General features: G+C 62.0%; 54 protein-coding genes and 1 pseudogene (1 of these 55 running past the window's edge). 23 read left to right on the top strand and 32 right to left on the bottom strand.

The features are described 5' to 3' along the window. The 4 genes from AC57B6_RS11195 to AC57B6_RS11180 all read right to left on the bottom strand — a co-directional run. A protein-coding gene (locus AC57B6_RS11195; protein ID WP_025495978.1) for a cytochrome b crosses the window boundary here: on the bottom strand, positions 1-483 show its 5' portion. It extends 117 nt beyond the left edge of the window; the window shows 483 of its 600 coding nt (coding positions 1-483); the start codon lies at positions 481-483; the stop codon falls past the left edge of the window. 167 nt (positions 484-650) lie between these two features. Then, positions 651-1250 carry a uracil-DNA glycosylase family protein gene (locus AC57B6_RS11190; protein WP_496421334.1) on the bottom strand — a complete coding sequence of 200 codons (600 nt, stop codon included), beginning with the start codon at positions 1248-1250 and terminating at the stop codon, positions 651-653. A gap of 95 nt (positions 1251-1345) precedes the next feature. Continuing rightward, positions 1346-2446 carry a class I SAM-dependent methyltransferase gene (locus tag AC57B6_RS11185; RefSeq protein ID WP_491564655.1) on the bottom strand — a complete coding sequence of 367 codons (1101 nt, stop codon included), beginning with the start codon at positions 2444-2446 and terminating at the stop codon, positions 1346-1348. Between the two features lie 64 nt (positions 2447-2510). Next, complete coding sequence (locus AC57B6_RS11180) at positions 2511-3287, bottom strand: DUF1295 domain-containing protein (RefSeq protein ID WP_496421333.1); 777 nt, start codon at positions 3285-3287, stop codon at positions 2511-2513. Positions 3288-3327: 40 nt separating this feature from the next. Between AC57B6_RS11180 and AC57B6_RS11175 the strand changes: the two are divergent. From AC57B6_RS11175 to AC57B6_RS11165, 3 genes and pseudogenes are all read left to right on the top strand, one after another. Next, a pseudogene (locus tag AC57B6_RS11175) lies at positions 3328-3531 on the top strand (EamA family transporter); the annotation flags it as partial. 229 nt (positions 3532-3760) lie between these two features. Further along, on the top strand, positions 3761-3964 hold the full coding sequence (locus AC57B6_RS11170; protein ID WP_028195916.1) for a DUF3562 domain-containing protein: 204 nt from the start codon (positions 3761-3763) through the stop codon (positions 3962-3964). A 158-nt stretch (positions 3965-4122) separates the two neighbouring features. Continuing rightward, positions 4123-5226: an NAD(P)/FAD-dependent oxidoreductase gene (locus tag AC57B6_RS11165; RefSeq protein WP_106356284.1), complete on the top strand. Its 1104-nt coding sequence runs from the start codon at positions 4123-4125 to the stop codon at positions 5224-5226. A gap of 34 nt (positions 5227-5260) precedes the next feature. On the opposite strand, the gene pdxR is transcribed toward AC57B6_RS11165, so the two are convergent. Then, entirely contained in the window at positions 5261-6733 is a 1473-nt protein-coding gene (gene pdxR / locus AC57B6_RS11160; RefSeq protein ID WP_496421332.1) for a MocR-like pyridoxine biosynthesis transcription factor PdxR, read from the bottom strand. Between the two features lie 439 nt (positions 6734-7172). Here pdxR and AC57B6_RS11155 point away from each other — a divergent pair, with 439 nt between their 5' ends. From AC57B6_RS11155 to AC57B6_RS11145, 3 genes are all read left to right on the top strand, one after another. Beyond that, complete coding sequence (locus AC57B6_RS11155; RefSeq protein WP_106356184.1) at positions 7173-7634, top strand: GNAT family N-acetyltransferase; 462 nt, start codon at positions 7173-7175, stop codon at positions 7632-7634. A 286-nt stretch (positions 7635-7920) separates the two neighbouring features. Beyond that, entirely contained in the window at positions 7921-9627 is a 1707-nt protein-coding gene (locus AC57B6_RS11150; protein WP_496421331.1) for a molecular chaperone HscC, read from the top strand. A 9-nt stretch (positions 9628-9636) separates the two neighbouring features. Continuing rightward, positions 9637-11379: a J domain-containing protein gene (locus AC57B6_RS11145; protein ID WP_496421330.1), complete on the top strand. Its 1743-nt coding sequence runs from the start codon at positions 9637-9639 to the stop codon at positions 11377-11379. 262 nt (positions 11380-11641) lie between these two features. On the opposite strand, the gene AC57B6_RS11140 is transcribed toward AC57B6_RS11145, so the two are convergent. The 18 genes from AC57B6_RS11140 to AC57B6_RS11055 form a co-directional block, all read right to left on the bottom strand. Beyond that, a complete protein-coding gene (locus AC57B6_RS11140; protein ID WP_496421329.1) occupies positions 11642-11878 on the bottom strand; it encodes a hypothetical protein in 237 nt (78 codons plus the stop codon). Between the two features lie 531 nt (positions 11879-12409). Continuing rightward, a complete protein-coding gene (locus AC57B6_RS11135) occupies positions 12410-12805 on the bottom strand; it encodes a hypothetical protein (protein ID WP_496421328.1) in 396 nt (131 codons plus the stop codon). A gap of 14 nt (positions 12806-12819) precedes the next feature. Next, positions 12820-16452, bottom strand: coding sequence for an RHS repeat-associated core domain-containing protein (locus AC57B6_RS11130; RefSeq protein WP_496421327.1), 3633 nt, complete (start codon positions 16450-16452; stop codon positions 12820-12822). A 38-nt stretch (positions 16453-16490) separates the two neighbouring features. Further along, positions 16491-16745 (bottom strand): RHS repeat domain-containing protein, encoded by a 255-nt coding sequence (locus AC57B6_RS11125; protein ID WP_454806749.1) that lies wholly within the window; start codon positions 16743-16745, stop codon positions 16491-16493. 435 nt (positions 16746-17180) lie between these two features. After that, positions 17181-18584 carry an MFS transporter gene (locus tag AC57B6_RS11120; RefSeq protein ID WP_496421326.1) on the bottom strand — a complete coding sequence of 468 codons (1404 nt, stop codon included), beginning with the start codon at positions 18582-18584 and terminating at the stop codon, positions 17181-17183. 25 nt (positions 18585-18609) lie between these two features. Beyond that, a complete protein-coding gene (locus AC57B6_RS11115) occupies positions 18610-19875 on the bottom strand; it encodes an NAD(P)/FAD-dependent oxidoreductase (RefSeq protein WP_496421325.1) in 1266 nt (421 codons plus the stop codon). Next, positions 19868-20833: a VOC family protein gene (locus AC57B6_RS11110; protein ID WP_496421324.1), complete on the bottom strand. Its 966-nt coding sequence runs from the start codon at positions 20831-20833 to the stop codon at positions 19868-19870. The genes AC57B6_RS11115 and AC57B6_RS11110 overlap by 8 nt, the downstream gene beginning before the upstream one ends. A 17-nt stretch (positions 20834-20850) precedes the next feature. Further along, on the bottom strand, positions 20851-22341 hold the full coding sequence (locus tag AC57B6_RS11105) for an aldehyde dehydrogenase (protein ID WP_496421323.1): 1491 nt from the start codon (positions 22339-22341) through the stop codon (positions 20851-20853). A 32-nt stretch (positions 22342-22373) separates the two neighbouring features. Further along, positions 22374-23204 (bottom strand): aspartate dehydrogenase, encoded by an 831-nt coding sequence (locus tag AC57B6_RS11100; protein ID WP_028195926.1) that lies wholly within the window; start codon positions 23202-23204, stop codon positions 22374-22376. Next, positions 23197-24855 (bottom strand): thiamine pyrophosphate-binding protein, encoded by a 1659-nt coding sequence (locus tag AC57B6_RS11095; RefSeq protein ID WP_216750878.1) that lies wholly within the window; start codon positions 24853-24855, stop codon positions 23197-23199. The genes AC57B6_RS11100 and AC57B6_RS11095 overlap by 8 nt, the downstream gene beginning before the upstream one ends. Further along, entirely contained in the window at positions 24848-25657 is an 810-nt protein-coding gene (locus AC57B6_RS11090; RefSeq protein WP_216750879.1) for an SDR family oxidoreductase, read from the bottom strand. The genes AC57B6_RS11095 and AC57B6_RS11090 overlap by 8 nt, the downstream gene beginning before the upstream one ends. Further along, entirely contained in the window at positions 25654-26547 is an 894-nt protein-coding gene (locus AC57B6_RS11085; RefSeq protein WP_496421322.1) for an IclR family transcriptional regulator, read from the bottom strand. Before AC57B6_RS11085 ends, AC57B6_RS11090 begins: the two co-directional genes overlap by 4 nt. Continuing rightward, the gene (locus tag AC57B6_RS11080) at positions 26548-27447 is read right to left on the bottom strand and encodes an alpha/beta fold hydrolase (protein ID WP_496421321.1); all 900 of its coding nucleotides are present in this window, start codon (positions 27445-27447) and stop codon (positions 26548-26550) included. Between the two features lie 34 nt (positions 27448-27481). Then, positions 27482-28009 carry a cupin domain-containing protein gene (locus AC57B6_RS11075; protein WP_216750882.1) on the bottom strand — a complete coding sequence of 176 codons (528 nt, stop codon included), beginning with the start codon at positions 28007-28009 and terminating at the stop codon, positions 27482-27484. 26 nt (positions 28010-28035) lie between these two features. Continuing rightward, positions 28036-28812, bottom strand: coding sequence for an SDR family oxidoreductase (locus AC57B6_RS11070; RefSeq protein WP_496421320.1), 777 nt, complete (start codon positions 28810-28812; stop codon positions 28036-28038). Beyond that, the gene (locus AC57B6_RS11065) at positions 28805-29902 is read right to left on the bottom strand and encodes an aromatic ring-hydroxylating dioxygenase subunit alpha (protein ID WP_030103724.1); all 1098 of its coding nucleotides are present in this window, start codon (positions 29900-29902) and stop codon (positions 28805-28807) included. Before AC57B6_RS11065 ends, AC57B6_RS11070 begins: the two co-directional genes overlap by 8 nt. A gap of 49 nt (positions 29903-29951) precedes the next feature. Then, positions 29952-30263 (bottom strand): recombinase-like helix-turn-helix domain-containing protein, encoded by a 312-nt coding sequence (locus AC57B6_RS11060; RefSeq protein WP_030103723.1) that lies wholly within the window; start codon positions 30261-30263, stop codon positions 29952-29954. Between the two features lies 1 nt (position 30264). Next, positions 30265-30579, bottom strand: a complete 315-nt coding sequence (locus AC57B6_RS11055; protein ID WP_028195935.1) for a non-heme iron oxygenase ferredoxin subunit — start codon at positions 30577-30579, stop codon at positions 30265-30267. A gap of 441 nt (positions 30580-31020) precedes the next feature. Between AC57B6_RS11055 and AC57B6_RS11050 the strand changes: the two genes are divergently transcribed. Next, the gene (locus AC57B6_RS11050; RefSeq protein ID WP_030103722.1) at positions 31021-32097 is read left to right on the top strand and encodes a porin; all 1077 of its coding nucleotides are present in this window, start codon (positions 31021-31023) and stop codon (positions 32095-32097) included. A gap of 2 nt (positions 32098-32099) precedes the next feature. Here AC57B6_RS11050 and AC57B6_RS11045 read toward each other — a convergent pair whose 3' ends face one another. Beyond that, positions 32100-33071, bottom strand: a complete 972-nt coding sequence (locus tag AC57B6_RS11045; protein WP_496421319.1) for an IclR family transcriptional regulator — start codon at positions 33069-33071, stop codon at positions 32100-32102. A 220-nt stretch (positions 33072-33291) separates the two neighbouring features. Here AC57B6_RS11045 and AC57B6_RS11040 point away from each other — a divergent pair, with 220 nt between their 5' ends. Continuing rightward, the gene (locus AC57B6_RS11040) at positions 33292-34977 is read left to right on the top strand and encodes an acid phosphatase (protein ID WP_144194497.1); all 1686 of its coding nucleotides are present in this window, start codon (positions 33292-33294) and stop codon (positions 34975-34977) included. A 41-nt stretch (positions 34978-35018) separates the two neighbouring features. On the opposite strand, the gene AC57B6_RS11035 is transcribed toward AC57B6_RS11040, so the two are convergent. After that, entirely contained in the window at positions 35019-35693 is a 675-nt protein-coding gene (locus AC57B6_RS11035) for a DUF4410 domain-containing protein (protein ID WP_496421318.1), read from the bottom strand. 163 nt (positions 35694-35856) lie between these two features. On the opposite strand from AC57B6_RS11035, the gene AC57B6_RS11030 reads away from it, so the two are divergent. The 6 genes from AC57B6_RS11030 to AC57B6_RS11005 all read left to right on the top strand — a co-directional run bounded on the left by AC57B6_RS11030 (position 35857) and on the right by AC57B6_RS11005 (position 39569). After that, positions 35857-36216, top strand: a complete 360-nt coding sequence (locus AC57B6_RS11030) for a DUF3564 domain-containing protein (protein WP_106356155.1) — start codon at positions 35857-35859, stop codon at positions 36214-36216. Between the two features lie 385 nt (positions 36217-36601). After that, positions 36602-37351, top strand: coding sequence for a DNA/RNA non-specific endonuclease (locus AC57B6_RS11025; protein ID WP_279224497.1), 750 nt, complete (start codon positions 36602-36604; stop codon positions 37349-37351). After that, positions 37344-37604 carry a hypothetical protein gene (locus AC57B6_RS11020; protein WP_496421317.1) on the top strand — a complete coding sequence of 87 codons (261 nt, stop codon included), beginning with the start codon at positions 37344-37346 and terminating at the stop codon, positions 37602-37604. The genes AC57B6_RS11025 and AC57B6_RS11020 overlap by 8 nt, the downstream gene beginning before the upstream one ends. A gap of 170 nt (positions 37605-37774) precedes the next feature. Beyond that, complete coding sequence (locus AC57B6_RS11015) at positions 37775-38146, top strand: hypothetical protein (RefSeq protein ID WP_106357575.1); 372 nt, start codon at positions 37775-37777, stop codon at positions 38144-38146. 194 nt (positions 38147-38340) lie between these two features. Continuing rightward, positions 38341-38682 (top strand): hypothetical protein, encoded by a 342-nt coding sequence (locus tag AC57B6_RS11010; RefSeq protein WP_028195944.1) that lies wholly within the window; start codon positions 38341-38343, stop codon positions 38680-38682. Positions 38683-38684: 2 nt separating this feature from the next. Beyond that, complete coding sequence (locus tag AC57B6_RS11005; RefSeq protein ID WP_496421316.1) at positions 38685-39569, top strand: 4-hydroxy-tetrahydrodipicolinate synthase family protein; 885 nt, start codon at positions 38685-38687, stop codon at positions 39567-39569. A 40-nt stretch (positions 39570-39609) separates the two neighbouring features. Here the strand turns inward: AC57B6_RS11005 and AC57B6_RS11000 are convergent, their stop codons facing one another. Both AC57B6_RS11000 and AC57B6_RS10995 read right to left on the bottom strand, forming a co-directional pair. After that, on the bottom strand, positions 39610-40215 hold the full coding sequence (locus AC57B6_RS11000; protein WP_496421315.1) for a lytic transglycosylase domain-containing protein: 606 nt from the start codon (positions 40213-40215) through the stop codon (positions 39610-39612). A 133-nt stretch (positions 40216-40348) separates the two neighbouring features. Beyond that, positions 40349-41062, bottom strand: a complete 714-nt coding sequence (locus AC57B6_RS10995) for a Crp/Fnr family transcriptional regulator (protein WP_178370596.1) — start codon at positions 41060-41062, stop codon at positions 40349-40351. Positions 41063-41153: 91 nt separating this feature from the next. On the opposite strand from AC57B6_RS10995, the gene AC57B6_RS10990 reads away from it, so the two are divergent. Continuing rightward, positions 41154-41693, top strand: coding sequence for an Mpo1 family 2-hydroxy fatty acid dioxygenase (locus tag AC57B6_RS10990; protein WP_030103714.1), 540 nt, complete (start codon positions 41154-41156; stop codon positions 41691-41693). A 26-nt stretch (positions 41694-41719) separates the two neighbouring features. Here AC57B6_RS10990 and rarD read toward each other — a convergent pair whose 3' ends face one another. Then, positions 41720-42616 (bottom strand): EamA family transporter RarD, encoded by an 897-nt coding sequence (rarD, locus tag AC57B6_RS10985; protein WP_030103713.1) that lies wholly within the window; start codon positions 42614-42616, stop codon positions 41720-41722. Between the two features lie 601 nt (positions 42617-43217). Here rarD and egtD point away from each other — a divergent pair. Further along, entirely contained in the window at positions 43218-44201 is a 984-nt protein-coding gene (gene egtD / locus AC57B6_RS10980; RefSeq protein ID WP_028195950.1) for an L-histidine N(alpha)-methyltransferase, read from the top strand. A 26-nt stretch (positions 44202-44227) separates the two neighbouring features. Here egtD and AC57B6_RS10975 read toward each other — a convergent pair whose 3' ends face one another. Continuing rightward, positions 44228-44521: an acylphosphatase gene (locus AC57B6_RS10975; RefSeq protein ID WP_028195951.1), complete on the bottom strand. Its 294-nt coding sequence runs from the start codon at positions 44519-44521 to the stop codon at positions 44228-44230. Positions 44522-44684: 163 nt separating this feature from the next. Here AC57B6_RS10975 and hpnA point away from each other — a divergent pair, with 163 nt between their 5' ends. Beyond that, positions 44685-45698 (top strand): hopanoid-associated sugar epimerase, encoded by a 1014-nt coding sequence (gene hpnA, locus AC57B6_RS10970; RefSeq protein WP_028195952.1) that lies wholly within the window; start codon positions 44685-44687, stop codon positions 45696-45698. Between the two features lie 207 nt (positions 45699-45905). Then, a complete protein-coding gene (locus AC57B6_RS10965; RefSeq protein WP_046572097.1) occupies positions 45906-46475 on the top strand; it encodes a hypothetical protein in 570 nt (189 codons plus the stop codon). An 83-nt stretch (positions 46476-46558) separates the two neighbouring features. Here AC57B6_RS10965 and AC57B6_RS10960 read toward each other — a convergent pair whose 3' ends face one another. Together AC57B6_RS10960 and hpnC are read right to left on the bottom strand one after the other, a co-directional pair. Beyond that, positions 46559-47731 (bottom strand): glycosyltransferase, encoded by a 1173-nt coding sequence (locus tag AC57B6_RS10960; RefSeq protein WP_496421314.1) that lies wholly within the window; start codon positions 47729-47731, stop codon positions 46559-46561. Then, positions 47731-48597: a squalene synthase HpnC gene (gene hpnC, locus AC57B6_RS10955; RefSeq protein ID WP_491564891.1), complete on the bottom strand. Its 867-nt coding sequence runs from the start codon at positions 48595-48597 to the stop codon at positions 47731-47733. Before hpnC ends, AC57B6_RS10960 begins: the two co-directional genes overlap by 1 nt. A 375-nt stretch (positions 48598-48972) precedes the next feature. Between hpnC and ispH the strand changes: the two genes are divergently transcribed. Together ispH and hpnH are read left to right on the top strand one after the other, a co-directional pair. Then, on the top strand, positions 48973-49917 hold the full coding sequence (gene ispH / locus AC57B6_RS10950; protein ID WP_028195957.1) for a 4-hydroxy-3-methylbut-2-enyl diphosphate reductase: 945 nt from the start codon (positions 48973-48975) through the stop codon (positions 49915-49917). A gap of 10 nt (positions 49918-49927) precedes the next feature. Further along, positions 49928-51088 carry an adenosyl-hopene transferase HpnH gene (hpnH, locus tag AC57B6_RS10945; protein WP_028195958.1) on the top strand — a complete coding sequence of 387 codons (1161 nt, stop codon included), beginning with the start codon at positions 49928-49930 and terminating at the stop codon, positions 51086-51088. A gap of 128 nt (positions 51089-51216) precedes the next feature. Here hpnH and AC57B6_RS10940 read toward each other — a convergent pair whose 3' ends face one another. Beyond that, positions 51217-51822: an MlaC/ttg2D family ABC transporter substrate-binding protein gene (locus tag AC57B6_RS10940; RefSeq protein WP_496421313.1), complete on the bottom strand. Its 606-nt coding sequence runs from the start codon at positions 51820-51822 to the stop codon at positions 51217-51219. Between the two features lie 212 nt (positions 51823-52034). On the opposite strand from AC57B6_RS10940, the gene hpnN reads away from it, so the two are divergent. The 3 genes from hpnN to AC57B6_RS10925 all read left to right on the top strand — a co-directional run bounded on the left by hpnN (position 52035) and on the right by AC57B6_RS10925 (position 56939). Beyond that, positions 52035-54650: a hopanoid transporter HpnN gene (hpnN, locus tag AC57B6_RS10935; RefSeq protein ID WP_496421312.1), complete on the top strand. Its 2616-nt coding sequence runs from the start codon at positions 52035-52037 to the stop codon at positions 54648-54650. 2 nt (positions 54651-54652) lie between these two features. Continuing rightward, the gene (locus AC57B6_RS10930) at positions 54653-55657 is read left to right on the top strand and encodes an MlaA family lipoprotein (RefSeq protein ID WP_496421311.1); all 1005 of its coding nucleotides are present in this window, start codon (positions 54653-54655) and stop codon (positions 55655-55657) included. A gap of 874 nt (positions 55658-56531) precedes the next feature. After that, on the top strand, positions 56532-56939 hold the full coding sequence (locus tag AC57B6_RS10925; RefSeq protein WP_144194508.1) for a hypothetical protein: 408 nt from the start codon (positions 56532-56534) through the stop codon (positions 56937-56939). Positions 56940-57083 lie beyond the last annotated feature (144 nt).

The following is a 57083-nucleotide window of genomic DNA, read 5'->3' as shown; positions in this document are numbered from 1 at the left end:
GCCGAAGCGGTCGTGCAAGGTCTCCTTGAGCGCCGGGTCGAGGTGCATCACATAGCCGATGCGCGGCCACGGGAACAGGTTGAACAGCCGCATCGGATGCGTGGCCGCATCTTTCCACGCGGAATCGTGCAGCCAGCCGGACAGCGGCAGTGCAATCATCAGCAGGTACAGCAGGAAGTGGGCCGCATGCGCGGCGACCTTCTCCCACGACGGAAACTCGCGCGGCAACGGCGGCGGCTTGTGCGACACGCGCCACAAAATGCGCATCAGCGCGAGGCCGAGCACCGTGATACCGATCGACTTATGGGTATCGACCACCGGACGCACCCAGTCGTCAGGCCAGGATTCAGCGGTCAGGCCAAGTACGACATTGCCGATCATCAACAGCGCGATCAGCCAATGCAGCGCGATTGCCGTGCGGGTATAGCGCGACGGCTGCAAGGCGCCGTTCGAATCGGTCAGGGAATCGGCGTGGGTATTCATGGTCGTTCCGTCTGCAAATGGGGTTCCCAGCGAAAGCTATTTGAAAATTCGGCCATGCCGGACAGGTCCAGTCGCGCCGCCGTATCAGGCTAACGTGCCAGTGTGCCGTTTTATTCCGCCGGGCGCTTAATTGTGTGTTTCCGTTTATTTCGCCCGCATCCAGCGAATCATGCGTTGAGCGCCGCGGCAACGCGCGTCTGCAAAGCCGGCAGCACCTCGGCTTCAAACCATGGATTGCGCTTGAACCAGGCAATATTGCGTGGCGAAGGGTGCGGAAGCGGCACCAGGTCGGGACCATATTCCCGCCAACGCAGCAGTGTATCGGTGAGCGTCGGCCCGAACGCGTCACTGAGACCAAAGCGCTGCGCGTATTGACCGATCAGCAGCGTGAGCCGCACCTCGCGCAACTGGGCGAGCAAGGTTTGATGCCAATGTGCGGCGCATTCTGGCCGCGGCGGCAGATCGCCACTCGCGCCTCTGCCTGGAAAGCAGAACCCCATCGGCACAAGCGCGAATTTCGAGGCATCGTAGAAGGTTTCGTCGGAGACCCCGAGCCAGGTCCGCAAACGTGCACCGCTCGCATCGTTCCATGGAATGCCGGAAGCATGCACGCGCGCGCCCGGCGCCTGGCCGATGATCAGAATGCGCGAATCAGCCGATGCCACGACAATCGGCCGCGGCGCATGCGGCAGTACCGGCGCGCAAACGGTACAGGCGCGAATGTCGAGCAACAGCCGATTCAGTGAAATCGCTTTCGTGACGGTCATAACCAGCGTTTCTATCCTGCGTACTTCGAGAAGCGCTACGTTTACCCCGTCAATGACGCCGGGTCAACCGCGGCACCGCGGCACCGCGGCACTGTTCACCGCTTCACAAACCGGTAGTGTCCCACGCCCCACTCGTTGCCCTTCGCATAGCCGAACAACTCAGCCACGGCCATGTAGAACATCCGCCACCGTTGCAGCCACACAGCGGCGTCACGCGCGCCATACGTCTCGACGAGCATCGGCATCACACGATCGCGCGCCGCATCGAGCGCGGCGAGCCATTGATTCGCCGTGCGCTCGTAATGTGCGCCACTCACCCACCACTGCCGCTCCATCCGCAGATCGTCCTGAAAGTTCAGCAGGAGCGCTTCGGACGGCATCGTGCCACCGGTGAAAAAGTACTTCGACATCCAGTCGCTGCCGTCCTGCACCTGAAAGTGATAGGCCAGCGTGCGATGCGCGAAGAGATGCACGAACAGCTTCGCGTCGTTGCGCATCCAGCGCGAAATTTTGGCAAGCAGCAGCCCGTAGTTCTTCATATGCTCGAACATTTCGATCGACACCACGCGATCGAAGCCATCGCCACGCTGCGCTTCGTCGAATTCGAAATCGACAACATTGCCCGTGACCACCGAAAGATTGCGCAAGCCGCGCTCTGCCGCACGCGCTTCGATGAACGCGCGCTGCCCGTGCGAATTCGAGAGCGCGACAATCTGCGCGTGCGGGTAACGCGCCGCCAGCCACAACGACAACGAACCCCATCCGCAACCGAGATCGAGAATCCGCTGGCCGTCGGCCAGCTCTGCGCGTTCGGCATAGCACTCCAGCATCGCCACTTCGGCTTGCGCGAGCGTCTCGTGGCCGGTCGGGTACAAACAGCACGAATACTTCAGATGCGCTCCGAGATGCGCATGAAAGAATGACGCCGGCACCTCATAGTGCTGCGTGTTGGCAGCCTGCGTTTCGATAGCAATCGGACTCGCGCGCAAGTGATCAAGCAGACGGTTGAGCCGTTGCGCGCGCAGCTCGCCATTGTCGATCGCTTCGTCACGCAAACGCCGACGCATCAGTTGACGCATGCCGCAACGGATCAGGCCATCGGGCAGCCAGCCGCGTTCGCAGCATTGGATCAGCCAGCCATCGCGTGCCTCAGCGGGAGACGGCGGCATGGTATGGCCGGTGGTGGAAAGGCTCATGAGGCTAACTCCCTATCGTTGTTCCAAACTCGTCTGAACGTTCACCAATACCCTGGCCGGTTCATCAATGCCGCGGCGGCCACGGAATCAGCGCGCTGGTGGTGCGCATGTACTCGGCGTAGCCGGCGCGCCTTTTGGCCATGCTTTCTTCGAGCAGCGGGATGCCGGAGAGCTTCAGCAGAAGGAAGGCCATCAGCACCGGTGGCAGCAGCGTGAACCATCCCCAGGGCGTGCCGACCGACAGCGCGAGGTAAGCAAGCCAATGCACGCATTCAAAGAAGTAGTTTGGATGCCGCGAATAGCGCCACAAACCCACGCGGCAGACGGTGTCGTGATTGGCAGGGTCCTGCGCGAAACGTTTGAGTTGCCGGTCCGCAATGCTTTCGCCGGCTACCGACACGATCCACAACGCGATAGCCAGCAGGATCCAGCCGATCGCCGGTGGGCTGCTGCGGTAAGACGGCATCATAAAGGCGATCGACAGCAGCATCGAGACAACTACTTGCGACTGAAAGAGCCAGAACATCTTGCCAGCCGCCTTGTTGCCCCATGTTTCGCGGAAGCGGCGATAGCGCGCGTCTTCAGCGCCGCCGTAATTCCGTTTCCACAGGTGCGTGCCGAGCCGCACTCCCCAAACCAGACCACCCAGCGCAGTCAATGCCCGCGCCACCGGGTCGCCGTTGCCGAGCACGGCGTAGAGCACGGCGACCAGACCGAGCGAATAAGCCCAGACCGGGTCGATCATGCCGGCGTTTTTGGTCTTCAACTGCCACACCCAGACGGCGCTGAAGATCGCAATGAGCCCAATCAGGGCGACCACGGCGGCGGCGAGTGGCTGCATGAGGGTCCTCGTCCAAAGTTGACACGGCTTATACGCCGTAAGGGCAGGATCGGATGCACCGGCCATGTTCATTGCCTGCATAAAGGGACTCGTGGCCGGTTCCGTCAACGTGGCATTCGCGCTCACTTTTGGTGCAATCTGGCCCAAGGTCCCAACCGCCGCGTTAGCCATGCTGACGGGATTCGCGGGCTACGGCGTGAGTCTCGTGTTATTCGTCGTCGCACTGCGCAATCTCGGCACCGCGCACGCGCATTTCCCGGATATTCATCATCGACATACACATTGAATTCCCGCACCGCCGCACGGTACGGGCACCTGCTGCAGTGCAAGACAAAAAATTTATCTGGAACGGTTCATACGATAGGCCGATTCAATTGGCATCGCGGTGAAACGCATCCTCTAATACAACTCCTGTTGTGCGCGCCTGTTTATTTCACCCCCACCTGCCCACCCCGCTTGCCCCGGAGATATCCATGTCCCAACCCGAGCCTAATGTCGACGAAGTGGTGAGAAGCATCGCAGAGGAAACCGATACCCCCACGGAAACGGTCTCGAAGATGTATGCAGACACACTCGCCGACTACCGGCACGAAGCACGCGTGTTCGATTACGTGCCGCTGTTCGCCGCGAAGAAAGTGCGCGACAAGCTGCGTCATACGTCGAAACACAAACACTGATACGGCGGCGCGCGGAGACCACCGCCTGCCTGATAACACTTGATAGCACTCCGGATCGACCCCGCCCGCTCGCGCGGCGATTCGCCAGAACGCGTATCGATTTATTTTTCCCACTGCTAGACTCTGACCCGGATACATGGACTCGGGGGAAGATGGCAATGCGGGTGACAATCGTAGGCGCCGGGATTGCCGGCTTGAGCACAGCATGGTCGCTCTCGAAGCTGGGACACGACATCACGCTGATCGAGCAGGGCTCGATTCCGAATCCGCTCGCAGCCTCGGGCGACCGGCACCGCATGATTCGCCGCGCCTATGGTGACGCCGACGGCTACGCACGCACCATCAGTGAGGCGTTTGACAGTTGGGATCTGCTGTGGAATGACCTGGGCGTGTCCCACTATGCGAACTGCGGCGTGCTAGGCATTTCGCAACATGCCGGCGATGGCGCCGCGCATTTCCGCACCGGCCTCGACCGGATGAAATTCGAGTATGAACTGCTCGACCCGCAGGAAGCAGCCGGGCGCTACCCCTTTCTCGACCCCGCCACGTTTCGCTACGCTTACCTCGATCACGACGGCGGCGCGCTGTTCAGCGAACGCATCGCACGCGATATGAAAGCGTGGCTCAAGATGCGCGGCGCGGACATTCGCACCCATGCCAAGGTGCTCGCAGTGGACGCGCATGCGGCCTCCGTGCGAATCGACGACGACACCATCATCCGCGCCGACCGGCTCGTGGTCACCGCCGGCGCATGGACGCTGCAACTGTTCCCGGCACTCGCCGAAAATCTGATGACCTATCGCAATGCGGTCGCCTATATGGAGCCGCCGGCGGATCTGGCGCACGCGTGGTCGACTGCGCCCGCTATCGTGGATATCGGTGGTGACAACGGCGGCTACGTGCTGCCGCCGAGCGACGACATTGGTCTGAAGTTTGGCGCTGGCGTGCACAAATCGCGTGCACCCGATCCTGATGCCAATCGCGATGCGGCGCCCGGCGAGGGCGACAGCCTGCGCCGCCTATTTTCGCCGCCGCTCAGCCGCATCGACGAATATACGGTTACCGAAGTAAAAACCTGCATCTACACGTTTACGGCGGATAGCCGCTTCTTTTCGAAGCGCCTCGGCAACACACTGGTGGTATCGGCATGCTCGGGGCACGGCTATAAATTCGGCGCGGCCGTCGGGCGCCGGGTCGCACAAGCGCTCGAAACGGATGACGACACCATGCTCGCGCGTTGGCTCAGGGCGGAAGCGCCCTGATCGTTAGCAGGACCTCCGCTCGCGTGTTGGCAATCTAGCCCAGCCCCCGCACCACGGCGGCGAGTCGCGCCACCAGTGCGTCGGCTTCGTGCGGCTTGATACCCGCATAACCGAGCATGAAGCCGTTGTAGCGCGATGCATCTTTAGCGGATGGCTGGCAAAAGCCGCTGAGCGCGGCGATATGCAAACCGTGCTCACGTGTTGCGGCGCTCACGTCCTGATCGCGCAGCGGCGCATCGAGCCGCATTGTCAGATGCATGCCACCGCCATCGGACGAGACCGTCACCAGGTCATGCATATGCCGCTCGATTGCATGCACCAGCGCGGCGCGGCGCTGCTGATAGAGACGCCGCATGCGCCGCAAATGCCGCGCGTATTTCCCGCTATCGATGAAATCCGCCAACGCAATCTGCTCGGCCACGCGCCCTTGCCGGGCGATCTCGCTGAGCGCCTCGTCGATTTCGCCGACAAGATGCGCCGGCACGACCATGAAGCCCATGCGCAACGCCGGGAACATCGTCTTGCTGAAGGTGCCGAGGTAAATCACCGGTGTGTCGGCCGCGAGACCCTGAATCGACGGCAACGGCGGGCCGCTATGGCGCAGTTCGCTGTCGTAGTCGTCTTCGATGATCCATGCACCGCGCGCCGTCGCGTTCTCGATGATCGACCAGCGCCGCTCCAGACTCAACACGCTGCCGAGCGGATATTGATGCGAGGGCGTGATGTACATCAGGCGCGGCGGTGTCCGTTGCCAGTGATCGGGCGTCGGCGCGATGCCGGCGGCGTCGACAGGAATCGGCACCAGTTGCAAACCGGCGGCCTGAAACGCCGCCTTCGCGCCGTGATAGCCAGGGTCCTCGACCCAGACGCTGTCACCCGGGTCGGCCAGCATGCACGCGCATAGATCGAGACTCGCCTGCGTGCCCGACGTGATGAACACCTGCTCCGCCGAACACCGCACGCCGCGCGACACGCGCACGTACTCCGCAATCGAGCGGCGCAATGCGGGATGCCCAGCGTTGTTGCCGTACCCGAGCTCGCGGGGTTCGACCAGACGCCATGCACGCTCCATTGAAGCACGCCATTGCGCAAGCGGGAATTCATCGAGCGCGGGCACGCCTGGACGAAACGGCGTGGGATCGTCCGGGCTCGTGCGCTCGCGCGGCAGAGCCGCGACGCGGCGCGATAAACGGTTTTCCGGCGTCTGCGCACTGCCGCTTGCCGCGGCGATCGAGCTCCCTGAACCACTCACCACGCTAACGATAGAACCATGCCGGCTCGCGGTGATGAAGCCCTCGTCGGTCAACCGTTCGTAGGCGTAGAGCACCGAGTTGCGCGCGATGCCCAATTGTTCGGCGAGCGCTCGTGTAGCAAGAAGACGGCTGCCGTGTCGGATATCGCCATCGAGAATCGCGCGACGCAGACTCTCGTAGAGCAGGTCCTGCTGCGTGAGCTTGCGCCCACCCATTGCGCGCTCGACGTTCGACATCAACAGACCGTAGTCCAAATTCGTGGCTCCAAATTCTGGCTTTCTCGTGGTGCTAACAATGGTGCCACAAATTTCTTATGCTGACGGTTCCAGAGACGCCGCCACCGAATACTGCGAGAGAGGTCGATGCTATGAACACGCCCGCACGTCACGCTGTCACCGCGCGCCGGGGCTACGGCGCCGGGGTAAAGTGGTGCGTCGCGCTGGCGTGCGCGGCATACGGCTATGGGCTGCTCGAGCCTGCGGCAACGGCACGCGCCAGGCTGGATGCCTGCGTGAACGAGAATCTGGCGCAGCGCGATAGCGAAGTGGGCGCCGCTACAGCCGCTACAGCAATAACCGCCGGCGAAACAGAGCGCGAGCTGGCATTCAGCGCTGCCGTCTATGCCTGTTCGACTCAGCCCGAGCGAGGCCGGTCGACTCGCCGCCCACCCTCACCCAACAAGGAACCACACTTATGTCCGACGCCATTCAGATCCGCCCCGTCACGCCCGCCGACTTCGACGCCTGGCTGCCGCTGTGGGACGCCTATAACGCCTTCTACGGCCGCTCGGGCGAAACAGCATTGCCGCGCGAGATCACCCAGGTCACATGGGGGCGTTTCTTCGATGCCTACGAGCCGATGCACGCGCTGGTCGCAGAAAGCAACGGCCAGTTGCTCGGCCTCGTGCACTTCCTGTATCACCGTCACACCACCATGGTGGCACCGACCTGTTATCTGCAGGATCTCTACACGCTGGACACGGAGCGCGGCAAAGGGGTTGGCCGTGCACTGATCGAGGCGGTGTATGCGCGAGCCAGGGCAGACGGTCTGCAGCGGGTCTATTGGCAAACACATGAAACGAATCACACGGCGATGAAGCTGTACGACAAGGTCGCGGACCACTCCGGTTTCGTGGTCTATCGCAAGGCTTTGTAGCCGACCACAGCAGGCCCGTCTGACGGGCCTAGCGTCTCCCGCTCCATCACTCCATTCCGGGCCGCCTGTTCTGCGCGGCCACGCGCCGCATCCGCGGGTTCCACGGCTCACCAGGCCACCATGCGTACCGCATCGGCGGTACCACTTCTCACCGCATTCGTTCCCCGCCCGGCTCAAGTTTGCAGGCAGCTTGCCGTTATCGCCATTGAACGGAGCGCCATCTGGCTCCCACGCGACCTTGGGCGATCTCCTCGCGGAGGGGCGTAAAACGAATCGGAAACTGTACATGCCTTCGATCATCGGCATCGATCTTGGAACCACGCATAGCCTTGCGGCCGTCTGGCGCAATAACGAAGCCACCCTCATTCCGAACGCACTCGGCGACGTGCTCACGCCGTCGTGCATTTCGGTCGACGACGACGGTTCGATCCTCGTCGGCCGCCCCGCCCACGACCGCCTGCACACGCATCCCGAACGTACTGCCGCCAGCTTCAAACGCTATATGGGCACGAATCGCAACGTGTCGCTCAGCGTGCGGACATTGCGTCCTGAGGAGTTGTCGTCGCTGGTGCTCAAATCGCTGAAGGCCGACGCCGAGGCATTTCTCGGCGAACCGGTGCAGGACGCCGTGATCGCGGTGCCGGCGTATTTCAGCGACGCTCAACGCAAGGCCACACGCATCGCCGGCGAACTGGCCGGGCTCAACGTGCTGCGCCTCGTCAACGAACCGACTGCCGCCTCACTCGCATACGGCGTGCATCGGCGCGACGGCGAACGCAAGTTCCTGATCTTCGATCTGGGCGGCGGCACGTTCGACGTCTCGGTGCTCGACTTCTTCGAAGGCGTGATGGAAGTACGCGCCAGCACGGGCGATAACTTTCTCGGCGGCGAAGACTTCACCGAGGCGCTCGTGGCGCTGTTCTGCCAGCGCAATAATCTGCGCGCCGGGGCACTCACGCCGATTGCCGCGCAACGCCTGCATCAACAGGCCGAGCGTGCGAAACGTCTGCTCACGCAAAACGGTGCCGATAGCGTCACGCTCAAGCTCACGGTCGGCGACGCTGAGCACGGCCTCGAACTCGATGCCGCCGCCGCGGAGCGCACCTGCGAGCATTTGCTGCAACGGTTGCGCAAGCCGGTCGAGCGAGCGTTGCGCGATTCGAAGATCGCTGTCGGCGCGCTCGACGAAATCATCCTGGTCGGCGGCGCCTCGCGTATGCCGATGGTGCGCAAGCTCGTCTCGAAGATGTTCGGCCGCTTACCCGCCGCTCATCTGAACCCGGATGAAGTGGTAGCGCTCGGCGCCGCCGTGCAGGCGGGGCTGGTCAAGCGCGATGCGGGACTCGACGAAATGGTGCTGACCGATGTCGCGCCGTATAGCCTCGGTATCGATACCGCGATGCAGGTTGGTGCCAACCAGTACGTGCCGGGCCACTTTCTGCCGATCATCGAGCGCAATACGATCGTGCCGGTCAGCCGCATGCAGCGGATTTTCACGGTGAGCGACCGTCAGCAGATCCTAAGCATCAAAGTGTTCCAGGGCGAAGCGCGCTTGACCGCCGACAACGTGCCACTCGGCGAATTCACACTCGACGTGCCGGTCAAACCGGCTGGCCAGGCCGGCGCCGACGTGCGCTTCACGTACGACATCAACGGCGTGCTGGAAGTGGAGGCCACGGCCTTCCCCGATGGCGTAAAGCGCGCAATGGTGATCGAAGAAAATCCCGGCGTGCTGACGCCGGAAGAAATCGGTGAACGGCTCGCCGCCTTGGCCGCGCTGAAGATCCATCCGCGCGATCAGTTGGAGAATCGCGCGCTGCTCACGCGCGCCGATCGCGTGTATGAGGAGACGCTTGGCGAGCATCGGCAATATCTGGCCGCGCATATCGCGCGCTTCCAGTCGCTGCTCGAGCGGCAGAACGCCGAGGAAATCGGCCATGCGCGCAGCGAATTGAACGCGCTGCTGGATCGGTTCGATGTGCATATGACTTAATGATCGGCCATGGATACCACTTCTGCCTATCACTGGCCTTGGGACGTACTCGGCATTGCAGCGAACGCCGACGAGCGCACGGTGCGCCGCGCTTATGCGCGTCTGCTGAAACAACAACGCCCGGATGAGGACGCCGAGGCGTTTCAGCGTCTGCGGTATGCGTATGAGTCTGCGTTGCAGATGGTGAATGACGGCGCGGCGGGCGGCGTGACCGCTGATGTTTCGGCACATGCGCGAATGCCGCAATCCGCAACGATGCCGGATGCGAGACCTGCGACAGTGCAGGTCTCGCTGACGACGCTAGAGTCAACGTCGCCATCATCTGGCTTCGCCCAGGCATCGCCTGCGGTCCGCCGTCGCGAGCCCGACGCTTTCGAAAGCGCGGTCCAACTGTGGCAAGACTTCGTCGCACAACGGGACCAGCTCGAGTCGCGCCGCTCTTTGCAGGAATTATTCTCCCATGTCGTCAACATCCAGACGCGCGACGAACTCGAATGGCAGGCGCTAGTTCATTGTCTGAACGAGGACGCGCCAGCCACGCTACGCATGAACCTGAGTGAGGTTCTGGGATGGCGCGACAACGCCGCCCATCTGCGCCGGCGCAACGCTGCCATTGCAACGCTCGCGCTAGACCGAGTGTTCGCCGACGAGGACTACAACGCGTTGCGGCTACGTTTTACGAATGCGATGGCGCTCCTCGAAGGGCCGCAGCTCCCGTTGACTACCGGCGCGCGTGCATTGCTGCGCGCGGGAGTGCGCACCGAGATGGAACAGTTGCTGACTGCGCTCGGCCGCTACCATCCGAATGTCGTGCGCTTGCGGCTCGACAGTGAGAAGGTCGAATTCTGGACCCGCTGCCTGACGTTCCGCGTCGGCGCGGGACGCCTGTTCGGCCCGACGCTCGCGTTGAGCGCATGGTGCGGCTTGCTGTTCGCCAGCGCTTCGATGAACCTGCAAGGCGATCGATGGTTAGATCAATGGACGCCAGTCCAGTTGGCGGTGCTTCTTGCCACATTGATGGTGACGCTGGTCACCAGCGCCGCGATAACCGTGCTGCTGTCGGAGCCGCAGCAACAGCGGCTGCGCGCGCTACGCTCGTTTGGCTGGCTGCGTTACGGCTGGATTCCGCTGTGGCTTGGCGCAACGGCCGGCGCGTTGTGCGACGCAGGCAGCGGGCGCCTGACCTCGATTGCAATGGACACACTCGGTGTATGCACGATATGGGCCGCGCTGATCTATGGATGGCCGCGCATCAAGCAGCTCGCGATACTGGCCGCCGTCGGCGCGATCGGGTTTGGTTTCGTCGGGCATTGGCTCTCCACCGATCTTCGCGCATGGCCAATGCCGTTCGCACACGGCGTGCTGTTCGCTTTCTACTTCTCTTTTGCGCAACAGGAGTGGCGTGGCTGGTTCGCACGCCGACCACGCGCTGCGTGGTTTGGCGTGGCGATGTGGTTTGCGGGTTTCGTCGCGCTGATCGTTTTGTTGCTGCAGCGCGAGGAGCGTTCGACGCAATTCGCGTGGGCGCTCTTCACGGTGATGGCGGCAATGGGCGGCGTGTTGGCGACGACGCGCTGGAATGATCTGCGCCGGGCTGTGCCGGCATTTTTCCGCGGTTATGTGCATCTGGTCTGGCTGGCTATCGCTGTGTCCAGGCCGGATATCATTGCTTGCGTGAGCGCGGGGTTGATGAGCGTCTGGATTATTGATGGGATTAAGCAGAGAAGGGGCTCGCGGGGGACGGTGGGGTGATGGGTGGTGGCTGGCCGCGGGTGGGAATAACGGTCTGCTACTGTGGAGTGATTGGAGCGCTGGCGGAAATCGGAACGGCTGTGCTTCCATCCGTGTATGAAGCTCTCCGGACGATGATTGAGACCGCCAGTTTGAACCCGGATCACGCGTGCGTATCACCGTCGAGTACCAGCGGCTCATCATTACGCCGCTTTAAATGCAGAAGGGCCGCGAAACGCGGCCCCTTTTGTGATACCACGGACTCCTGGCAATAGCCGGGACCTTAGCCGCTTGATGCATCGTTGACGATCCGGAATATCTCATCCGCGTCGTCTATGACGCTTTCATCGCCCGAGAACTGAGACATCTCCAGTCTTCCGTCGTTAAATACATCAATCTCTATCCGCTTGCCGGGCAACGTCAAAGAAACCAACACCGAGTCTATGCGGTGCCTACTTAGGCTGTAGGACAGCCGCCGACTATCGAGCTCTTCCAACAAGTCATACAGCGCGTGGGTCATAGCGCCTCCATCAAGTTCACTTTCTGAACCGGCTATCGTTCAAGAGCTTCCAAGCCGTCTTGGCATCACGATCTCCATTGCGCGATAACGCTTTTATCTCGTCCAAGGTCATGCCCAGATACTGCCCCGGGAAACGCGCCGCACACTCGCCTGGCATTGACTAGAAATAATTTCATCAGCAGTCGGTGTCGTAGCCAGACCAAACGGATCGACATATTGAACCGGATTGCCACCTACATAAGCATACGCGTTCGTCTGTCCACTCGCGTAGCCGATCGGTCTTCACTAATGAACCTGCCGGGGTTCGGACTGTAATACCGGTTCCGATAGCAGACAAACGGTACTGCGCTGACACTCATCGGTTTGCACTTGGGCAAGCGCGTCGTAGCTGCATTCGTTGAACGTGCCTACCTCTGGTTCGCTATAACCGTCCAAAGCCCACCGCTCCGCCCGAGCAAGAGTAGATAAACGAAGGGCCGCTCAAACGCGGCCCTTCTGGTGCCTGACTGTTGATAGCCTCAAAGCTAGGGACTAGCGTGTGCCACCCCCCTGGTTCTCAGCAAAGTAGCGCTTGCCCAGTTCGATGTCAGCAGGCAAGAACCGAAGCTCCGGCATCTCCATACAATTCTTTAAGTGCTTTTCAAATCGAACACGAATAGCAGCTTCCCTAAGATCGGCCGGCCTTATTCGACTGACACACAACGCGGCTTCGTGCAACACGCCGAAGATTGAATTGTGTAGGTTGCGCATGATAATTTCCTCTGTCGATCCAATATAGCGCGCCTCCCTCGCATCAGACAAATCGTACAAGCCTTTAACTGAATAGCGATCCGATAGCGGATCGTGTCGAACCAGTACGCTCAGGTCGACTACCTCGGGCCATTCGAGGAGAGCGCGTCTTAGCAAGCCAATGAATTTTAACGACACCGTTGCGACCTCCCTTATTTTCGAATGCGTCCATCAGGCCAAATACTATTTGGCGTCCTTCCTTTGCTCCAGTCTTTCTCGTTCTTCCACCGCTTCCATTGGTCTCCGCCATGGCTCGAGGTGTCTTTCTCCCAAACAGAACCATCATCAAGACATTTTTTTCCGCGCGTTCCACGAATAGGCTCAAAGTTCCCCGGTGCTTCTTGCGGATTGTTCGGATAAACAACAGGATCATCGGCGCCACCGTTTGAAAATATCCCGCCAACGGTATCCCTGATCCAGTCGCTAGCCCCCTGAGCGCCCCACGGCGGAGAAACCCAGGACGGTGTGTTTGACCCCGCGCCCGGCAGCGGTGGGACCGGCGTGTATGGGAACGGTACCTGCAGGCCCGACGGATCACTGTACGAAACCGGATTCCCACCTACATAAGCATACGCGTTCGTCTGCCCACTCGCGTAGCCGATCGGGTCCTCACTGATGAACCTGCCCGTTGCGGGGTGGTAGTACCGGTTCCGATAGAAATACAACCCCGTCCCGTCATTCTCCCGCCCGGTGTACTGCTGCGGGTTCGCATCCGCTGCGCCACTCAGCGTCGTCTGTCCGTAAGGCTCATAGCGGTACTGCGTGACGATGTTCTGCCCCGCATTGGTCAGCGCGATCACGTTGTTGTTCGCGTCGCGCAGCACGTAGCGGTCGGTTGCCGGATCATCACCAATGCGCCGCATCAGCAATTCGTCCGGCGCACCCCCGACGAACAGCGGGAACTGCTGCAGCCGGTGCGACCAGTCGTCGTCCGTGTTCGCAAGCGCCAGATCGTCGCCCACGTTCAGGTAGTCCGTCGTCCTGCTGCCGTTCGCGATCATCCGCTTGCGGCGCCCCAGCACGTCGTACTGGTACTGGATGCTGCTGCCGTCCGCGCTGTCGATCTGACTGAACTCGCCAGTCACGCCCCAGCCGTAGCGATTCACACCGTCGCCGGTGAGGCTGCCGTTCGCGTCATAGGTGAACGTCTTTCCCGCCCAGCGCGTGAGCTGGTTCGCGCCGTTGTACTGCGCGTCAGCGACCGGTTGCGGCAGTGTTGTCTTCGCGAGCGAGCCGCCCATCCCGGTCCGGCGGCCGGCCGCATCATAGGTGTACGTCAGTGTGCCAATCGTTGTGCCGTCGCTCCTGCCGTATGTGATCCCGGTCAGCTGGCTGGCGGCGTCCCACGTGTAGCCAATCGCAATGCCGTTGCCCAGCGTCGCCTTCGACCGGCGGCCCAGGGCGTCGTAGGCAAAGGTAAAGGTCTTCGGCGCTTCATCGTTCAGGGTGTACTGTGCCTGCGTGATCCGGTGTTCCGCGTCGCGCATGTACTCCACTGTCGCGTCGTTCAGCACCACACGCGTCAGGTCGCGGCTGTCCGGGGCATATCCATACTGCTGTGTCTGGTGCCCCGGCAGATTGGGAAACTCCTGCACGCTCGCCACCTTGCCACTGACCGGATCGCGTTTAACCATCAGCACCGCAGCGTTGTCCGTGAAGTACGGATCTTTCCAGGCACTCTGCGACGTGATCTGGAATTTCCCGGTCACCGTGTCCCAGCCGTAGCTCTGGGTGCGCATCGGCCGGTCCCCGCCGAGCGGCGTCAACGCCCTGCGCGCGAGGCGGCCCGCCGCGTCATACGTGTATCTGCTGACCTGCCCCTTGCGGTCGGTCACGCTGGCCAGTTGCCCCGCACTGGTCCACGTGTACGTCTCACTGCGGCCCAGCGGGTCGGTTTTACTCACCGGACGGCCGATGGCGTTATAGGTGTAGCGCGTGGTCACACCCTTCGGGTCGCTCTGGCTGAGCAGGTGCCCGTTGCGGTCCCAGGTGAAGCGGGTCACGCCGTTCAGTGCATCGGTGATATCGGTCGTGCGGTCCAGCGCGTCGAGGGTGCGCTTCGTCCTGTTGCCCAGCGGGTCCTGCACCGCCGTCACACGGCCTGCCGCATCCGTCGTGTACTGCGTGGTGCGGTTCAGCGGATCGGTGACAGCCGTCAGGTCGCCGCCGGTATAGGTGTAACGTGTGACGCCTTTCAAGGCATCGGTCACCGTCAGGACGCGACCCTGCGCGTCGACCGTGAAAGTCGTGCGGTTGCCCAAGCGGTCGGTGACCGTCAGCAGATTGCCCTTCGCGTCGTACGTGTAGACGGTAGCGACGCCCCGCTGCGGATCGCCCGCCTCCGCGTCCGTCAGGACCTGGCTGTAGCTGTCATGGGTGCGCGTGTGCAGCGTGCCGTACTGATCGGCCTCACTGATGCGATTGCCGTTCGTGTCGTAGCCATAGGTGTACTGGCGATCGCCTGCCGTCAGGTTCGTCACCCGGCCCGTCGCGTCGTACGTGAAGGTCTGCACCTGCTGCGCGGTGTCACCCAGCGGATACGTGTTGCGCACCACCCGTCCGTTTGCGTCAAACTCCACGCGGCGGATGCTGCCGCGCCGGTCGGTTACGTCGGTCTGCGTCGCCTTGCCGCCGCCCAGCGTGTAGGCGAACGCAAAGGTACTGCCGTCCGCGAGTTTCTGGGCAATGACCCGATCGTTGCCGTCATAGGTGCTGGCGACCTGGAGGTTGCCCTCGGGGTCGGTGATGACCGCAAGGCGTGAGTTGCTGTCCCAGCCGTATTTCCAGATGCCGCCAGCCGCGTCGCTCACCTGAACCAGACGGTCCGCGCTGTCGTATGTGTAGCTCACCTGGCGGCCCAGTGGGTCGGTCACGCGCGAAATGAGCGACGTGCCGCGCGCCCCCACGATCGACGTGAACGTCAGCGTGCGGCCATTGGGACCGCTCACGCTGGTGATCGCGCCCGTACTGCTGTCACGGGCGATCACGACCGCATTCCCGTTGCGGTCCTCGAGACGGCTCAGGCGGTACACGCCGCCGATCGACGTAAAGCGCTGGATGCGGCCATCGCGCAGCGTCAGCGTCAGGCCGGTCGTGCCGGCCGCGTCGATGCGGGCACGGTAGTACTCGCCGGGACTGGTCAGATCGTCCCAGCCCTTGCCGCTGCTGCCCGCGCGCGGCGTGAACGGCACACGGATGCCGGTGGCCTGGCGCAGTTCGAGGCGCTGGCGGTCCGTGCTCATCGCGAGGATCGTGTCGAAGTTCAGGCCGCCGCCGACGCCGAACGCGCCCACCAGCGGCCGGCCGCTGCTGTCGTAGGCGCCGCTGCGGTAGGTGCGGGCAAGATCCAGCGGCAGCGTGTCGGCCACCGCCAGATCGTGGCGGAAGAAGTAGAACTGGCCGGTGTACAGGTTGACGGGCTCACCGCCCGACGTGCTGCTGCCGCACCCGGCAGTGGCGTCGGCCGCGCAGTTGTCCGGGTCGTCCGGCATGCTGCCCTCGGGCGAAACCGGTTCGGTCGTGTCGGTGGCCGACGGACCGCTGCAATAGCTCGCGATCACCGACGGATCGCCACAGACGTAGCCGCCCATGCCGCCGAAGTCAGCGGCCGCGGCCTTGAGCGGGCACATCGGATCGGCAGGGTAAGCGCCGGAAGCGGCGTAGCGGCTTGGGCACTCGACCGCATGCGCGTGCGGCGTGACAAACCACGACAGCAGCACGAAGAAGAACAGCACGAACGGGCGCAGGAGGACCCGACGCGCCGCGAGGGCATCGATGGTGTGCATAAGGATCTGGGAGAGGCGGGGGAAGGAACCCGAAGGAATCAGGCGCCGCGAACCTGGCGCGCGCTGAGCTGGGTCGGGATTGACGACAATGCCGGATTACCGGCCTCCGCAGTTGGCGGAGAACCCGCGCCGCTCACCGGCACCGCAGAAGCCACCCCACCCTGCCGCCGGATTGCCGTGATGTTGCCCGCCGCATCGTAGTCGTAGTACGCGGTGGCGCCAGACACGCTGACCGACGTCAACCGGCCCAATGCGTCGTAGCCGTAGGTGATGTCGTCGGCGTAGGCAGGCATCACAGGCATCAGTAGGCAGACCAGAGCGCAAGAACCAGCCATACGCCCGGCCGCCATTCGCCTACCTTCTCGCCGACTGCCTGTGCAGAAGGAAAACAAACGTCCAATTGAACCGACCATCAATATCCCCCATATATAGGTTTACTAATTAACAAAAAGATATTGAAAAGCAGATTGGATTCATAGAGGATGAATCTGTAATTGAGTAGTAAATCCCCTACACAAAGCACGCTCTTTGAAGAATCTTGTGCGAGCGCAAGTGACCCGACCGCATGGACTAACCGCGCTTGACATTGAACTTCCAGAGCGCATCCATTGCCGTCCACAAAAAACAAAGGGCGCACCACCCAGTGCGCCCTTCATCTCCCTGCCATCGCGGTTCCTTCAACCTCAACATCAACCGCCCACCAAACCCATCACACGCCCCAAAAGGCATCAAGCCTCAAGCTGCTCCAGCACCTTCCCCTTGGTCTCAATCCCAAGCAAGTGCACCGTGATCGCCGCAATGAACGGCACAGCCGCGAGAATATAAAACGCCACCTGCAGATTACCGCCGATCATCGTCTTCGACACGATGGCGGGCGCGAAGATCGCCGCCACCTTCAGCCACGCGCCGCCCACACCGCAGCCCATCGCGCGGATGCTGGTCGGATACAGTTCCGGCGTGTACACATAAGCGGTGATAAAACCACAAGCCAGAAAACCGAGCGCAAACGCGCAGCAAGTCGCCACCACATACACCGACGCGTTGTGGAACACTCCGGCCAGCAACAGCGAAAGCGCGCAGGCCACGAACGACAAATTGATGATCGGCTTGCGACCCACCTTGTCGACCAGCAGCGCACAGGTCAGCGAACCCACCACGCCCAGCACCGAAGCCGCCACCGCCAGATTCAACGCCAATTGCAGCGGCGCGTGATAAACCGTGCGGTAGATCGTCGGCAGCCAGGTCGAAAGACCGTACTGAATGAAGCCACACGTAATCCACAGCATTGCCACGGCCATCGTGCGCTTCAGATAGGCAGGCCCGAACAGATCGCCCATGCGACGCTTCGGATGACGATTGGCCATCGCATCGAATTCCGCCGACTGGGTGACCAGCGGCAACGAACCCTTCACGGCGCGTTCGAACGCGTGCACAGCGGCATCGGCGTCGGCCATTCGTTCACGTTCCGCAAGCCAGCGCGGCGATTCGGGCACCAGTTTGCGCAGCACGAAGAACAGAATCAACGGCATGCCGCCAATGAAGTACATGGCCTGCCACCCGAACCGCGGCACGATCCATGCGCCCAACGCATTCGATGCGAGCAACCCGACCGGAAAAACGATTTCATACAACAGCACGAAACGGCCACGGCCATGCGCGCGGCTAATCTCGTTGATATAGGTCGCTGCCACGGGCAATTCGCCGCCGAGCCCAAGCCCTTGAATCACGCGCAGCGCGACAAACACCGCGAAGGTCGGCGCAAAGCCGCACGCAATACTCGTAATGCCGATGATCCCTGAGCTCAACGCAATCGCCTTCACGCGGCCTTTGCGCTCTGCGTACCACGGGAACACGAACGCGCCGATCAACTGTCCGACCGAACCGGAACCGATCAGAAAGCCGATTTCCCACGGCGTCAGATGCCACTTCGCAATCAGGATCGGCAGCGTGGCCGCGATCGCGATCACGTCGAAGCCGTCGAAGAACGTCGCGAGACCGATCAGTATGCGCGCGCGCACCTGCATGGCGTTCTTCGGCAGACGCTCGAGACGCGCGATGATCGAGCCCCGGGTCACGGGGCCTGAGACACCGGCGCTGCTGCGGTCCCCTATGGTGTTGTCGATAGTTCTCATGCCGTGGTGCCGTCCGTAGGTTTGGTTAGGCAAGCGCCGTTGAGGCGTCGGTCAAGGTGGCAAGGTCGATCGTCCGGCCCTGGTTCATCCACTTGCGCGACAATTTCAGTTCGCGCGGCGTGTTGATGGCAATCACGCCGCGAATCGCGCCGTCTTCCAGATGGAATAGCGTGGCGCGTTTTCCTGCTACATCACCGCGTATCGCGAGTTGCGCATCGCCCGGAATGTCGCCGAGGATTTGCAGATTCACGTCGTATTGATCGGACCAGAACCATGGAATGTCCGCATACGGCTCGAATTTGCCAAGCAACGCTTTGGCCGCCGAGATCGCCTGGTTCTGCGCATTGGCCCACGATTCGAGCCGCACACGACGCTTCAGCCATGCACTCGGGTGATTCGCGACATCGCCGCACGCAAAGATGCGCGGGTCGTCGGTCGCGCCGAAATGGTCGACGACGATGCCGTCGTCCACCTTGATACCCGCGGCTTCCGCCAGCATCGTATGCGGCGCGAGGCCGATGCCGGCGACAGCAAAGTCGGCGTCAAGCGTGGAACCGTCGGCGAATGTGGCGCGAATACGGTTGGTGTCGTTCGGATGATCCGCAATCGACATGAGCGATGCGTTCAACCGCACGTCCACTCCATTTGCCCGATGCAGTTGCAGCAGAAAGTCCGACACCAGCGGCGGCAACGAGCGAGCGCACAGACGCGGAGCACCTTCCACGACTGCCGCTTCCACGCCGAGCTTGCGCGCCGTGGCCGCGACTTCGAGACCGATCCATCCGCCACCTACGACCAGCACGCGTTTGCTGGCACGCAGCCGCTCGCCCAAAGCAACGGCTTCGTCGAGCGTACGCAGATAGGTGATGTGCGAAGTCTTCACCAGCGAATCAGGCAAACGCCGTGCCGCGCCGCCGGTTGCAATCACCAGCCGGTCGTATTGCACTTCACGGCCCGACTGCGTGCGAACAATGCGCTTTTCACGATCGATCGACGTCGCGCAGTCCGGTTGCCATGCTTCGACGTTCAGCGCATCGAAATCGTCGGGCTTCACGAGGCGCACGGTCTCGATATCCGCCTCGCCGGAGAGCACCGCCTTCGAGAGCGGCGGCCGCTCATACGGCAAATGAATCTCGTCGGCGATCATCACGAGGCGGCCGTCAAAGCCTTCCTTGCGCAACGTCTTCACGACCCAGCCAGCAGCCTGGCCGCCACCGATCACGACAATCGTGCGCGGTGCTTCCAGCCCGGCGTGTGCAGCTTCAGCCTTTGCGGCAGCAGCGTCAGTCATTTTTCCGCTCCGTCATGAACTTGCCTTCCGGCGCCTTCGCGTTTTTCTGGCGACGCGTGTTACCGTCGATGCCGCCGTCGATAGCCCATTCGGCGAACACGGTCGGACCCGGTTCGAAATCACGCGGCTGCCATTCGGGCGTGAGCTGATCTTCGTCGGCGTAGTACTCGATCAAACCGCCAGCCGGATTCTGGAAATACCAGAAGTACGCCGACGAGACCGGATGACGCCCCGGCCCGAGTTGCGTATCCCAACCACAGCGGCTGATATGCATGCCGCCGCCGAACACTTCGTGAATGTCGCGCACGGTGAACGCCACGTGATTGAGACCGCGCTTTCCACCCGGCAAGGCCAGCAGAAAAATGTCGTGGTGGCCGCCGTGCGGCGCGCAACGCATGAACGCGCCACGGCCAGGATAGCGGTCCGACATTTCGAAGCCGAGCAGTTCCTGGTAGAACTTTTCCTGTTCCGCCAGCTGGTTCGTGAAGAACACCACATGACCCACTTCAACCGGTTCAGCACATTCGTAAATCGGCGACGGTTGATCGACGCGCAGCGTTTGCCCCCACACGTTTGAGGGCGAGCCGTGAATATCCAGCGCACGTTTGCGAGTCACTTCGACGCGAATCGCCATACCGTTCGGATCGATGCAACCTACGGCGTCTTCCGTTTCGAAGTGGCCGGGTTGGCCTGCAAAGCGGCCGCGCAGTTCGTCGAGCTCAGCTTTGGTTGCTACACCCCAGGTCACTTCACGCAGCGTCGGACCTTCTTCGAAGGCGGGCGGCAGCGACGGATCGTTCGCATCGACCAAGCGTACCGTGCAGCCGTTCAGCGTTTCGAAGCGCGCGTGACTATCGTCATGCTCGATCTCTTTCAAACCCCAGTCCGCAAAAAACCGGCGGCAGGTGGCGAGATCCGTTACGCCGTAAATAATCTGTTCAATACCGAGAATCGTCATACCGTGCCTCTTGCGTATTAGTTCGCCCACGCCAGCGGCGCGTCGTTCAAGCCCCAGTAGAGGCTCTTCTGCTGCATGTATTCGCGGATGCCGAGACGGCCTTTCTCGCGTCCCATGCCGCTCTCCTTCCAGCCGCTAAACGGCGTCGAAATCGAGAACAGCTTGTAGGTATTGATCCAAACGGTGCCGGCTTCGAGTGCGCGCGCGATGCGGTAGGCGCGTTTGTAATCGCGCGTCCAGATGCCGGCGGCAAGGCCAAACACGCTGTTGTTGGCTTCTTTTAGCAGCGAGGCTTCGTCGTCGAACGGCATCGCGACCAGTACCGGGCCGAAAATCTCTTCCTGGCAGATGCGGGCTTCGTTCGTGAGGCCTTCGAGTATCGTCGGCTGAAAGTAAGTACCCTGCTCGCGGCCATCGCCAACCGGGCGCTCGCCGCCGCACAGCAGGCGGCCGCCCTCTTCCAGACCCAACGCGACATACCGCTCGACTGTCTCGCGATGCGCCGCGGTAATCAACGGACCCATTTGCGTTTCCGCGCGTGACGGATCGCCGACGCGCAGTTTGCGCGCGCCTTCCGCGAGACGTTTCATGAAGGCGTCGTAGATCGAGCGCTGCACGAACAGACGCGAGCCCGCGATGCACGCTTCGCCCGACGAACTGAAAATGCCGTACAGCACGCCGTTTACTGCATGGTCGAGATCGGCGTCATCGAATACGATGGTCGGCGATTTGCCGCCCAGTTCCAGCGACACGGGCATCAGCTTGTCCGCGGCAATGCGCGCGATACCGCGGCCCACCTCAGTGCCGCCCGTGAACGACACCTTCTTGACCAGCGGATGGCGCACCAGCACGTCGCCGATCACCGAGCCTTTACCCGGCACGACGCTCAAAACGCCCTTCGGCACACCGGCTTCTTCGCAGATACGCGCCAGCGCAAGCGAGACCAGCGGCGTGACTTCAGCCGGCTTCAACACCACTGCGTTGCCGCCCGCCAAAGCAGGAGCCAGCTTTTGCGCGTCCGAAGCAATCGGCGAATTCCACGGTGTAATTGCCGCGATCACCCCGATGGGCTCGTAAATGCTCATCGTCAGATAGTCGCCACGTGAGGGCGTGACTTCTTCGTCGAGCGTTTCAAGGCACGCAGCGAAATAACGGAACGTGTTAGCCGCGCTTGCCACCAGCACGCGCGTTTCGCCGATCGGCTTGCCGTTGTCGCGACGCTGCAATTGCGCGAGCGCCTCGTGACGCGCCATGATCAGATCGGCGATGCGATACAGGATCAGCGCGCGTTGATGCGGCTTCAAACCCGACCAATCCGGCTTGCGCCAGGCGATATCGGCGGCTTCCACCGCTTCGCGGGCGTCGTCGGCATTGGCCGTCGAGATTTCCATGTTGACCGACTGATCCGCCGGATACAGGCTTTTGTACGGGTTGCCGCGTCCTTGCCGCCATTCGCCGCCGATGAAAATATCGCCGGTAGGGACAAGGCTGGTATCGAAGTGAGTCATGTCGGTCGTTCCGGTTTGCTTCAGCTAATGGCTTAAATCACACAGCGTGCCGCGCGATTGCGTAGCGCACGAATCGCGCTGTACGCGGTCAATGCGGACGTCTTGGGGTTGTCCGGCAGCGGCTTGCCGCACATTTCCAGCGACATCTCGCCGAATGCGCCGCGCGCCACGATGCGATGCACGTTGCGCGTCACATTCGGATCGGCGATCAGGCGGACCATGGTGTGGTCCAGACCCAGGCCGGCGAGCGCGATGGTCGCGGCGACGTTGGCGTTCTTCGGGTACAGGCGCGCCGCTTCACGTGCGCTGCCTTCGAAGATCACGATTTCTTCGCTCAACGTGTGCAGATTGCAAACCTGCTCCGCTGGCGTGCCGAGCCAACCCGTGGGCGGTTTGCGCCCCGTGTACAGCACTTCGTCAAGGCCGCCGAGCTTCGCGGCGGACAACGCGTCCACGCCGCCGATTGCGCCCGACAACAGCGTCAACGTGGCATCGCCTTCATCGGCGGCGGCGGCTAGCGCGTCCAGCAACATCATGTCGGACAGCGCGCCGATCGAAGCCACGGCGCAATCCGTCCCGGCTTTCAGCAAGGGCACCACGTGATCGACAAGCGCGCTGTGCCCCGCGCATTCCAGCGCGAAATGCGGATGGCTGTTCAACGCGGACACCGACGAGACCACGTCGACCGACGCACCCACCACTTCACGCACCGACGCCATATGACGCTCCGGCACGATCACGTGCGACACGCGCACCGTCGGGTCCGACTCGACCGAGCGATACACCGCCTGGCCGATCGCGCCGAAGCCGATCATCGCGACGTCGACGGGTGCGTGGTGCCCCGCGTAGCCGGTCTCACGCATGTTGCGGCTCCTTTTCCTTGACCGGCGGCCCCGCGAATGCGGTGGCGAACGAGCCGACCGACAGCATGTCCACTTCGACCAGCACGGGACCCGTCTTCGCCATACCTTCACGGATGATTTCCTCGGCCTGATCGAGCGACTTGATGCGGTAGTGCGTGAGCTCCAGGCTCTCGCAGAACTGCGCGAAATCCGGCTGGTGCAGATCGACGTAGCAACGGCGGCCGCCGTATTGCGCGTCCTGAATGTTGCGGATCACGCCGTAGCACTGGTCGTTCATCAGCACGATCATCACGTTGGCGTTTTCCTGCACGGCCGTCGCGAGCTCGCCGACGTTCACCATCAAGCCGCCATCGCCGACCAGGCACACGGTCTTCGCGGCATTGCCGGCGAGTGCCGCGCCAATCCCCATTTGCATGCCCTGGCCGATGCCGCCGCCAAGTGCATGAACGCCCGCGCGCGGCGAGAAAATCTTCAGCATGCGGTTGCCCCACGTGCTGTTCGAGATCGTGACGTCACGCACCCAGTTGTAGTCGCGGCCCACTGCCTGTTGAAGTGCATCGACAAGGCGCTTGTACGGGCCGAGGCCCTTGCCCACATCCGCGACGGCACTTTCGCGCGCGGCGGCGAGGTCCTGCGCAAACGTGGGATCGACCTTCAGACGGCCTTCGAGCAGCGTCGCAAGCTCTTCGAGTACCGCCGATGCGTCGCCGTGCACGAACATGTCGTTGCGATAGCCACGGTTGTCGGCGAGTGCGTCCGCGTCGATGCGATACAACGGTTGCGGCAGCGCCAGCTTGTACTTCAGCGTTTCATTGCCACGCAGACGCGAGCCGACCACCACCAGCGCATCGCACGTCTTGTAGAAGCTTTCGACGGCGGCGTGCACGTTGAACGCACCCAGCGTCGCCGGATGATCTTCCGGCAGCACGCCACGGCCTTGCACGCTGGTCACCACGCCGAAACCCAGCGCCACGAGACGCTCAACCGCGGCGCGTGCATGCCGCGTGCCGCCGCCGAGCCACAACAACGGGCGCTTCGCGCTCGCCAGTTGCTCCGCGAGTTGTGCGACGCGCGCGCTGCTATGCGTGAGTGTGGTGACGTGCGGCGCGGCCAGGTCGGCGGGCCATTCAATTTCCGCCGCCTGAATGTCGATTGGAATTTCGACGCTGACGGGACCGCTCGGCGCCGTCAGCGCGACGCGCACCGCCTCGCGGATCGTCGGCAGCGCGGTCTCAACCGAACGCACGCGGAACGCTGCTTTCGAAATCGACTGCAACATCGACAATTGGTCCGGCGCTTCGTGGATATACGCGAGGTCTTTATCGAGGTACTCCGTTTCGATCTGACCGGTAATGTGCAGGAGCGCCGTGCCCGCCGTCAGTGCTTCGACCATCGCGCCCGCTGCATTGCCCGCGGCCGTTCCCGTGCTGGTGAACGCCACGCCGAGGCCGCCGGAGACACGGGCGAGGCCGTCAGCCATATTCACCGCGCCGGCTTCGCCGCGCGCGCCGACATAGCGAATCTTGCCGCGGTTGTGGATCGCGTCGAGGATCGGCATGTTGTGGATCGAGATCACGCCGAAAGCGGTTTGGACGCCGCATTGCTCGAGAAAAGCGGCGATCAGTTCGCCAACGGTGGTTTTGTTAGACATGTCGTGCAACGCCTCCAGAAACATCGATGTGACTGCCCGTCGTATAGGACGACAGCGTCGTAGCCAGGTAAAAGAGCGCTTGTGCGGCTTCTTCGGGGCGACCGAAGCGGCCTAGCGGAATGTTTTTCTTGCGCGCCAGTTCGGCGGTCCAGTCTTCCCAGCTCTGACCCGGTTGCGCTTCTTTCGCGTAACGGCGGCGCCATTGACCGGATTCGACGATGCCGATCAGAATCGAATTCACGCGGATGCGCTGCGGCGCGAGTTCGACCGCGAGCGATTTGATGAGACTCAGCACGCCGGCGCGCGCCGACGAGGTCGCCACCATATGCGGCTCGGGTTGCAGCGCGAGCAGCGAATTCACGCAGACCACGGCCGCGTTCTTGCCGCCCCCCGCCGCGTCGCGCAGCATCGGCAGAAATGCGCGGGTCGGGCGAATCACACTGAAGTACTTCAGGTCGAGTTCTTCGCGCCAGGCGTCGTCGCTGGTGTCGGCGAAGGTCGAGACGCGGCCTTGACCGGCGTTGTTGATCAGCATGTCGGTGCGGCCAAAGCGGGTGTGCACCGCTTGCGCGAAGGCGGCTACTTCGTCCGCGTTCAGTACGTCGCAGGTTCGCGCCAACAATTGCGCGTGGGGAAACTGCGCGTTCAAAGCGGTTTCCGCTTGCGCCAGCCGTTCGCCGTCGCGTCCACAGATCGCGACCGACGCGCCAGCTCGTAGAAACAGTTCCGCGGTTGCAAGGCCGATGCCGGACGAACCGCCCGTCACCACCGCCACCTGTCCGGTCAAGTCGATTTGGATCATTTGAGTCCCAGTGCCTTCATGTATTTCGTGCCCGCGTTCGCGCTACCCTTCGGCCGATAATTGAGCCGCTGCGAGAGTTCGTCGGCCGCGCGGCGAACCTTGTCGATCAGGCCGTTGTCGAGCAGCGAAGCGTCGATCTCGGGACGCGGAATCGTGGTCGTAATCACCGCGACGATGCGGCCCGTGTCGTTGCGAACCGGCGCGCTCACCACGGAAATGCCGCGTTCGAACGACGACTCGCTGATCGCGTAACCGCGCCTCGCGTCATCGCAAACCCGTTCGTACAACTCCTCGACGGTGGCGGGTGTTTGCTTCGTAAAGCGTTCCAGTTCCGGCTCGGGATAGAGCTTTTTCAACTCGTCGAGCGTCATGTCGCTCATCAGCACCTGGCCGTGCGTCGTTGCGTAAGCCGGCAGACGCGTGCCGACGTTCACCTTCACCGAGCTGAAGATCGGCGCATGACTTTGCGCCTTCGCGACGAACACAACATCGCGTCCGTCGCGAATCACGATATGGCTGGTGAGGCCGGTGTCGTTGCGCAAGGCTTCGATGATCGGCAAACCGAGATCGGTCAGTTCAAGCGAGCTCAGGTACTCGAAACCGAGCCGAAGCACCGCGACGCCGAGGCGATAGTTGCGGTCCTTATCAGCGCGCTCGAGAAAACCGAGCGATTCGAGTGTTTGCAGCAGACGGAACACCGTTGTGCGGGGAATCTTCAGGCGCTTCGATAGTTCCGGTGCGCCGAGAACCGGCTCGCGCGGCGAAAACTCGGTCAGTATCTTCAGACCACGTTCCAGACCCGGCACGCGATAGTTGATCTCGCTGCTGGCGTCCGCGTCGTTGCGGTCGTCGTCCGCGTCGCGCTCGGCGTTAATCGTGTCGGGCGTCATTCATTGGCTCCGTTGTCCGTCGCTCGCGCGACAGAACGTGTCGATGATCGCGGTGTACGCGGTGGGTGCTTCGATATAGCCGGCATGCCCCGCGCCCGGCACAACCTGCAACCTGGTGCTGGCCGTCAGGGCGAGTCGCTCGCAGGCTTCGGGGGGCGTGATAGCGTCGTCTGCGCCGACTGCGATGCTGATGTGACCTTTGTAGCGCGCGAGATCGCTGGCGAGATCGGCGTTCGCGAGCAGATGTGTTGCTTGAACATAGCCACGTGGGATCACCCGCGACATGTTCCAGCGCACCCATGCGCGCGCTTCATCGCTCGCGTTCGCGGACAACATATTGGTGCTGCGTTTTTCAGCGAGACCTTGTGGGCCGAGTTCCTTAATCATGGCGAGACGCTGATTGCGTTTGCTCTCGCGCACGTCCGCAGGCGAAGCGCCATATCCGCCAGCCGGCGACAGCAGGAGTAAACCGGCCACAAGCTGCGGATTCGTCACAGCAAACGCACCGGCGACGATCGCGCCAAGCGAATGCCCCAGCAGCACACAGCGCTCAATGCCGAGCGCGTCGAGCCATTCTTTCAGCACCGTTGCGTAGTCGCCTGCAGCGGGCGAATCGGCTTCTACCGGGGTCGACGCGCCATACCCCGGTGCATCCCACGCCAGCACACAACGCGTCTCGCCCAGCACTTCAAACTGTTGTACCCACGAAGCCGCGCCCGACCCGATACCGTGAAGCAGCACCAAAGGCAGTGCGTCGCTTGCTGCGCTATCCGCCTCGCGATAACTCACCGCACGTTGCGATGCGAGCCAGATCTGCTGCGCCGGAAAGCGCGCAAGGCGCGCTTCGAGCGTAGCGTTCTGATCGACGTTATCGGCGATACGGAACGGGACTGTGGACATGATTGCCTTCGTGGGGATCTAAAAAACTGAAGACTTAGCGCTTGAGCTTGGCCAACGGCGAATCCGGCGGATACGTCGGCGTGATTGGCCTGGGTGAACCGAGCATCACGCACATCAACGCGTCTTCTTCGCCGATGTTCACCTCCGTGCGATACACGCCCGGAGGCACCGAAATCAGATCGCGCTCGCCGAGCACGGCTTCCCACGTTTCGCCGTCTTTTTCGCAAATCACTTTCATCTTGCCGCGCAGCACGAAGAAGATTTCTTCGACATCCATATGGATATGGCTCGGTCCGATGTTGCCGGCCGGAATCACCATCGTCGAAAACGTGAAGCCGCCGGCGGGCACCGTGTTCATGTCTTTCGCGACGCCGGTGCCACCCGTGCCGACATAGCGCATTTGTGCGCGGCGATACTTCGGGTCGTAGTCGGCCTGGAACTTCAGCGCGTCCCAGTCATAACGGCGCGTTTCCAGGCGCGCGACGCGGCTATCCAGCCACTGCGCAAAGCTCGCGTCCGCGGGTTGTTCCCACGATTTGCGTTCGAGTTCGGCGTCCGCCATCTCTTTCTCCTTTCGATTCGACAAGATCAATTCATCACGAAGCCGCCATTGACCGGCAGCAACTGGCCAGTCACGAAGCGTGCGGCATCGGACAACAGGAACAGCACCGGCCCGGTGACGTCGTCGGGCACCTGTGCGCGCGTCAGCGCGCGGCCTTGCATGTAATACTGGTGACGCTCGGCGGGCACGTAAGCGGTGGCTTCGACTTCGGTGAGGCCCGGCGCGATCGCGTTGACCGTCACGCCGTCCGCGCCGAATTCGCGCGCCAGCGAGCGGGTCATCGAGATCACAGCGCCCTTGCTTGCGACATACGCAAGCAGCTTCGGCGCACCCCACATTGCCGTGTCGGAGGCGATATTGACGATGCTGCCGCGCCCCGAGTCGCGCAGATACGGCAACGCAGCGGTACTCATCAGCCACGTGCCGCGCACGTTGACGTTCATCACGGCGTTCCACGTCTCGACCGACAACTCGTCGGCGAACTTGCCGCCCGAGTTGGTGATCGCCGCGTTGTTGATCAATGCGTCGAGCCCGCCGAGCTGCGCCACTGCCTGATCGGCAAACTGCCTGATGCTGGCGGGATCAGCGAGATCGAGCGGCAGATACGTCACCGCGTGGCCCTGCTCGACCAGCGACGCCGCAAGCGCGCGACCTTCGTCATGCAGGACGTCGCCGAACACGACTTGCGCACCGGCTTGCACCAGCGCGCGAACGAACGCCGCGCCGAGACCGCGCGCGCCGCCGGTCACGAGGACGCGCCGATCTCTGAGTGCCGGCAAAGCCGCTGACGCTTCGTTATGCATGGCTGTGGCCTGCTGCCTCGGTTTGAGCGGCGCCTGCCTGAGCAGTCTGAGCGCGATACGCATCCAGCTCAGCGAAATGCTGCTGGGCGCGCTGACGGAACATGCGCCGCACACGCGTCATGCCGACGTCGTGCTGATAGAGGAATTCGTGCTCGCGTGCATTCGGCGCCATGCTTTCGAGAACATAGCGATCCTGTTCCAGCACGGCCCAATGCAGACCTTCGAGGCGGTTGCGATACATGAAGCGCCACGCGTCGCGCTGCCAGCCCGACACCTTGCGCGTGCGCCAGAAGTAAACCTGACAGTTGTTTTCGTCGACGGGCACGGCGAAGCCGATGATCCCGAAGTTGCCGCCCGGGCCGAACTTCTTCTTGTATGGAATCGCGAGACGCATCCACAGCGTGCCGGTTTCACCGAGTTCGACCCAGTCGAAATTCACGTCGCGCTGTCCGACCTTTTCGAACATCAGACCCGTTTCCGTCTTGCGCACACGCATATCGGCCTGCTTGTCGCCTTCGGCCATCGAGTGCGACGTCGCATGCAGATAGGCGCCGTGCATCGGGTCCATCACGTTGTCGATCGCGTACTGGTAATTGCACTTCCAGTTCGACATGCACAGGAAGCTCGCGTATTCGTCGCCGACCAGTTCTTCCGGCAGCTCGAGCGGAGCGGGTTCTTTGTGGGCGTCGTCGCCGAACCACAGGAAAATCGCGCCGGCATGCTCTTCGACCGGATACGACTTCACGCACTTCTGGCCTTCCAGCGGGCAGTTCGAAACAGCCGGGACTTTCGTGACCGTGCCGCCGCCGTTGATTTCAATGCCGTGATACCAGCATGCAACGCTGCCGCCGAGGTTCCAGCCGAGCGACAGACGCGCGCCGCGGTGCGGACAGCGGTCTTCGAGCGCGTGGACTTTGCCTTCCTTGTCGCGCCACAGCACGATCTGGTCGCCGAGACGCGTGATGCCGACCGGCGCGTCGCCGACCTGCCAACTCGGTGCGACCGGATACCAGTAATTGCGCAAGCCACGGTTCAGATAAGACTGGATCGGGTCGGCCGCGTCTTGAGTCGTTGTATTGGGGGACGTCATAAAGAGACTCCGGAAACGAAAGCGATGAGACGTGTTCGGGAAAGCGCGCTTATTCGGCGAGCAGGCGGAATTCGGCGGCGAGACGCTCGGCGTCCCATGCGTTGCCTTCCGGAGTGCGGAAACCCACGCGGTTCAAACCGTCGACAACTTCCTGCAATTCATTCGCGCCGGCTTCGAAAACCTTTTCGAGCGCATCGCCAAAGTCGTTCTCGTATTGGGTCGGCTCCGCCTTACGCGTTTGCCAGATGAAGTTTTCGGTCTCGCCCGGCTTTTCGATCACGCCCTTGCCGGCGACGTTGTTCGGCTGCGGCGCGAGCCACGGCTTCAGGAAGGGATTGAAGTTCACGATTTGCTCTCGCATGTCATTCCACCTTGATCTGGATTTCTTCGCCGGCGAGACGTACCGAATACGTCTTCAGGTCGCGGCCACCGGGCTCTTTCAAGCATTTGCCGGTCGGGATATGGAACACGGCTTCGTGTAGCGGGCATTCGACGGTGTCGCCGTCGACAAAGCCCTGCGTCAGCAATGCGTATGCATGAGGGCAGACGTTTTCCAGCGCGTACAGCGCATCGCCCACCTTGTAGATGCCGATTTCCGTGCCGTCGAGCTTGAACTCGAGCGGCGCGTCTTCGGACAGATCGCCGGCATGGCCGGCGCAGCGCCATTGTTCAGTCATTTCTCGCCTTCTCCTGAAGCCTTATGTTCCATATAAGGAACATCAGTTCGTGTATGGATAATTATAGGAGTGGCTTCGGCTCGAAAAAATAAAAATCTGGGCTGCTAGGGGAAAACACTGACTGTCGTGTTCACAACACAGCTTTGCGTGAACAGAAATGAATCGGCGCATCGGCTGAAGAGCCTTTTAGGGCGTGGCTTTGCTCATTATTCTCAGACGAATCGACCGGTCGTCATGCGGGTTTGTACGGGGTCCGAAAATTTATTTTGACCATTTCCAGACTCACTATACTTTTCCATAGGCGATACAAACGCCCATAGGTGAAACAAATAGCGACGCAGTTTTGGCGCATAAACCCGAAGCTGCATTCAACCCAATGCAAAGGATCAGGGACGACGAAATCAGCGCGAGCTATCCGTCGTGTGATCAGGAGAACCAACGGTGAAGCACATCATTGCGGCGGCCGGCTTGACGGCAATCTGCGCAACGACTGGCGCATGGGCGCAAAGCAGTGTCACGCTATACGGCAGTCTGGATGCCGGTATCGCGTATATCAGCAATGCAGGCGGCAGTTCGAAGTGGATCGAAGAGCAAGGCAACATGCAGCCGGATCGCTGGGGCCTGAAGGGCGTTGAGGATCTGGGCGGTGGTCTGAAGACCGTTTTCCAGTTGGAAAACGGCTTCTATACGAACACTGGTGCATTCGCCAAAGCGGGCACGCTGTTCAATCGCCAGGCGTTCGTGGGCTTGAGTTCGGATCAGGTCGGCACGGTGACGCTGGGTCATCAGACGCCGTTCAGTTTCGACATACTGGGCCCGCTTAGCACGGCCTATCTGGCGGCGAGCTGGTACGCGTTCCACCCGGGCAATATCGACGAGCTTGCCGACACAGGCGTGGTGCCGTTCGACAACTCGGTGAAGTTCCGCTCGGCGAGCTTCGCCGGCTTCTCGGTCGGCGCAATGATGGGTCTCGGCAACACGACCAACTTCTCCACCGGCAAGACACTGAGCTTCGCACTTAGTTATGCGAATGGTCCGTTCAAGGCCGGCGCGACCTATGCGAACGAGCACAACCGTACGCCGTCGATCGTGACGACGGGTCTCACCACCTTCCAGGGTGTCGCCGCTGCGAACTACAGCGCGGACAAGGTCGAGAACATGGGCGCGGGCGCGTCATACCAGTTCGGCAAGCTGCTGGTGCACGGTTTGTACACGCGCGTGAAGCTGGAGTCGGCCAGTCATTCGGACACGTATCAGAGTTACGACGTGGGCGCGAACTATCAGTTCACACCGTTCAACACCGTCGCAGGCGGCGCGGCGACAACCACGTTAGCCGGCCATCGCTGGACGCAGTTCATGATCGGCGATATCTACGCGCTGTCGAAGTCGACGCAGTTGTACGTGAATGCACTGTATGAGCGCGCGGGCTCGAATACGGACGCCGCGTTCTTCACGGCAGGGGTGTCGAGCGGGCGGAACCAGACGATTTTCCTGACGGGCATCCACCACTCGTTCTGATGTCAGTTCGTCGCAATCAGTCTGCGGCGCGCTTGAGCCGCGGTCGGATCATCCGGCCGCGGACGATAGCTGAGGCGTTCGGACAATTCGAGCGCCGCCTGACAAACCGCGACGATAAGCGGCTCGCGTTCTTCTGCTTCGCCGATATCGGAACGCGGAATGGTGACCGTCAACGCGGCCGTGATCTTGCCGCTCTGGTCGCGCACCGGCGCGCTCACGACCGAAATACCACGTTCAAAAGACGCTTCGCTCACGGCGTAGCCTAGCGCCGCGCTTTCGCGCACACGTCCGTATAGTTCTTCGACAGTCGCGGGCGTGCGTTCGGTGAAGCGTTCGAGTTGCGGCTCGGGATACAACTGACGCAATTCTTCGAAACTCAAATCGCCCATCAGCACCTGGCCATGCACCGTGGCATGCGCGGGTAGACGCGTGCCGACATGCACCTTCACCGAACTGAACATCGGCTCATGGGTTTGCGCCTTGGCGACGAACACCACGTCGCGCTGGTCACGGATCAGCAGATGCGTGCTCAGGCCGGTCGCGTCGCGCAGGCGTTCGAGAATCGGCGTGCCGACATCGGTCAGTTCGAGCGAACTCAGGTATTCGAAGCCGAGCCGCAGCACCGCGACGCTCAGGCGGAAATAGCGGTCGCCGTTCACGCGTTCAAGAAAGCCTAGCGCTTCGAGCGTTTGCAGTAGACGAAATGTGGTGGTACGCGGAATGCCGATGCGCTTGGACAATTCGGGCGCGCCCAGAATCGGCTCGCGCGCGCTGAATTCGGCGAGGATGCGCAAACCGCGCTCCAGCCCAGGCACGAGGTAAGTCGATCCGCCGGTGCTCTCTTCATCGGTGGAATCGGGTGAGTTAGCGCCCTCCGCCTGGGACAGCGTCGCTTCGTCCTGCGAAGCCGGAGCGGCCGCGCCGCGTGGCTTCATTTGCTTGCGTCCCGCTCCTGTCTGCTCTTCTTTTGCCATCTTGGCTGCCGTTTCTGCTGTTTCTGCTGTTCATCGGATACAGAGCAACATGATAGCGCGAAGCACGCGGCCTCCCGCACCGTCGCCTGCGTTTCGCGCGGTGCTATCCCGGTGCTATCCTTTGCAGCGATCCATCGCGCCCCAGTGCCGCGCGCACGCCGCCCCAAGCGGAGGCGATCTGATTGTTAAGCGCCCGCCACGCTAATTTCGGAACCTACCGATGACAGACAACGACCCCACCCTGCCGCCGAACGCCGACAACGCCCCCGACGATCCCGAGCGCCGCCGTGTCTTGACCGGCATCGCGGCGGTCGGCATCGGACTCGCGCTGACCGGCTGCAAGACCGAACAAAGTACCGCGAGCGGCGCCGCGCCGCGTAGTGCCGCGGACTTGCGGCTCGACGCCGCGCTACACGATCAGGTCAGGCAGATCGTGGTGATCTACGCCGAAAACCGCAGTTTCGCGAACCTGTACGGTAATTTTCCCGGCGTCCAGCATCCGCTCGATGCAGTGAGCGCCGAGCGTTATCTGCAACTCGACCGCGACGGCAAGACGCCGCTGCCGCGTCTGCCGGCCATCTGGGGCGGTCTCGTGCCGCAGGCGCAAGAAGTGGACGGCAAGCGCTACATGATCGGCCAGAAAGACATCGCCAATCTGCGCAACGGCCCGTTTCATATCACCGACGCGCAAGGCGCGCCGCTGCCGACCGGTGTGATCACCCGCGATCTGGTGCACCGTTTCTACCAGAACCAGATGCAGATCAACGCCGGGCGCAACAATCAGTTTGCCGCATGGGGCGATTCCGGCGGCCTGGTGATGGGGCACTACCGCAACTCCGCCGACACGCTGCGTCTGTGGAATCTCGCGCGGCAATACACGTTGTGCGACAACTTCTTCATGGCGGCGTTTGGCGGTTCGTGGTTGAACCACATCTTCCTGATCTCGGCACAGGCGCCCTTCTATCCCGACATCCATAACAGTCCGGCGAAGAAAATGGTCTCGGTGGTCGACGGCGACGATCCGACCGGCACACGGCTCAAGCCGGCGCCGGACTCGCCCGCGTCCGCGCTCGACGGGCCGCCGAAATTCGTCAACGACGGCGCATTTACGCCCGACGGCTACGCCGTCAACACCATGGCGCCGCCTTACCAGCCGAGCAATGTGCGGCCGGCCGAAGGCGGCAATCCCGCGTTTGCCGACCCCTCGAATCCGCGCGTCATGCCGCCGCAAAACTACGCGACGATCGGCGACCGTCTGACGGAAAAAGGTGTCGACTGGGCGTGGTACAGCGGTGCGTGGCAGTACGCGCTGGAGCATCAGGACACGGGCGCGGTGCCCGACTTCCAGTACCACCATCAGCCATTCAACTACTTCGCCAATTACGCGCCGGGCACGGCCGCGCGGCGCAAGTATCTGCGCGACGCGGGCCTCGGCGACGACGCTTCCACCAACCGCCTGATTGCGGATATCGATGCCGGGCGCCTGCCGGCAGTCACGTTCTACAAACCGCAGGGCGACCTGAATATGCACGCGGGGTATGCGGACGTCGCGTCGGGAGACCGTCACATCGCTAACGTGATCGAACATATTCAGCGCGGGCCGCAGTGGGCCAATACGGTCGTGGTCGTCACGGTCGACGAGAACGGCGGCTGGTGGGATCCGGTCTCGCCGCCGAAAGGCGACCGCTGGGGGCCGGGGTCACGAGTTCCCGCGCTGGTGATTTCGCCATTGGCGAGGAAGGGTTATGTCGACCACACGGTGTACGACACCAATTCCATTCTTCGTCTGATTAGCCGCGTGCATGGGCTGGCGCCGCTCGATGGGGTAGTCGCGCGAGATCGGGCATTCGCGCAGAATGGCTTGGCCCCGCTAGGCGATTTGACCGGTACGCTGGATCTGGCCTGAGCCGTTTTTACCTGTCTCGAAGGGGTGAGCGAGCGCATCGATCACTGCGCTACCCCGTGCAGTTTCGCAATCACCGAATCCGCGATCTGCTGCGCGGTTTTGTTAATCGTCTTTTTCTCATCGCCGCCCGCCATCGCGAACTTTGCCGCGATCACGTACGGATTGAGCTTGATGACCGCGCCGGGCTTGCCCTTGCTGTCGGCTTCTTCGACGGCCTGATAGAGCGGCGGCAAATCGGCCGCGGCAAGGCTGTCGCACGATACCGCTACCTGAATATCGTTCTGACCCGCACCAAAACCGACCATCGCGCGTCTTAGACGATTGCCGTCGTCGACACTCAGAAATACGCCCCGCACCTGCCAGCCCGCGGTGGGCAGCGGCTGCGCGGGCACAAGGCGGCGCGCGTCGACGCCGCCTTGCTTCAGATCGGCTGTGAGCGCATCCGCCATCTCGTTCACGATGTCCTTTGCGTGCTCCTCTGGATTCTTGTCCTTGCCGAGCGGCCCGGGGCCGGCCGGCAAAAGACCACGCAGGCGGCGCCCACGCTGCCCCGGCCCGCTGTCGGGCGTCACACTGGACGCGTCGAGTTCGAAGTCGGCCACGTAGACGATGGGCGCCGGCGCAGCGAACGAGGCGCTATCCGCTGCGGCAGCGAGGGTCGAACCGGCGCCCAGGCACCCTGCCACCATCGAGAATTGCAGACATCGACGCAGCATGGCACGCCTCCACGGATGATCTCCCAGACGCGGCTATCGTACAGCCGCATTCATCGCGCGTACGTTTTTTCGCATCCGATCGCGATTCCTTTTTCGCCTTGCATAACACGCGCTGCGACATAGACTGATAAAGCATTACTTCGCACTTTGTACGGAACCTGCCATGCGCCTGACCATCCTCATCAACGGTTCCGATCCCACCGTCAGCCACGATTACGCTGTGCTATGGCTCGACACCGAAGAACATCGGTGGTCGCGGGAAGCACATCAAGGGATCGATCTGCCCCCTTGGGGCGAATTACACGACGAGAATGGCGTGACTACCCTCTGTGCACCGAGCACGGATGCACCACTGTGCACGCTGCGCGGATTGCACGTCGACCGCAAGCAGCGCGTGAGCGCGGCGCAAGGCGCCGCAGCCTGGACGGCGTTGCGCACGCGTGCGCCGACCAGCGGTTTCTGGCGCCTGCAAGCCGTCGATCGCCAGAACGTACATGCCGAACATAGCGTGTTCGGTAATTAGGTTCGAGCGCTTTTTTCGTTAGGCGAATTTTTTACGCGCACACCGCGCTGCCGGCGCGGTCAACGATTCGTGCGCGGGTTCGATCTTCAACGCACGCCTCGCTCTGCGCTATGCCGGCTTAAGTCCTTCTTAAGTTTGCATGCGTAGAGTTGGAAATCCACGCATTAGGGTCGCTGCAAAGCGGCCCGTTTTTTTTGTGCAAAGCTTTTGAGGCTTTGCGCCTGCGTTTCTTTCGCTTCTCCCTTTTCTTCCGCGCGCGGCATTTTTATCGCTGCTGGCGCCGCACAAAAAGCTTTCTACCTTCCGTGTTCCGCTGCGTTCCACGTCGCTCGATGAGGGTTCGCGACGCTATACTTGCGCCCCCGATCCTTCAACTGACTTACACATGAAGAAGTGGTTTGCCTGTCTGCTATTCGCCGTTGCCGCTCATGCGAGCGCGGCGCCCTCCTGCACCCAGTTCACCCCGAATGCGCAATGGCCGGTTCTGACCAATCAGAAGATGGCACCAAAAACGCGCATGCTTTGCTACAGCGATTTCGCGGTGCTGCATTCGGGTATCACGCATGGTCCGCTATGGTCCGCCGAGCATCTGACGCGCGACCATATCGAAGCCGCCAAAGACATGGTCCGCACCAACAAATTTTTCGAAGACGCGCGTTTGCCTGACGGCGAAGGCGCCACGCTCGCGGACTACAAGCGCAGCGGTTTCGATCGCGGGCATATGAGCCCGGCGGGCAATCGCTGGACGCAGGAAGCGATGGCACAATCGTTTTCGCTGGCCAACGTCGTGCCGCAGAACCGCGAGAACAATCAGCGCTTGTGGGCGCGTATCGAAACGTCGGTGCGCAAGATCGCGACGTCGTACGACGATACGTATGTCGTCACCGGGCCGATTTTCAGCGGCCAGCAACTGCAGACCATCGGACCGACCCGCGTCTTCGTGCCGACGCAATTGTTCAAGGTGGTCTACGTGCCGTCCCGCAAAATGGCGTTCGCGGTGGTAGTGGACAATGTCTCGACCAACCGTTACGACATCCGGACGATTCACGAACTCGAGGCGGCCTCGGGCATCCGTTTTCCGGGTATTCCGGAGAATCTCAAAGACCAGCGACCGGGAGGACTGAAAGGTGTTTAAACCCTATTCGAACGATGACGACGTGCTGAACATCCAGGGCGATGCACTCACCGTCAGCAACGGCACCGCGCGCGTGGTGTTGAATGGCACGCTGGAACTGACGCGGGACCAGCGCGGGCTGAAGGCGGCATTGGCATTGAAAGAAGCGATCGACACGGTCGTTGCTGCGTTGCAGGCGCAGGCCGATTTGCCCGCGAAGGTGACGGACGAGCCGGATGCGAAACCGGGCGTTGTGCAGAATCCGTTTCAATAGTGCGTTCACCGAAACGGCTCTGATTGATTCAGCACCCCGATATGTATCCGCCGTTACGTTTTGTCACCAGAGCATCGTCAACTGCTGTCTTCCGCTCAACGTTAAACCGGCAGCGCTGAAACATTTCAGCCGCGACACAAAGAACAACCGGTTCAACCAGGAGTTACATCATGAAGACGCTTTTCGCTGCTCTCGCTTCCGCTCTCGTCGTGTCGACCGCATTCGCACAAACCGCAGCGCCGTCGGCCGCGCAACCCGCACAAACGCAACCCGCCGGCCAGGCGAATCTGAAGGCGAGCACCGCCGTGCAAACCGGCGCCACGAATGAAGGCACGGCGGCAACGAAAGCGCCGACCAAGGCCGCGACGAAGGCGCATGTGAAGAAGGCTTCCGCCACGCATACGGCGAAGACACATAAAGCCACCAAGAAGACCGCTGTCGACACAAGCGCAAGCAAGACCAAGACGGAGAGTGCGAAAGAGGCCAGCAATGCCCCGGCAAAAGCCGACGGCGCAAAGACCGACGCGACAAAGACGCAATAACACGTGATCGGTTTTCGGCACGCACCGGCCACGCATGCGTAGTTAATCGAAGCCGAACTGTGCCGTTCAGGGAGGGCGAGTCTTGCGACTCGCCTTTTTTCGTCAGGGGCCCCAATTTTTGCACTGTGTTTACCCGTAGACGTCTAATCTCGAACTGTCCTGATCAACCATGGCGTCAACGAACGCCGCATTAAATGGCTCTCACGCAATCAATCGACAGCTTCGAAACGCAGCCGCTCAGCGCGCCGCCGGCCCAACGCAACAATGTAATTCCTTTCCCCACGGCTCGCGCCCGCTTGCAGGTAACCCTGCCCCATCCGCCGCACGATCTTCCCGGCACCCAACTGCGCACACTGCTTCATTCTCCGCTCGGCGTATACGTGGTCAGCACGGAAGCCGTACGTGAAGAAGTACGCGTGCAACTCGATATCGCACTCGACGACCTCGACTTCACCCTGCATACGCTGATCTCGACACTCCCCGCCGCACTGATCGGACCACTGAAGCGCCGCCATGCCGTCGCAAAGGCACGCTAATCATGTTTTCAGGTATCTGGTTGCCTATCGTTACCCCGCTGCGTAATGGCGAAGTCGACGTCGACGCGTTGCAACGCCTCGCGGACTACTACCTGAGCACGGAAATCAGCGGTTTTGTTGCCTTGAGCACGACGGGCGAAGCCGCTTTGTTACAGGAATCCGAACGCCTCACCGTATTGCAGGCGCTGAGCGATGTAATCGGCTCCCGCTTGCCGATGCTGATTGGCGTCGGCGGCTCGAGTACGCGCGACGTCCTGCATGATATCCAGCGTTATGAACGCTGGGACTGCGCGGGTTATCTGATTTCGCCACCGTCGTACGTATGTCCGGATCAGGCTGGCGTGCAATGGCATTTCGAACAGGCCGCACTCGCGACCGAACGTCCAATCGTTTTGTACGACGTGCCGCATCGGACCGGCGTTGCGATTGCACCGGACACTGTGGCGCGCCTGGTCGAGCACGGCAACATTGTCGCGATCAAGGAATGCGTCAAGGAACACTTCAGCAAGCTGCGCGGGCTGCCGATCAACGTGCTGTGCGGCACCGACGAAGCGCTGGACGACTGCCTGCACAACGGCGGCACAGGCGGCATTCTGGCCAGCGCGCATGTCTGCGCGGATCTTCTGGTCGCAGTACAGGAATTGATTCATGCCGACCGCGAGCAGGATGAACGCAACCTGTTCGCCAGCCTGCTGCCCGTGTTGCGTCTGCTATTCGCGGCGCCTAACCCGTCCGCGATCAAGGCAATGCTGGCGTTCGACCATGCCATGACCGATGAAACGCGTATGCCGATCACGCGCGCTTCGGCACAACTCGTTGAACGTCTGAGCACTGCACGCGACAGGTTGCAAGATCTGCGCGCCGAGTTCGCCCGGGCGATGAGCTAAGAGCGCTAAAGCAGAAACACATGCGCTACGAATGCGTTAATCATTCGTGGCGCAAACTTGCGTCCAGGCGCTGCATCCGCAGCACGACACGCCGCGCGTACCCGCGGCGGCCGCCGCTGTAGCGAAGCAGCGCGGCGTCGAGATCGCCACCGCTCTCGTCAAGGTAAGCACGCAAGATGGTCGTGCCGATCCGCACGTTGATCGCCGGATCGGACAAATCAGTTGTGCCCGCAATCAATTGAGGATGCGCCGCGGGCAGCACCTGCATGAGCCCACGCGCACCCGCGTTGCTGAGCGCGTGGCGATCGAAACTCGACTCGACCGACATCACGGCAAGCAGCAAGACCGGCGAGATGGCGTGACGGTCGGCTTCGCTCAATACCGCGCGCGCAATCTTCATGGATTCCAGCGGGGCGACGCGAAACTGCGCACGCAGCATGGCGGTGATATCGCTGAGCGCCGGCAAGCCGGAGTCAGGTGTTGAGTCGCTCGCGGCAGTTGGCGCGGCCAACGTCGATTGCGCGTCGGCCGCGTGGGAGGCAGCGGCAAGCGAGAAGACGATTGTCGCGAACAGGATCTTCAGGCCGAATTTCGAACCAGGATCGTGTTGCGTTTGCACACCATCCAGCGCGCTATTTCCATGCATATTTTCGCTTCCTGACCGGGGTGGCTAGACCTTACCGGGCTTGGTGTAGCGAATCGCCAAAGAAATAGGGGTGCGCCGTAAAATGCTTATAAAGAAGCGTCGCCGTGCGCGACCTCAGCACGACCCGATTCGATCAGTCCGCGGCCGGATTCAGATCGGCCAGCGCGCTGAGTTTTTGTACATCGGCGATTTCGATTTCCGCGTAACGCAACTTCAGCGCGCCCTGCGTTTCGAATTGCTTGAGCACCTGATTGATCGTCTGCCGCGACAAGGCCAGCATCATCGCCAGGTCCTCCTGCGGCACCTTGAGTACGCGCCGTATTGCACCGGGTTCGCCGTAGCCGCCTGCCATCAGCAACAAGCGCCGCGCTACGCGCGGCGCGGCGGGCAGCAAGGCGGCCTCTTCAATGGCGTCGAAAGCGAGGCGCAGTTTTTGCGTCAGCAGCAAACCGAAAGCATGCCAGTACTCGGGCGTGCGTTCGAGCAGCGCGGCAAGCGCCGCACGCGGCACATGAAACAGCTCGGCATCGCGCTCGGCATACGCGTCGTGGGTTCGCGGGCGCTTATCGAACAGCGCGATCTCGCCGAACCAGTTAACCGGCTCGATAACCGCAAGCAAGGCTTCCTTGCCGGCCGAACTCGCCGCGCCGATTCGCATCAGCCCGTCGAGCACACAATAGAGGCCATCGTCGGAATCGCCGCGCGTGAAAAGCCGTTCACCGGCAGCAAGACGCTCGATACGCCCCGCCTGAATCAGTTGCGCCTGCATGGCAGCGGGCGCCGAGCGAAACCACGCGCTGCGCGCCAGCAGCGCGGCAAGCTCATTCGATGAAAAACTCGCAGTCATAGGACGGCATCCGTGCCCGATTGTCGGCTACCCGATGGTTTCAAATTCCGCTGCCCGCGATTATGCTGACTTTGATTGAGGAGCGGCATCCATGAGAACGCTGACACAACAGCTTACGCAATACGCGGCCTACCATCGCGACCGGCGCAATATCGCCACGCATTTCGTCGGTATTCCGATGATCGTGCTGGCGCTGGCGGTGTTGTTGAGCCGGCCGGCTTTCGGCTTGGCCGCGCTGCCGTTTACCTTGTCGCCAGCGTGGGTATTGTTCGTCGCGGCGACTATCTATTACCTCGTGCTCGACGTGCCACTCGGCGTGATGATGGCCGTGGTGTCGGCACTGTGCGTCGCGTGCGGACAATGGCTCGCCGCGCAAGCTACGCTCACCTGGCTCGCCTCGGGCATCGGCCTCTTCGTGATCGGCTGGGTGTTTCAGTTCGTCGGCCATGTCGCCTACGAACATCGCAAGCCGGCTTTTGTCGACGACGTGATCGGCCTGCTGATCGGGCCGCTATTCGTGCTCGCTGAAGCGTTGTTCGGTTTCGGCTGGCGGCCGGCGCTGCGCGAAGCGATCGAAGCGCAGGTCGGCGCGACGCATATCAATGCGGATCGCGCAACGGTGCACCGCTAAAGCGCTGCGCCTTCGGCGTCATAAGCTCAACGCGGCGCGAACCGAACGAGCCGCACGCTATGCAATGCCGTCAGCGCAACCGCGATCCAGATCGGAATATAGGTGGCCAACTGCGCGGCATTGAGCGTCTCGCCAAGCAACGTGATCGAAACAAACACCAGCAACACCGGTTCGACATAGCCGAGGATGCCGAACAACGCGACCGGCAATAAACGGCTCGCCTTCAGATACGAAGCGAGCGCAAGGGTGCTGAGCGCGCCGAGGCCAGGCAACAACAGACACCACATATCGACACGTCCGCCGATCATCGCCAGCGACCCGCCAATGAAGATGAACGCAGCCGCAGCCGGCAATAGCAAGCACATTTCCACCGTGAACATGGCGAGCGAATCCTGGTTGATTTTGCGGCGCAGCACGAAATACGGCGGGTAGCCGAGTGCGACGAGCAAGGTGGGCCACGAAAAGGCACCCGTCATCCACAATTCGTGCGCGACGCCCAACGCGGCGCAGATCACAGCGAGCCACTGCAAACCGTCGAGGCGCTCGTGATAGTAGAAGCGCCCCACCAGCACCATCACGAGCGGCAGCAGAAAATAACCGAGCGAGACTTCAAGCATGCGCCCGTGCAACGGCGCCCATAGAAACACCCACAGTTGCGCACCCAGCAGAACCGCGCTGACACCCATCGCGATGGCAAGCCTCGGCTGCGTCACCATACGGTAAAGAAGTTGCCGAAGAATGGGCAGACGTTTGCGCAATACGATCAGCAGCAGCGCGCCGGGCACGGTCCACACGATGCGCCACGCGAAAATGTCGAGGCCGCTCAACGGCGCAAGCAGCTTGGCGTAAGCGGACAGTAAAGCAAACATCGCGGACGCGCCGACGGACAGCGCAATACCGCGCTTTGGGTCATACTGGTTCATTGCGCGGCCCGTGATGCAGTTGCCTGGGCGTGCGGTGCAGGTGTGTGCGGCGCAGCATGGGGCTGCGCGCCTCGAATTGTTGTCATTGGAAGTGAAGTCTCTCGATCTGGCAGCGCGTCTTGTGGTGTGAATCGGCGCTGCGCTTTTGTCTTCGGCAGGCGATGCAAGCGGGCGTAAGCGAACGTAAGCGGGCATTCTAGACGGGTTCGCGACCAACGTGCCCGTTCGCTCATTGCAGGAAGCAGCAATTTTCGCCGTGCGCATCGTGCGCCGATGCACTAGAACATAACTTCACGTGCGCGTGGCCGATCTGCAACTGCAACGCCGGCAATTTCCCGTGCAATTGCTCAAGCGCGAATCTTGCTTCGAAGTCTGGCGACGCCGTTTGCAACCTCATCCGGGACATCACGGATATTCGTAGTAACGGTCAGCCGTCATTTGCAACCGTCATCTGCAGCATCAACGAGCCGGGCCGGTAAAGGCAGTCCATACGGACTTGAGCCAGCCCTTCTTTCCCGCGGCACGCAGCAACTTCGTTTCGCCGCGCGTGCCACCGCCCGGCCAGCAATCCCGCTCATCGAATGTGACTACTGGAGCCAGCATGACCCAGCCAGCCCTATCGCACGACGCGTCGCCCGATCTATTCCGCGCGACCTTTGCCGCCGCCGTACGCGCCGGACTCACGCACACGCCGCAGAAAGAACTGCCGTCGAAGTATCTGTATGACGAAGTCGGCTCCGCCCTATTCGAAGTGATCACCGTTTTGCCCGAATACGGCGTGACACGCGCCGAGGAACAGCTGCTGACGAAGCACGCGGCGGATATCGTCGCGCATTTGCCGCATGACGTGACCGTTGCCGAACTGGGCAGCGGCAGCGGCCGCAAAACGCGGCGCATTCTGGAGGCGCTGTGTAAAAAGCGCCCCACTTCTTACTGCCCGATTGAAATTTCGCGCAGCGCGTTGCAGTTGTGCAGGCGCGAACTCGGCGACATCGAACGCATCTCGATCGTCGGTTATGAACGCGATTACCTGGCGGGACTGGCCGAAGTGAGCAGGAACCGCGCGGCGGACGAGCGCTTACTCGTGCTGTTTCTTGGCAGTACGATCGGCAATTTCGGCAGACTCGCGGCAACGCGTTTTCTGCGCGATATCCGCAACATGATTGCGCCCGGCGACGCGCTGCTGCTCGGCACGGACCTGATCAAGCCGACGCCGGTGCTGATAGCCGCCTACGACGACGCGGTCGGCGTAACCGCGTCGTTCAATCTGAATCTGCTGGCGCGCATCAATCGCGAACTCGATGGCGATTTTCCGCTCGATGCCTTCGAGCACGTCGCGCGCTTCAATCCGGACGCGCGCAGCATTGAAATGCATCTGCGTGCGAAGCGCGATCTCACCGCGCACGTTGGCGCCGCGCAATTGACGGTCTCGCTCAAGGCAGGTGAGACGATCTGGACCGAGAGCAGCCACAAATATCGCGCGGACGAGGTGCCCACGATCGCAGACGATGCGGGCTTCGTATGCAGCCATCAATGGATCGAAGACGGCTGGGGCTTTGCGGAGAGCCTGCTGGTCGCGCGTTGAGCGCGGCTCGCGCCGCTCATTGCTGCTCAGTGCTGCTCGAACCGTTCGTAGCGCTTTTCGGTGGCGCGCTCTTCGCCGGTCACTTCGGTCACGCGCGCCGCCGGCGGCCCGTGACGCAGCCACGAGAGCATCCGGTCGACCTGGTTGGCCGAACCCTGCAAGATGGCTTCGACGGAACCGTCGTCGAGATTCGCCACCCATCCCTTGATACCGAGCGCGTGAGCCTGCCGCACAGTGGCGTGGCGAAAGCCCACGCCCTGCACGGTGCCACGCACCCGCACGTAATACGTTTCGATCCGCTGATCCAGATCCGGGGCCATGCCGTCCTCTCCTCGCAATTCTTTCAAGCCGGCATTCTAGTCGCGCCGCGACGAGAATGCTCGGCCACGTTTCAGTTCGCCCGCGCATCTGTACCGCCCGGCGCGCCACGCGGCACGCGCGACACGTACAATCCGTCGACTGTCACGCAGGGAATGAAACAGAATGACCGAACAGAATCGCGATCTCGTGCTCGTAACCGGCGCATCCGGCTTCGTCGGCTCGTCGGTGGCGCGCATCGCGCAGCAGAAGGGTTTCAAGGTGCGCGTGCTGGTGCGCGCCACCAGTCCGCGCAAGAACGTCGAAGCGCTCGACGCGGAAATCGTGGTCGGCGACATGCGCGACGAAGCGTCGATGCGCAATGCGCTACGCGGCGTGCGTTATCTGCTGCACGTGGCGGCCGATTATCGCCTGTGGGCGCCGGACCCGAGCGAAATCGAGCGCTCGAATCTCGAAGGCACCGAGGCGACCATGCGCGCGGCGCTGAAGGAAGGGGTCGAACGTATCGTCTACACGAGCAGCGTGGCCACGCTGAAAGTGACCAGCTCCGGCCAATCCGCCGACGAAACCTCGCCGCTCAAAGCCGACCAGGCGATCGGCGTGTACAAGCGCAGCAAGGTGCTGGCCGAACGCGCGGTGGAGCGCATGATCGCCGAGGACGGCCTGCCGGCGGTGATCGTCAATCCGTCCACGCCGATCGGTCCGCGCGACGTCAAGCCGACGCCGACGGGGCGCATCATCGTCGAAGCAGCGCTCGGCAAGATTCCCGCGTTCGTCGATACGGGGCTGAACCTCGTGCATGTGGATGACGTGGCGGCCGGCCATTTCCTCGCGCTTGAGCGCGGCAAGATCGGCGAACGCTACATTCTCGGCGGTGAGAATCTGCCGCTGCAACAAATGCTCGCGGATATCGCGGCGCTGACCGGGCGCAAGGCGCCGACGCTGAGTTTGCCGCGCTGGCCGCTTTATCCGCTCGCCGCGGGCGCCGAAGCCGTCGCCAAGATCACAAAGCGCGAACCGTTTCTCACCGTCGACGGTCTGAAGATGTCGAAGAACAAGATGTACTTCACGTCGGCGAAGGCGGAACGCGAGCTCGGTTATCGCGCACGGCCTTATCGCGAGGGCTTAAGCGATGCGCTCGACTGGTTCAGGCAGGCCGGATACTTGAACAAGGCCTGATAAAGCCCAGACGCGGGCAGGATCGATCAGCCGCGCAAACAGCAGCGGGCCGCTTCGGCGGCACCACCGAGGTCACGCAAGTCACGCAGGTCAAGCCCGCGTTCCGGCGTGACCTGCACGCATTTTGTTACAACGTCACTGTGTTAGCGACAGGTAAAAGCCTACGCGCAGCAGTTAAAATCGTAGGTCTTACCAGAGAAACCTCGCATGAATCTTCACGAACAGCTCGGCGCGCTGGAAGTGGGCGTCGATCAGCTCATCCAGGCTGTCGTGGCCCCGCAGGCCGAAAACATCCCCGAGACATCCGCAAACGTCACGGCGCAAGAAGCGCCGGCAGCCAGTCATGCCGCGTCAGCAGCGGCAGCGGAGCGCGTGGCGCCTGAAGCCGAGAGCGCAGCGGTAGAAGCCGCGGAGTCCGCACCTGCGCCCGCCGGAGAACCGGCCGCCCGGTTGCAACCCACACTCGAAATCAACCGTCCCGCACAGAACGAGATCACCATGACCATCGGCGGTCAGACGGTGGCGCTACGCGCCGAACAGATCGGGCAGTTGATCGAGGAGTTGTCGAACGCACGCGCCTCGATGACGCCGGAACCGCCGCCGGGCATCCCGCCGGGCTGGCGCTTCGTTTCGACGAAAAATCCCGTCATGGCCGTGCAGAAGCAGTCGAATGGCGATCGCCTGCTGGTCATGCGCCACACCGGTCACGGCTGGGTGCCATTCACGTTCTCACCCGACATGGTGATCCAGATGTACATGATGCTCAGCAAGGCCTGATACAAAGGCAAGCCTGACGTAAAAAACGGCGCCCTCGGGCGCCGTTTTTCTTTTCGTCCGATAAATCGATGGATTTACGACTTTTAGCGCTCCTGCACCGGCGCCTGCACGCGCGCCTTCCATTGGCCACCCTTGCCGCGCCAGTAACGCACCGCTGAGGCAAACGTCGCGCCGACATAGAACAGCGCCACCAGCGGCAGAAACGGCGCCCACAGCGGCGAGCGGCGGTAATAGCCAAGCATCGGCGCGTACGCGCAGCACATTAGCGCCCACGCGAGCCACGCGGGCCAGCCCAACGGTCCGAGCGCCAGTGCGGCCACGGGCGGTATCAGGTAGATGATCGTCATGCCCAGCAAGGTGCCCGCCAGCAGCAGCGGCGAGTAATGCAACTGCGTAAAGGCGGTGCGCGCGATCATGTTCCAGATATCGCGCCAGCTATCGTAAGGACGCAGCGACACGCTGCGCGCCGCCACATCCAGCCGGATCGGATGACGCCCCGTGCCGCGATGCTTGATCCGCGCGGCGAGGCTGCAATCGTCGATCAGTTCGGCACGAATCGACTCGATGCCGCCCGCCTCTTCGAGCGCGCTGCGCCGGACCAGCATGCAGCCGCCCGCAGCCGCAGCCGTGCGGTTGCGCGGGTTGTTGACCCACGAGAACGGGTACAGCTTGGCGAAGAAAAACACGAAGGCCGGAATCAGCGCCTTCTCCCAGAACGAATCGCAGCGCAGACGAACCATCAGCGAAACGAGGTCGCGCTTTTCCGCGTCCGCACGGACCACGAGTTGCGTCACAGCGTCGGCCGGATGGCCAATGTCCGCGTCGGTGAGCAGCAGGAAATCGGCCGGCAGGCCAAGCGTGCGCACCGCCTCGATCCCTTGCGACTGCGCCCACACCTTGCCGGACCAGCCCGGCGGCAGCGGCTTCGCGCTCAGCACCGTCAGGCGGTCCGGGCATTGCAGTTGCAATGCGGCCGCGCGGGCAGCGTCGGCGGTGCCGTCGGTGCTGTGGTCGTCCACCACGATCACATGGAATTCGCCGGGATAGTCCTGCTCGAGCAGGGTGGTGACGGCTTGCGCGATCACATCGACTTCATTGCGTGCCGGCACCACGGCGGCAACCGCGGGCCACGTTTCACGCGGGTCGAGCTTCAGCGGCGTGGCGGGACGCGCCCGCCAGAAACCGCCGCGCGCGAACAGCAACAGGCACCAGATCAGCAGGGAAAGACAGGAAAGAAGAAACAGAACCACCACCATTAAGCATTACCCTCGAGTGAACCCGTTTCTACGCCGACGCGCCGCGACAGGCGCATCACCACAGTGCGTATCGCGACGACGCACCAGTCAAAAGTGTTGAGCACCGGCCGCTCGGCAAACACGTCGTAGCCGGCCTTCTCGATTCGCTCGAGGATACGCAGGCCGCCGTGTATCGCGCCGCACAGCTCGATGCCCAGCCGTCCGGGAATCCGCAGCGCGAGCGGCGCGCCGCGTACCAGCGTGGCCCGGACAAACGAAATCTCGTAGGCCATCAGCTTGACCCATGCATCGTCGACAACGCCTGCCTCTATCTGCGCCTCGGTCACGTTAAAGCGCCGCAGATCGGCGAGGGGCAGGTACAGCCGATCCTTTTTCCAGTCGGCGGCGACGTCCTGCCAGAAGCTGATCAGTTGTGACGCCGTGCAGATCGCATCGGCGTCGGCGAGATTCTCCGGCGTGGCGGCGCCCACCAGATGCAGCATCAGATGCCCAATCGGGCTGGCCGAGTGGCGGCAATAGTCGAGCAAGGCGGCCCGGTCCGCGTAACGGTTGTTGTCGATGTCCTGACCGCAGGCGTGGAGCAGATCGTAAAACGGCGCGAGCGGCAGTTTATACTGCGCGATCACGCTGGCGAGCTTGCCGAACAGCAGCGGGTGCACCGGTGCCGCACGCCGCTGCGCTACCGCGTCGAGGCCGGCGCGAAAGTCGGCGAGGCGGGCATGCCGCTCGGCCGGGCTCCAGTCGCCTTCATCGGCGATGTCGGCGGCGGTGCGGACAACCTGATAGATAATGCCGACAGGCGCGCGCAGCGCCTTTGGCAGCAATACGCTCGCGACCGGAAAATTTTCGTATTGATCGACGTCCATCCAGCGAGCCTCGAAACCATTCTGTAATGCGGCAGCCAATATGGGCCGCAGGACCACGTAGTTTAAGGGTTCCGTGAAACCGGTGCAGCCTGCAATCCAGCGTGTAATCATTACCAGCCGTGCACCGCCAACCGCATCATGCCGTCATGCGCCCTGGATACAACGCTGGACGGCGCACCCGCGGCGCGGCGGCAGTCCAACACCCTGACGGGCCTGTCAGAGCAAAGGCGGCCTGATAGCGTTAGAATGCGCGTTTGGTTTTGCTGTACCGGCTCGTCGCCGGGGCTCAAGACGTCAACTAGATAGATGGTCGCGGCGATAAAGTCAGATTTACCGGCTTCTTCGAAACCCGCGTCAGTCGGAGTTCGCCAATTTATGCGAGTCATCCTTGCTCAACCCCGCGGCTTTTGTGCGGGTGTTGTTCGTGCAATCGAAATCGTCGATCGCGCATTACAGCAACACGGCGCGCCCGTGTATGTTCGCCACGAGATTGTTCACAATCGCCACGTGGTGGACAACCTGCGCCAGAAAGGCGCGCGCTTTGTCGAAGAACTCGATGAAGTGCCACATGGCGCCGTGGCGATTTTCAGCGCGCACGGTGTCGCGCAGACCGTCGAGCGCGACGCGGAACAGCGCGGCCTCGACGTGCTCGACGCAACCTGCCCGCTCGTGACCAAGGTTCACGTGCAAGGACGCCAATATGTGGCGGCGGGTCGTACCCTGATTCTGATTGGCCACGCCGGCCATCCGGAAGTGGAAGGCACGATCGGCCAAATCCCCGGCAAGGTGCTGCTGGTGCAGAGCGAGGCCGAAGTCGCCCAGCTGGACCTGCCGCTCGATACGCCGCTTGCGTACGTCACGCAGACTACGCTGTCGGTCGACGACACACGTGGCATCATCGACGCCCTGCTGCGCCGTTTCACCGACATCGTCGGTCCCGACACGCGCGACATCTGCTACGCCACGCAAAATCGCCAGGCGGCGGTGCGCGAGTTGAGCAAAGAAGTCGATGTGCTGCTGGTGGTGGGCGCGACCAATAGTTCGAACTCGAACCGGCTGCGCGAAATCGGCAGCGAAACCGGCGTGGCGAGTTACCTCGTCGCCGACGGTTCGGAAGTAAAGCCGGAGTGGTTTGCCAACGTGCAAACTGTCGGCATTACGGCCGGTGCTTCGGCACCGGAAGAAATGGTGAAGAACGTAATCGATGCGCTGCGCGCATTGGGGCCCGTCGATGTCACGACGATGGCGGGCCGTGAAGAAAAAGTCGAATTCAAGTTGCCATCGAAACTGATGCAACCACTCGCTGCACGCGAAGTTTAAGGAGGACGTCTTGTCTATTCCGCTGCTACAGAAAGTCCGGGTCGGCGCCTACATCATGCGCCAGCATATGTCTGGCAACAAACGCTACCCGCTCGCATTGATGCTGGAACCGCTGTTCCGCTGCAATCTTGCCTGCAATGGCTGCGGCAAGATCGATTATCCGGATCCCATCCTGAATCAACGTCTGTCGCTCGAAGAATGCCTTGGCGCAGTCGACGAATGCGGCGCACCGGTGGTGTCGATCGCAGGCGGCGAGCCGCTCCTGCACAAGGAAATGCCGCAGATCGTGAAGGGCATCATCGCGCGCAAGAAGTTCGTGTACCTGTGCACGAATGCATTGCTGATGGAAAAGAAGATGGACGACTACGAGCCGAATCCGTACTTCGTCTGGTCGGTTCACCTCGACGGCGATAAGGAAGCGCACGACCACTCGGTGTCGCAGGAAGGCGTGTACGAAAAAGCTGTCGCCGCCATCAAGGAAGCGAAACGCCGTGGTTTCCGCGTGAACATCAACTGCACGCTGTTCAACGACGCCGTGCCGGAACGCGTGGCCGCCTTCTTCGATACGCTCGGCCCGATGGGCGTGGACGGCATCACCGTCTCGCCGGGTTATGCGTATGAGCGCGCGCCGGATCAGCAGCACTTCCTGAATCGCGACAAGACCAAGCAGCTGTTCCGTGAGATTTTCAAGCGCGGCAACAACGGCAAGAACTGGTCGTTCAGCCAGTCGGGCATGTTCCTCGACTTCCTGGCCGGCAATCAGACCTACGAGTGCACGCCTTGGGGCAACCCGGCGCGTACCGTGTTCGGCTGGCAGAAGCCGTGCTATCTGGTCGGCGAAGGCTACGTGAAGACCTTCAAGGAATTGATGGAAACCACGGAGTGGGAAAAGTACGGCACGGGCAACTACGAGAAGTGCGCGGATTGCATGGTGCACTGCGGCTTCGAGGCGACTGCCGTGATGGATACGGTGGCGCACCCGTTGAAGGCATTGAAGGTCAGCCTGCGCGGTCCGAAGACTTCGGGTGCCTTCGTGAAGGACATTGCTCTGGATAAGCAACGTCCGGCCGAGTACGTCTTCTCGCGCCACGTCGAAATCAAGCTGGAAGAGATCGGGCGTGCGGGTACGGGCAAGAAGGTGCAGACGGCGGCTTCCGCTTCCGCGCATTAATTGTTATGAGGGGCGGCTGAGTGCCGCTCCTGATGCAGTTTTGTCCGTTCCCTGCTGGATATATTGCAAAAAAAGCGCGCTGGCCTGAATGCCACCGCGCTTTTTCTTTTCCTGCGACTTGGGCTCGTTTAGCCGCCGCTTCGGGCGTTATGCGCAGTCAGGAACTTGATCAGCCCGTCGATGCCGCCTTTGGAAATCTGATCGGCGAACTGCGTCTGATAAACCTGAATCAGCCACGCGCCCATCATGTTGATGTCGTAAATTTTCCAACCGTTGGCACCCTTGGTCAGCCGGTAATCGATGGCGTCATCGCCACCATTGCTGATCACGTGCGACTGCACCACCAGGTCCTTGGCGCCGGCCGGCACCGTGACGGGCAAGAACTTGAACTTCACGTCCTGATCGCGCAACTGCGAAAGCGATGCGGCATAGGTGCGTACCAGTAGCAGCGTAAACTGGTCGTATAACTGCTTCTGCTGTTCCGGGGTCGCCGTACTCCAGGCCTTCCCTACCGCGATTCGCGTGGTCCGCTGAAAATCGGTAGCCGGCACAAAGCGCGTTTGAACCAGCTCGGTAATCTTGGCCATATCGCCACCGCGCGCCTGCGGGTCGGCCTTCATCGCGGCAACGGTGCCTTCAACGGCAGTCTTCACCACGGCATCAGGCGCGCTTTGCGCATAGGCGACCGTGGACACCACGGCCGCAGCCAGAAAAGCAGACAGATAACGTTTCATACGCTCGCCACAACCCAAAAAAGTAAGCGCCGGCTGGCTCAAGAGCCCACGGCGAAAGCAGGATAGACCAGTATACCGATATTGCGTTCCCACCCCAGCCTCGACGCCCGGGAGCCTGCCTTGCTACCGAAGTGGAGCCGATTCGCTCCGGCTCTGTATACTTGTGCACTTTCGTCAAAAACACCACTCGTGATAAGGCCCCCTCCGCCTACATGCTGAAGTCATCTATCGTCCGTCTCGTCGCCTATTCGGTGCGCCATCCGTTACGGATCATCGCCCTGTCCGTCGTGCTCGCCATACTGAGCAGCATCTACGTCGCCCATAACTTCAAGATCAACACGGACATCAGCCGTCTCATCGAGACCGACAAGCAATGGTCGTCGCTCGAAAACGCCATGGATAAGGCGTTCCCCGACCGGGGCGATACGGTGCTGGTAGTGGTAGAAGCCCGCGCGCCCGAGTTTGCCGATGCCGCGGCCAATGCGCTGACGGCCGCGCTCAAAGCCGATTCCAAGGAGTTCGTCGCGGTGTCGCAACCTGCCGGCGGCCCCTTCTTCGATCACAACGGCCTGCTGTTTCCATCCACCGATGAAGTCCTCTCGACGACCTCGCAGCTCGTTCAATCGCGTCCGCTCGTCAATGCACTTGCGCACGATCCGAGCCTGACCGGCCTCGCCGGCACGCTCACCACGAGTCTGTTGCTGCCGCTCCAGCTTGGGCAGGTGAAACTGGCCGACATGAGCCATTTGCTGTCGCAAAGCGCCACCACGCTCGACCGCGTGCTGGCTGGCCAGCCGGCGGCGTTCTCGTGGCGTGCGCTGGTCGACAAGGGGGTCGCCACGGATCCGGCGCGCGCCTTCGTCACGGTGCAGCCGGTTGTGAACTACGACGCGCTGGAGCCGGGCGCGAGCGCGTCGAAAGCGATCCGCGCCACCGCCGCTTCGCTGCATCTCGATACGCGCTACGGCGCCACGGTCCGTCTGACCGGCCAACAGCCGCTCGCGGATGAAGAATTCGCGTCGGTCCAGGACGGCGCCGTGCTCAACGGCATCGGCACCTTCATCGTCGTACTGGTCATTCTTTGGCTGGCGCTGCGCTCGGGCCGCATGATCCTCGCCGTGTTCATCACGCTGTTCGTGGGGCTTGCGATCACCGCGGCGCTCGGCCTGCTGATGGTCGGCGCGCTCAATATGATTTCGGTCGCCTTCATGGTGCTGTTCGTCGGGCTCGGGGTCGATTTCGGCGTGCAGTTCGGCGTCAAATACCGTGAGGAGCGCAATCGCGACGACCGCCTTTCCGCCGCCCTGATGCATACCGCGCACAGCATCGGCGTGCCGCTGACGCTCGCAGCCGTAGCGGTCGCGCTGAGCTTCTTCTCGTTCCTGCCGACGGCTTATCGCGGCGTGTCGGAATTGGGCGAGATCGCCGGTGTCGGCATGTTCGTCGCGTACTTCACCAACATGACGCTGCTGCCGGCGCTGCTGAAGATCTTCAACCCGCCGGGCGAAGCCGCTTCGCCCGGCTTCAAGCAACTCGCCCCGGTCGACGATTTCCTCGACCATCATCGCAAGCCGGTGCTGATCGGCACGCTGCTCGTCGTGATCGGCGCCACGCCCTTGCTCACGCATCTGCGTTTCGACTTCAACCCGTTGCACTTGAAAGACCCGCATACGGAATCGATGGCGACGCTGCTGTCGCTGAAGGATTCGCCGGAAGCGGCGGTCAACAACGTTCATGTGCTGGCGCCGACGCTGGCGGATGCGGACCAGAAGGCCGCCCATTTGCGCACGCTGCCGGAAGTGGGCCGCGTGACTACGCTGGACAGCTTCGTTCCCGCCGAGCAGCAGCAAAAACTGATGCTGATTGCGAGTGCCGCACAGCAACTCTTGCCTGCGCTGCAGCAACAGCCCGCCCCTCAAGCCACGGACGCGGTGCGCGTCGCCGCATTGAAGCGCGCGTCGAACCAGCTCTCGCTCGCCGCCGACGATCACCCGGGCCCGGGCGCCGCCGAAGCCAAGCATCTGTCGGCCACGCTGCAGAAGCTGGCCGCCGCCGACGCCGCCACGCGCGACCGCGCCGAAACTGCGATGTCCGAACCGCTGCGCATCGCGTTGAAGCAACTGGCGGATCTATTGCAGCCGACCGAGATTACGCGTGACAACCTGCCCAAGGAGATCTCAAAGGATTGGGTTTCGAAAGACGGCCACGCGCTCGTCGACATTGCGCCGAAGGTCAAACCCGGCGTCGATCCGAACGACGACGCGATGCTCGCCCGCTTCGCCCACGCGGTGAAGAAGGCGGAGCCGGGTGCGATCGGCGGTCCGATCTCGATCCTGCATTCCGCGGACACGATCATCAAGGCCTTCCTGCAGGCTGCCTGTTGGGCCTTGCTGTCGATCGCGATTCTGCTGTGGATTGCATTGCGGCGACTCAGCGACATGCTGCGCACGCTGGTTCCGTTGCTGGTATCGGCGCTGGTGACATTGGAGTTGTGCGTGGTGTTCGGCATGCCGCTGAACTTCGCGAACATCATTGCGCTACCGCTGATGCTCGGCGTCGGCGTAGCATTCAAGATTTACTTCGTCATGGCGTGGCGCCACGGGCAGACTAGCCTTTTGCAGTCGAGCCTTACGCATGCCGTATTGTTCAGCGCGGCGACCACGGCGACGGCGTTCGGCAGCCTCTGGCTTTCGCACCATCCGGGTACGTCGAGTATGGGGCGCTTGCTGGCACTCTCATTGTTTTGCACACTGATCGGTGCGGTGGTGTTCCAACCCGTGCTGATGGGCAAGCCGCGCCAACGTCGCGGAAAGCAGAAAGGAATCTAGGCATGAAGCTGCGAACCACCGTGCTGGCGCTCGCCGCCACCGGGCTGATCTCTGGTTGCGCGACCGGGCCCGACCGCAAACCGGGCGACCCGTTCGAGCCGGCCAACCGCGTGATTTTCAAGTTCAACGACGGTTTGGACCGCTTCGTCGCCGTTCCGGTCGCCAAGGGATACCAGAAAGTGACGCCGCAGCCCTTGCGCACCGCGGTCAGCAACTTCTTCTCGAATCTGGGCGACCTGACCAACGCCGCCAACAACCTGTTGCAACTGAAGATCACGGACGCGACGGAAGACATCGTGCGCTTCGCGTTCAACTCGACCTTCGGCCTCGGCGGCCTGCTCGACTGGGCGACGCCGGCTGGCCTGCCGAAGCACCACCAGGACTTTGGTCTGACGCTGGGCCACTGGGGCATTCCGTCCGGCCCGTACCTTGTGTTGCCGCTATTCGGTCCGAGCACGGTGCGTGACAGCATGGGTCTGGTGGTGGACGTGAAGTTCAACCCGCTGAACTACATCGAGCCGGCGGTACGCAATCCGCTGTACGTGCTGCAATTCGTGAGCGTACGTTCCGACTTGCTGGGGGCATCCAGCCTGCTGGAGCAGGCTGCCCTGGACAAGTATTCATTCGTCCGCGACGCCTATACGCAGCAGCGCAAAGCGCGGCTGCGCGGCACGAGCGACAACGCCGCACCGCTCCCGAACTACGACGACGAGGGCGGCAACTCCGGCGCAGCCGCGCCCGCCAAGGGCGCTTCGGGCGCATCAGGTGCAGCGACCGGCGTGCCCGACTACACGGACCCAGGCGACGCCGCCGAGGCCCCGAACGCCGCGTCAGGAAGCGCCACAGGCGCCCCGGCGGGCGTACCGAACTACACGGACCCGGGCGACGCACCGAGCGCCCCAGCGGCCGCGCCCGCGGCAGCGTCGGGCGCAGTGCCTGCGGCACCGACCAACCAAACCGCGCCCGCGGACAAAAAACTGCCGGAGGCAGTACCTGCAACGCAGTAAGGGATCAAGTCAGATACTTTGGAGCGCACTGCGCTCCAAAGAAAAGCAGACTGAAGTAGACGGTTTGAAGAAGTACCGTGTCGGCGCGCGAAGCGCCGCCGGAAGTATGACGGCCTTGTCACTGGGGCTGAATGTGCGGGAACACAGATTCCAGATGCACCACTACCGTGGCTGTGCGGGGGACCCGCTTAAGAGCTGGCGGTGTGAAGCCGCTTTCTTTGCAGCGGGGCGGCGGCAAAGAAAGTAAGTGCCGCACCGCACAGGGGCAACGTGCGGACAAACCCTACCTCCATGAAACTCTTAGCTGGTAGGGCTCACAGCGCTTCTCCTGAGAGTTGAGAGATTTTCCCCTATTTGCTAAGGGGAGCCATAGGGGAGTCTCTGCGGACCGGATGCAGAGACCCGAGCGCGTCGAAAGCTACATTTCATCATTGAAAGAGTGCCGACGACGCTTCCAACGCAAGGCGCGCCGGTGAGTTGCGCATTCCAGGCAACAAACTAGACAAAGTCTGTCTTTGACGCACAAGCGATATGCACCGTGAACGGCTATACCGATTATCGGCAATTTGCCAGCGGTCGTGACGCGTGCATTACGCGGCTCGGATTCAATTACGCAATCCTGGCCAACCTGACCGCTTCAGGTTATGGAGACCGTTGGTGTTTTCAAACGTATGTCGCCGCATGGCACGCACTTGAGGCCTGGAACGGGACGGACGAAACCGAGCCGCAAGGATGGCACCGCCACCCTGCCAGTGGGCGACGTCGGCCAGACGGTGACGCGTCTAAAGAATACGTGTACCGGTAAGTCGGGAAAGTCTATGAACACCGACGACCGCAACACCGTGAACTTCCCAATGCTAGAGGACGGACAGCGATGAGCGAAACGAAGAAAGGCGATTCACCGACTGCCGGTGTGGTCACCGGTCAGCAGTTGGCGCACCTGTTCGACGCTGTGCGCAAACTCGGTACAGCGGACGGCTGCGAGGCCGCTTACGGTGATGTCCTGAAAGACCTAAAGATCGCACTGAGCGAGGCCGAAGCAGAACTGGAGCCTACACCGGACAACCCTGTGATTCCCAGCACGATTATCGTGCTGGGAAAACTCGTCAGGCGGCTTGAACCCGCGCCCAAACACTACGCAGAAAAAGCGGTCGAGCGCACCGAGCGCCTGATTGATTTGTGCCGCCGCATTGGCCTGGTCAAAGTTGACCATAAGGGGTCTTTGGCGTCGCACTATCACATGCGGAATGCGACTGGGCGGACGCCGACACGCAAAACATGAGGTTGCAATCAGGCAGTAAAGACGTAAGCGAGTCCACCGTACCGTCTGTTCATAACGATGCGGCTTCGGCATTCTGATTCCCACTAGATCTGGTGGGAATCAGAATGATGGAAGTGAGCGCACCGGGCCGGCGACGCGGCTCGA

It is taken from the genome of Paraburkholderia sp. BGA-UO-ETr-F12, from assembly GCF_059567945.1.
Note: the sequence above shows the minus strand (reverse complement) of the source record. Positions and strands in the feature narration are given on the sequence as shown.

Bases quoted from the DNA above. Each gene is read 5' to 3' on its own strand.
- AC57B6_RS11190 (WP_496421334.1), bottom strand. From the start codon at position 1,250: ATGACCGTCACGAAAGCGATTTCACTGAATCGGCTGTTGCTCGACATT.
- AC57B6_RS11185 (WP_491564655.1), bottom strand. From the start codon at position 2,446: ATGAGCCTTTCCACCACCGGCCATACCATGCCGCCGTCTCCCGCTGAG.
- AC57B6_RS11180 (WP_496421333.1), bottom strand. From the start codon at position 3,287: ATGCAGCCACTCGCCGCCGCCGTGGTCGCCCTGATTGGGCTCATTGCG.
- AC57B6_RS11170 (WP_028195916.1), top strand. From the start codon at position 3,761: ATGTCCCAACCCGAGCCTAATGTCGACGAAGTGGTGAGAAGCATCGCA.
- AC57B6_RS11165 (WP_106356284.1), top strand. From the start codon at position 4,123: ATGCGGGTGACAATCGTAGGCGCCGGGATTGCCGGCTTGAGCACAGCA.
- AC57B6_RS11155 (WP_106356184.1), top strand. From the start codon at position 7,173: ATGTCCGACGCCATTCAGATCCGCCCCGTCACGCCCGCCGACTTCGAC.
- AC57B6_RS11150 (WP_496421331.1), top strand. From the start codon at position 7,921: ATGCCTTCGATCATCGGCATCGATCTTGGAACCACGCATAGCCTTGCG.
- AC57B6_RS11145 (WP_496421330.1), top strand. From the start codon at position 9,637: ATGGATACCACTTCTGCCTATCACTGGCCTTGGGACGTACTCGGCATT.
- AC57B6_RS11140 (WP_496421329.1), bottom strand. From the start codon at position 11,878: ATGACCCACGCGCTGTATGACTTGTTGGAAGAGCTCGATAGTCGGCGG.
- AC57B6_RS11130 (WP_496421327.1), bottom strand. From the start codon at position 16,452: ATGCACACCATCGATGCCCTCGCGGCGCGTCGGGTCCTCCTGCGCCCG.
- AC57B6_RS11125 (WP_454806749.1), bottom strand. From the start codon at position 16,745: ATGCCTGCCTACGCCGACGACATCACCTACGGCTACGACGCATTGGGC.
- AC57B6_RS11120 (WP_496421326.1), bottom strand. From the start codon at position 18,584: ATGAGAACTATCGACAACACCATAGGGGACCGCAGCAGCGCCGGTGTC.
- AC57B6_RS11115 (WP_496421325.1), bottom strand. From the start codon at position 19,875: ATGACTGACGCTGCTGCCGCAAAGGCTGAAGCTGCACACGCCGGGCTG.
- AC57B6_RS11110 (WP_496421324.1), bottom strand. From the start codon at position 20,833: ATGACGATTCTCGGTATTGAACAGATTATTTACGGCGTAACGGATCTC.
- AC57B6_RS11105 (WP_496421323.1), bottom strand. From the start codon at position 22,341: ATGACTCACTTCGATACCAGCCTTGTCCCTACCGGCGATATTTTCATC.
- AC57B6_RS11100 (WP_028195926.1), bottom strand. From the start codon at position 23,204: ATGCGTGAGACCGGCTACGCGGGGCACCACGCACCCGTCGACGTCGCG.
- AC57B6_RS11095 (WP_216750878.1), bottom strand. From the start codon at position 24,855: ATGTCTAACAAAACCACCGTTGGCGAACTGATCGCCGCTTTTCTCGAG.
- AC57B6_RS11090 (WP_216750879.1), bottom strand. From the start codon at position 25,657: ATGATCCAAATCGACTTGACCGGACAGGTGGCGGTGGTGACGGGCGGT.
- AC57B6_RS11085 (WP_496421322.1), bottom strand. From the start codon at position 26,547: ATGACGCCCGACACGATTAACGCCGAGCGCGACGCGGACGACGACCGC.
- AC57B6_RS11080 (WP_496421321.1), bottom strand. From the start codon at position 27,447: ATGTCCACAGTCCCGTTCCGTATCGCCGATAACGTCGATCAGAACGCT.
- AC57B6_RS11075 (WP_216750882.1), bottom strand. From the start codon at position 28,009: ATGGCGGACGCCGAACTCGAACGCAAATCGTGGGAACAACCCGCGGAC.
- AC57B6_RS11070 (WP_496421320.1), bottom strand. From the start codon at position 28,812: ATGCATAACGAAGCGTCAGCGGCTTTGCCGGCACTCAGAGATCGGCGC.
- AC57B6_RS11065 (WP_030103724.1), bottom strand. From the start codon at position 29,902: ATGACGTCCCCCAATACAACGACTCAAGACGCGGCCGACCCGATCCAG.
- AC57B6_RS11060 (WP_030103723.1), bottom strand. From the start codon at position 30,263: ATGCGAGAGCAAATCGTGAACTTCAATCCCTTCCTGAAGCCGTGGCTC.
- AC57B6_RS11055 (WP_028195935.1), bottom strand. From the start codon at position 30,579: ATGACTGAACAATGGCGCTGCGCCGGCCATGCCGGCGATCTGTCCGAA.
- AC57B6_RS11045 (WP_496421319.1), bottom strand. From the start codon at position 33,071: ATGGCAAAAGAAGAGCAGACAGGAGCGGGACGCAAGCAAATGAAGCCA.
- AC57B6_RS11040 (WP_144194497.1), top strand. From the start codon at position 33,292: ATGACAGACAACGACCCCACCCTGCCGCCGAACGCCGACAACGCCCCC.
- AC57B6_RS11035 (WP_496421318.1), bottom strand. From the start codon at position 35,693: ATGCTGCGTCGATGTCTGCAATTCTCGATGGTGGCAGGGTGCCTGGGC.
- AC57B6_RS11030 (WP_106356155.1), top strand. From the start codon at position 35,857: ATGCGCCTGACCATCCTCATCAACGGTTCCGATCCCACCGTCAGCCAC.
- AC57B6_RS11025 (WP_279224497.1), top strand. From the start codon at position 36,602: ATGAAGAAGTGGTTTGCCTGTCTGCTATTCGCCGTTGCCGCTCATGCG.
- AC57B6_RS11015 (WP_106357575.1), top strand. From the start codon at position 37,775: ATGAAGACGCTTTTCGCTGCTCTCGCTTCCGCTCTCGTCGTGTCGACC.
- AC57B6_RS11010 (WP_028195944.1), top strand. From the start codon at position 38,341: ATGGCTCTCACGCAATCAATCGACAGCTTCGAAACGCAGCCGCTCAGC.
- AC57B6_RS11005 (WP_496421316.1), top strand. From the start codon at position 38,685: ATGTTTTCAGGTATCTGGTTGCCTATCGTTACCCCGCTGCGTAATGGC.
- AC57B6_RS11000 (WP_496421315.1), bottom strand. From the start codon at position 40,215: ATGCATGGAAATAGCGCGCTGGATGGTGTGCAAACGCAACACGATCCT.
- AC57B6_RS10995 (WP_178370596.1), bottom strand. From the start codon at position 41,062: ATGACTGCGAGTTTTTCATCGAATGAGCTTGCCGCGCTGCTGGCGCGC.
- AC57B6_RS10990 (WP_030103714.1), top strand. From the start codon at position 41,154: ATGAGAACGCTGACACAACAGCTTACGCAATACGCGGCCTACCATCGC.
- rarD (WP_030103713.1), bottom strand. From the start codon at position 42,616: ATGAACCAGTATGACCCAAAGCGCGGTATTGCGCTGTCCGTCGGCGCG.
- egtD (WP_028195950.1), top strand. From the start codon at position 43,218: ATGACCCAGCCAGCCCTATCGCACGACGCGTCGCCCGATCTATTCCGC.
- AC57B6_RS10975 (WP_028195951.1), bottom strand. From the start codon at position 44,521: ATGGCCCCGGATCTGGATCAGCGGATCGAAACGTATTACGTGCGGGTG.
- hpnA (WP_028195952.1), top strand. From the start codon at position 44,685: ATGACCGAACAGAATCGCGATCTCGTGCTCGTAACCGGCGCATCCGGC.
- AC57B6_RS10965 (WP_046572097.1), top strand. From the start codon at position 45,906: ATGAATCTTCACGAACAGCTCGGCGCGCTGGAAGTGGGCGTCGATCAG.
- AC57B6_RS10960 (WP_496421314.1), bottom strand. From the start codon at position 47,731: ATGGTGGTGGTTCTGTTTCTTCTTTCCTGTCTTTCCCTGCTGATCTGG.
- hpnC (WP_491564891.1), bottom strand. From the start codon at position 48,597: ATGGACGTCGATCAATACGAAAATTTTCCGGTCGCGAGCGTATTGCTG.
- ispH (WP_028195957.1), top strand. From the start codon at position 48,973: ATGCGAGTCATCCTTGCTCAACCCCGCGGCTTTTGTGCGGGTGTTGTT.
- AC57B6_RS10940 (WP_496421313.1), bottom strand. From the start codon at position 51,822: ATGAAACGTTATCTGTCTGCTTTTCTGGCTGCGGCCGTGGTGTCCACG.
- hpnN (WP_496421312.1), top strand. From the start codon at position 52,035: ATGCTGAAGTCATCTATCGTCCGTCTCGTCGCCTATTCGGTGCGCCAT.
- AC57B6_RS10930 (WP_496421311.1), top strand. From the start codon at position 54,653: ATGAAGCTGCGAACCACCGTGCTGGCGCTCGCCGCCACCGGGCTGATC.
- AC57B6_RS10925 (WP_144194508.1), top strand. From the start codon at position 56,532: ATGAGCGAAACGAAGAAAGGCGATTCACCGACTGCCGGTGTGGTCACC.